General features: G+C 66.6%; 52 protein-coding genes and 1 pseudogene (2 of these 53 only partly in view). 19 read left to right on the forward strand and 34 right to left on the reverse strand.

Annotated features, from left to right (window positions below; translation table 11 throughout):
• From E3O06_RS09790 to E3O06_RS09800, 3 genes are all read right to left on the reverse strand, one after another.
• Nucleotides 1–2406, reverse strand: the 5' portion of a protein-coding gene (locus tag E3O06_RS09790) for an aminotransferase (protein WP_134503201.1). The gene continues 543 nt to the left of window position 1, outside the view; only the first 2406 of its 2949 coding nucleotides appear in the window; its start codon is at nt 2404–2406; its stop codon lies off the left edge, out of view.
• Between the two features lie 61 nt (nt 2407–2467).
• Nucleotides 2468–3583: an AI-2E family transporter gene (locus E3O06_RS09795; RefSeq protein WP_134503203.1), complete on the reverse strand. Its 1116-nt coding sequence runs from the start codon at nt 3581–3583 to the stop codon at nt 2468–2470.
• A 59-nt stretch (nt 3584–3642) separates the two neighbouring features.
• The gene (locus E3O06_RS09800) at nt 3643–4527 is read right to left on the reverse strand and encodes an LLM class flavin-dependent oxidoreductase (RefSeq protein ID WP_134503204.1); all 885 of its coding nucleotides are present in this window, start codon (nt 4525–4527) and stop codon (nt 3643–3645) included.
• Nucleotides 4528–4598: 71 nt separating this feature from the next.
• Between E3O06_RS09800 and E3O06_RS09805 the strand changes: the two genes are divergently transcribed.
• Both E3O06_RS09805 and E3O06_RS09810 read left to right on the forward strand, forming a co-directional pair.
• Nucleotides 4599–5693: a M4 family metallopeptidase gene (locus E3O06_RS09805; RefSeq protein ID WP_134503205.1), complete on the forward strand. Its 1095-nt coding sequence runs from the start codon at nt 4599–4601 to the stop codon at nt 5691–5693.
• Nucleotides 5694–5702: 9 nt separating this feature from the next.
• Nucleotides 5703–5969, forward strand: a complete 267-nt coding sequence (locus tag E3O06_RS09810) for a protealysin inhibitor emfourin (RefSeq protein WP_134503206.1) — start codon at nt 5703–5705, stop codon at nt 5967–5969.
• 36 nt (nt 5970–6005) lie between these two features.
• On the opposite strand, the gene E3O06_RS09815 is transcribed toward E3O06_RS09810, so the two are convergent.
• Nucleotides 6006–7757 (reverse strand): BCCT family transporter, encoded by a 1752-nt coding sequence (locus tag E3O06_RS09815; protein ID WP_134503207.1) that lies wholly within the window; start codon nt 7755–7757, stop codon nt 6006–6008.
• Nucleotides 7758–7965: 208 nt separating this feature from the next.
• Between E3O06_RS09815 and E3O06_RS09820 the strand changes: the two genes are divergently transcribed.
• Together E3O06_RS09820 and E3O06_RS09825 are read left to right on the forward strand one after the other, a co-directional pair.
• Entirely contained in the window at nt 7966–8409 is a 444-nt protein-coding gene (locus E3O06_RS09820) for a pyridoxamine 5'-phosphate oxidase family protein (RefSeq protein WP_134503208.1), read from the forward strand.
• A 59-nt stretch (nt 8410–8468) separates the two neighbouring features.
• Nucleotides 8469–8723, forward strand: a complete 255-nt coding sequence (locus tag E3O06_RS09825) for a DUF167 domain-containing protein (RefSeq protein WP_241980049.1) — start codon at nt 8469–8471, stop codon at nt 8721–8723.
• An 87-nt stretch (nt 8724–8810) separates the two neighbouring features.
• Here E3O06_RS09825 and E3O06_RS18000 read toward each other — a convergent pair whose 3' ends face one another.
• The 3 genes and pseudogenes from E3O06_RS18000 to E3O06_RS09835 form a co-directional block, all read right to left on the reverse strand.
• Nucleotides 8811–9182, reverse strand: a complete 372-nt coding sequence (locus E3O06_RS18000) for an FKBP-type peptidyl-prolyl cis-trans isomerase (RefSeq protein WP_104197031.1) — start codon at nt 9180–9182, stop codon at nt 8811–8813.
• Nucleotides 9183–9746: 564 nt separating this feature from the next.
• A pseudogene (locus E3O06_RS18005) lies at nt 9747–10610 on the reverse strand (PrsW family intramembrane metalloprotease); the annotation flags it as partial.
• Nucleotides 10611–10652: 42 nt separating this feature from the next.
• The gene (locus E3O06_RS09835; protein WP_134503210.1) at nt 10653–12044 is read right to left on the reverse strand and encodes an FAD-binding oxidoreductase; all 1392 of its coding nucleotides are present in this window, start codon (nt 12042–12044) and stop codon (nt 10653–10655) included.
• Between the two features lie 140 nt (nt 12045–12184).
• Here E3O06_RS09835 and E3O06_RS09840 point away from each other — a divergent pair, with 140 nt between their 5' ends.
• Both E3O06_RS09840 and E3O06_RS09845 read left to right on the forward strand, forming a co-directional pair.
• Nucleotides 12185–13696: a DNA-3-methyladenine glycosylase 2 gene (locus tag E3O06_RS09840; protein ID WP_134503354.1), complete on the forward strand. Its 1512-nt coding sequence runs from the start codon at nt 12185–12187 to the stop codon at nt 13694–13696.
• Entirely contained in the window at nt 13693–14568 is an 876-nt protein-coding gene (locus tag E3O06_RS09845) for a fumarylacetoacetate hydrolase family protein (protein ID WP_134503211.1), read from the forward strand. Before E3O06_RS09840 ends, E3O06_RS09845 begins: the two co-directional genes overlap by 4 nt.
• Before the next feature lie 10 nt (nt 14569–14578).
• Here E3O06_RS09845 and E3O06_RS09850 read toward each other — a convergent pair whose 3' ends face one another.
• Nucleotides 14579–16123: an amino acid permease gene (locus E3O06_RS09850; protein WP_134503212.1), complete on the reverse strand. Its 1545-nt coding sequence runs from the start codon at nt 16121–16123 to the stop codon at nt 14579–14581.
• 258 nt (nt 16124–16381) lie between these two features.
• On the opposite strand from E3O06_RS09850, the gene E3O06_RS09855 reads away from it, so the two are divergent.
• Genes E3O06_RS09855 through E3O06_RS09875 form a run of 5 tightly spaced genes read left to right on the forward strand, consistent with a single transcriptional unit; the run spans nt 16382 to nt 21536 of the window.
• On the forward strand, nt 16382–17770 hold the full coding sequence (locus E3O06_RS09855) for a glutamine synthetase family protein (RefSeq protein WP_134503213.1): 1389 nt from the start codon (nt 16382–16384) through the stop codon (nt 17768–17770).
• Nucleotides 17751–18620 carry a gamma-glutamyl-gamma-aminobutyrate hydrolase family protein gene (locus E3O06_RS09860; protein WP_241980051.1) on the forward strand — a complete coding sequence of 290 codons (870 nt, stop codon included), beginning with the start codon at nt 17751–17753 and terminating at the stop codon, nt 18618–18620. Before E3O06_RS09855 ends, E3O06_RS09860 begins: the two co-directional genes overlap by 20 nt.
• On the forward strand, nt 18617–19978 hold the full coding sequence (locus E3O06_RS09865; RefSeq protein WP_134503214.1) for an aldehyde dehydrogenase family protein: 1362 nt from the start codon (nt 18617–18619) through the stop codon (nt 19976–19978). Before E3O06_RS09860 ends, E3O06_RS09865 begins: the two co-directional genes overlap by 4 nt.
• A 21-nt stretch (nt 19979–19999) precedes the next feature.
• Nucleotides 20000–20788 (forward strand): 3-oxoacyl-ACP reductase, encoded by a 789-nt coding sequence (locus tag E3O06_RS09870; protein ID WP_241980053.1) that lies wholly within the window; start codon nt 20000–20002, stop codon nt 20786–20788.
• On the forward strand, nt 20772–21536 hold the full coding sequence (locus tag E3O06_RS09875; RefSeq protein ID WP_134503215.1) for a FadR/GntR family transcriptional regulator: 765 nt from the start codon (nt 20772–20774) through the stop codon (nt 21534–21536). Before E3O06_RS09870 ends, E3O06_RS09875 begins: the two co-directional genes overlap by 17 nt.
• A 75-nt stretch (nt 21537–21611) precedes the next feature.
• On the opposite strand, the gene E3O06_RS09880 is transcribed toward E3O06_RS09875, so the two are convergent.
• Nucleotides 21612–23039 carry an NCS2 family permease gene (locus tag E3O06_RS09880; protein ID WP_255453612.1) on the reverse strand — a complete coding sequence of 476 codons (1428 nt, stop codon included), beginning with the start codon at nt 23037–23039 and terminating at the stop codon, nt 21612–21614.
• Nucleotides 23040–23156: 117 nt separating this feature from the next.
• The gene (locus tag E3O06_RS09885; protein WP_134503217.1) at nt 23157–24722 is read right to left on the reverse strand and encodes a carboxylesterase/lipase family protein; all 1566 of its coding nucleotides are present in this window, start codon (nt 24720–24722) and stop codon (nt 23157–23159) included.
• Nucleotides 24723–24841: 119 nt separating this feature from the next.
• On the opposite strand from E3O06_RS09885, the gene E3O06_RS09890 reads away from it, so the two are divergent.
• Complete coding sequence (locus tag E3O06_RS09890; RefSeq protein WP_134503218.1) at nt 24842–26119, forward strand: uracil-xanthine permease family protein; 1278 nt, start codon at nt 24842–24844, stop codon at nt 26117–26119.
• Nucleotides 26120–26238: 119 nt separating this feature from the next.
• Here E3O06_RS09890 and E3O06_RS09895 read toward each other — a convergent pair whose 3' ends face one another.
• The 5 genes from E3O06_RS09895 to E3O06_RS09915 all read right to left on the reverse strand — a co-directional run bounded on the left by E3O06_RS09895 (nt 26239) and on the right by E3O06_RS09915 (nt 31018).
• Entirely contained in the window at nt 26239–28107 is a 1869-nt protein-coding gene (locus E3O06_RS09895; protein WP_134503219.1) for an HNH endonuclease signature motif containing protein, read from the reverse strand.
• Between the two features lie 216 nt (nt 28108–28323).
• Entirely contained in the window at nt 28324–28551 is a 228-nt protein-coding gene (locus E3O06_RS09900) for a hypothetical protein (RefSeq protein WP_134503220.1), read from the reverse strand.
• A gap of 475 nt (nt 28552–29026) precedes the next feature.
• Nucleotides 29027–29359 carry a peptidase gene (locus E3O06_RS09905; protein ID WP_134503221.1) on the reverse strand — a complete coding sequence of 111 codons (333 nt, stop codon included), beginning with the start codon at nt 29357–29359 and terminating at the stop codon, nt 29027–29029.
• Nucleotides 29356–30552, reverse strand: coding sequence for an inorganic phosphate transporter (locus E3O06_RS09910; protein WP_241980054.1), 1197 nt, complete (start codon nt 30550–30552; stop codon nt 29356–29358). Before E3O06_RS09910 ends, E3O06_RS09905 begins: the two co-directional genes overlap by 4 nt.
• On the reverse strand, nt 30545–31018 hold the full coding sequence (locus E3O06_RS09915; RefSeq protein WP_134503223.1) for an 8-oxo-dGTP diphosphatase: 474 nt from the start codon (nt 31016–31018) through the stop codon (nt 30545–30547). The genes E3O06_RS09910 and E3O06_RS09915 overlap by 8 nt, the downstream gene beginning before the upstream one ends.
• Nucleotides 31019–31091: 73 nt before the next feature.
• Between E3O06_RS09915 and E3O06_RS09920 the strand changes: the two genes are divergently transcribed.
• Entirely contained in the window at nt 31092–31346 is a 255-nt protein-coding gene (locus E3O06_RS09920) for a mycoredoxin (protein ID WP_134503224.1), read from the forward strand.
• 24 nt (nt 31347–31370) lie between these two features.
• Here E3O06_RS09920 and E3O06_RS09925 read toward each other — a convergent pair whose 3' ends face one another.
• The 10 genes from E3O06_RS09925 to E3O06_RS09970 all read right to left on the reverse strand — a co-directional run bounded on the left by E3O06_RS09925 (nt 31371) and on the right by E3O06_RS09970 (nt 44014).
• Complete coding sequence (locus tag E3O06_RS09925) at nt 31371–32399, reverse strand: 6-phosphofructokinase (RefSeq protein WP_134503225.1); 1029 nt, start codon at nt 32397–32399, stop codon at nt 31371–31373.
• A gap of 160 nt (nt 32400–32559) precedes the next feature.
• Nucleotides 32560–34746 carry a DEAD/DEAH box helicase gene (locus tag E3O06_RS09930; RefSeq protein WP_134503226.1) on the reverse strand — a complete coding sequence of 729 codons (2187 nt, stop codon included), beginning with the start codon at nt 34744–34746 and terminating at the stop codon, nt 32560–32562.
• Nucleotides 34747–35046: 300 nt separating this feature from the next.
• Nucleotides 35047–35394, reverse strand: a complete 348-nt coding sequence (locus E3O06_RS09935; protein WP_134503227.1) for a DUF6804 family protein — start codon at nt 35392–35394, stop codon at nt 35047–35049.
• Nucleotides 35394–37298 (reverse strand): DUF2207 family protein, encoded by a 1905-nt coding sequence (locus E3O06_RS17555; RefSeq protein WP_166788171.1) that lies wholly within the window; start codon nt 37296–37298, stop codon nt 35394–35396. Before E3O06_RS17555 ends, E3O06_RS09935 begins: the two co-directional genes overlap by 1 nt.
• Before the next feature lie 60 nt (nt 37299–37358).
• On the reverse strand, nt 37359–37919 hold the full coding sequence (locus tag E3O06_RS09945) for a GDSL-type esterase/lipase family protein (RefSeq protein ID WP_134503228.1): 561 nt from the start codon (nt 37917–37919) through the stop codon (nt 37359–37361).
• A 99-nt stretch (nt 37920–38018) separates the two neighbouring features.
• Nucleotides 38019–39539: an SDR family oxidoreductase gene (locus tag E3O06_RS09950; RefSeq protein WP_134503229.1), complete on the reverse strand. Its 1521-nt coding sequence runs from the start codon at nt 39537–39539 to the stop codon at nt 38019–38021.
• Between the two features lie 58 nt (nt 39540–39597).
• Entirely contained in the window at nt 39598–40461 is an 864-nt protein-coding gene (locus E3O06_RS09955) for an aldehyde dehydrogenase family protein (RefSeq protein WP_134503230.1), read from the reverse strand.
• On the reverse strand, nt 40458–42005 hold the full coding sequence (locus E3O06_RS09960) for an aldehyde dehydrogenase family protein (protein WP_134503231.1): 1548 nt from the start codon (nt 42003–42005) through the stop codon (nt 40458–40460). The genes E3O06_RS09955 and E3O06_RS09960 overlap by 4 nt, the downstream gene beginning before the upstream one ends.
• A gap of 9 nt (nt 42006–42014) precedes the next feature.
• Complete coding sequence (deoC, locus tag E3O06_RS09965; RefSeq protein ID WP_134503232.1) at nt 42015–43043, reverse strand: deoxyribose-phosphate aldolase; 1029 nt, start codon at nt 43041–43043, stop codon at nt 42015–42017.
• Entirely contained in the window at nt 43040–44014 is a 975-nt protein-coding gene (locus E3O06_RS09970; RefSeq protein WP_241980055.1) for a sugar-binding transcriptional regulator, read from the reverse strand. The genes deoC and E3O06_RS09970 overlap by 4 nt, the downstream gene beginning before the upstream one ends.
• A gap of 119 nt (nt 44015–44133) precedes the next feature.
• Between E3O06_RS09970 and E3O06_RS09975 the strand changes: the two genes are divergently transcribed.
• A complete protein-coding gene (locus E3O06_RS09975) occupies nt 44134–45078 on the forward strand; it encodes an ROK family protein (protein WP_134503233.1) in 945 nt (314 codons plus the stop codon).
• 32 nt (nt 45079–45110) lie between these two features.
• Here E3O06_RS09975 and E3O06_RS09980 read toward each other — a convergent pair whose 3' ends face one another.
• A complete protein-coding gene (locus E3O06_RS09980; RefSeq protein WP_134503234.1) occupies nt 45111–46334 on the reverse strand; it encodes an MFS transporter in 1224 nt (407 codons plus the stop codon).
• Nucleotides 46335–46338: 4 nt separating this feature from the next.
• Nucleotides 46339–46998, reverse strand: a complete 660-nt coding sequence (locus E3O06_RS09985; protein WP_134503235.1) for a ScbR family autoregulator-binding transcription factor — start codon at nt 46996–46998, stop codon at nt 46339–46341.
• A 123-nt stretch (nt 46999–47121) separates the two neighbouring features.
• Here E3O06_RS09985 and E3O06_RS09990 point away from each other — a divergent pair, with 123 nt between their 5' ends.
• Complete coding sequence (locus tag E3O06_RS09990) at nt 47122–47340, forward strand: hypothetical protein (protein ID WP_134503236.1); 219 nt, start codon at nt 47122–47124, stop codon at nt 47338–47340.
• Here E3O06_RS09990 and E3O06_RS09995 read toward each other — a convergent pair.
• From E3O06_RS09995 to truB, 4 genes are read right to left on the reverse strand one after another with little or no spacing between them, the layout of a single operon-like run.
• A complete protein-coding gene (locus tag E3O06_RS09995; RefSeq protein ID WP_134503237.1) occupies nt 47337–48296 on the reverse strand; it encodes a bifunctional riboflavin kinase/FAD synthetase in 960 nt (319 codons plus the stop codon). The two genes, E3O06_RS09990 and E3O06_RS09995, sit on opposite strands and share 4 nt — an antisense overlap.
• Entirely contained in the window at nt 48293–48730 is a 438-nt protein-coding gene (locus E3O06_RS10000) for a hypothetical protein (protein WP_134503238.1), read from the reverse strand. The genes E3O06_RS09995 and E3O06_RS10000 overlap by 4 nt, the downstream gene beginning before the upstream one ends.
• Nucleotides 48731–48790: 60 nt before the next feature.
• Complete coding sequence (locus E3O06_RS10005) at nt 48791–49159, reverse strand: hypothetical protein (RefSeq protein ID WP_134503239.1); 369 nt, start codon at nt 49157–49159, stop codon at nt 48791–48793.
• On the reverse strand, nt 49156–50085 hold the full coding sequence (gene truB, locus E3O06_RS10010) for a tRNA pseudouridine(55) synthase TruB (RefSeq protein WP_134503240.1): 930 nt from the start codon (nt 50083–50085) through the stop codon (nt 49156–49158). The genes E3O06_RS10005 and truB overlap by 4 nt, the downstream gene beginning before the upstream one ends.
• 51 nt (nt 50086–50136) lie before the next feature.
• Between truB and E3O06_RS10015 the strand changes: the two genes are divergently transcribed.
• Nucleotides 50137–51147, forward strand: coding sequence for a ketopantoate reductase family protein (locus tag E3O06_RS10015; RefSeq protein ID WP_134503241.1), 1011 nt, complete (start codon nt 50137–50139; stop codon nt 51145–51147).
• A gap of 12 nt (nt 51148–51159) precedes the next feature.
• Here E3O06_RS10015 and E3O06_RS10020 read toward each other — a convergent pair whose 3' ends face one another.
• Nucleotides 51160–51762 (reverse strand): nucleoside/nucleotide kinase family protein, encoded by a 603-nt coding sequence (locus tag E3O06_RS10020; RefSeq protein WP_134503242.1) that lies wholly within the window; start codon nt 51760–51762, stop codon nt 51160–51162.
• A gap of 23 nt (nt 51763–51785) precedes the next feature.
• Between E3O06_RS10020 and E3O06_RS10025 the strand changes: the two genes are divergently transcribed.
• The 3 genes from E3O06_RS10025 to E3O06_RS10035 all read left to right on the forward strand — a co-directional run bounded on the left by E3O06_RS10025 (nt 51786) and on the right by E3O06_RS10035 (nt 54082).
• Nucleotides 51786–52685, forward strand: a complete 900-nt coding sequence (locus E3O06_RS10025) for an HhH-GPD family protein (RefSeq protein WP_134503243.1) — start codon at nt 51786–51788, stop codon at nt 52683–52685.
• 102 nt (nt 52686–52787) lie between these two features.
• Nucleotides 52788–53564, forward strand: coding sequence for a thymidylate synthase (locus E3O06_RS10030; protein WP_134503358.1), 777 nt, complete (start codon nt 52788–52790; stop codon nt 53562–53564).
• A complete protein-coding gene (locus E3O06_RS10035; protein WP_134503244.1) occupies nt 53561–54082 on the forward strand; it encodes a dihydrofolate reductase in 522 nt (173 codons plus the stop codon). The genes E3O06_RS10030 and E3O06_RS10035 overlap by 4 nt, the downstream gene beginning before the upstream one ends.
• A gap of 103 nt (nt 54083–54185) precedes the next feature.
• Here E3O06_RS10035 and rbfA read toward each other — a convergent pair whose 3' ends face one another.
• Both rbfA and infB read right to left on the reverse strand, forming a co-directional pair.
• A complete protein-coding gene (rbfA, locus tag E3O06_RS10040) occupies nt 54186–54674 on the reverse strand; it encodes a 30S ribosome-binding factor RbfA (RefSeq protein WP_134503245.1) in 489 nt (162 codons plus the stop codon).
• 218 nt (nt 54675–54892) lie between these two features.
• Nucleotides 54893–56956, reverse strand: the 3' portion of a protein-coding gene (gene infB, locus E3O06_RS10045) for a translation initiation factor IF-2 (protein WP_134503246.1). Its footprint extends 792 nt past the window's final position; 2064 of the gene's 2856 nt are visible here — the last part of the coding sequence; its start codon lies off the right edge, out of view — the gene reads right to left on this strand; its stop codon occupies nt 54893–54895.

Consider the following 56956-nt stretch of genomic DNA (forward strand, 5'->3'; position numbering starts at 1 on the left):
GAGACGCGCGTAGCTCACCTGCACCTCGTCGGCGATGCAGAGAGCGCCGCGGGCGCGCATCCGCTCGTAAACGCCGCTCAGGTAACCGTCGGGCAGCAGCACACCGCCGGCATTGCCGAACACCGGCTCGGCGATGAACGCTGCGACCGTGCGCCCGTCGGCGGCGAGGGTCTGCAGGTCACGGTCGAGATCCGCCAGGTACTGCGGCGCCGACTGCATTCCCCGATACTTGCCGCGCACGGCGTTCGGCGCCTCCACGAGGTGCACCCAGTCGGGTCGGGTCTCGAGCGCCCGCGGGTTGTCGGCGACCGAGGAGGAGACGGCATCCGCTGCCATCGACCAGCCGTGGTAGGCCTCCCGCACGGACAGGACGGTGTCGTTGCCGGTGTAGCTGAGGGCGAGGCGCAGGGCCAGGTCAACCGCCTCGGTGCCGCTGTTGACCAGAAAGACCGTGTCGAGCGGGTCGGGCGCCAGTTCGACCAGGCGTTCGGTGAATCGCACGAGTTCTTCGTAGTGAAAGCGGGAGTTGGTGTTGAGCAGTGACCACTGGCTGCGTGCCGCCTCCGCGATGCGCGGGTGCCCGTGTCCGACGGTCGTGACGTTGTTGACCATGTCGACGTAGCTCTGCCCGTGGATATCGATGAGGTGGTGCTTCCAGCCGCGTTCGATCTGCGGCGGGGCCTGGTAATAATGTTCCTGCACGCGCGCGAACGACGCGTCGCGGCGCTGCAGCAGGGCGGTCGGGTCGGCGAGCGGGCGCAGGATCTCCAGCCCGAGCACGGCCGAGGGATCGGGGCAGACCCGCTGCCACAGCGCAGCTCCCGAGGGTGCCACGAAAAGCGGCGGACGGATGCCGCGCAGCCGGCTGGCCTGCACCGTCACGCGGGCGATGGCCGTGCCGTGTCGTGCGCGTTGGGAGCCGGCAGCGACGCTGCCGAGAGCGGTTCCGAGAGCGGTGCCGGCCCGAATGACCTGCCCGTCGAGGTCGGCCGCGACGATCCCGGTCAGCCACAGATCGTAGTCAGTGCCCTCGAGCCGAACCGTGCTGGTGTCGACCACGACGGCAGTCCCGTCGATCGGGGCCGTGACCTGGCTGTCGGCGGGCAGGTATGCCTCGATTCCGAGGGCCAGGGTGATCGACTCGTCTGCCGTGTCGATCCGGGTCTGGGAGAGGCGGAACTCGCCGTAGCGGGTGACGGCGTGGCCGAGGCGGGCTGCGGCATCCGTTGCCACCCGCTCGTCAATGTCGGACTCGAGCCAGCTGCCGGCGTCGAACGCAGCGCTCGTCACGGAGAGATCGATCCGGGCTGCGGGGTCAAGCGGCCCGAGCACCGGATGCTCGGTGGACGCGATCGCGTGGCGCTGGTCGGCCAGTGTCTGGTCGGCCACCGTGAAGCGGATGAGCGCTTCGAGTTCGGCGCCGTCCTGGGCTGCCGCCGTCTCGAAGGCGAGCCACTCGCGGGCGCGGTTGGCGTCGGCGTAGCCGTTGTCGCCGTCGAGGTGCACCTGCGCTTCGCCGCTCACGACGAGTACGGCGGTGCGCACCAGGATCAACGGCCAGAGAGCCGAGAGTTCGGCCTCGGTGAGCGGTACCCGCGCGGCGAAGGCCTCGATCGTGTCAAGGATGGCGAGCGGATGCTGTGGGCTGCGGTAGAGCACGCAGGCGCAGGTCGCCGCGAGCTCGGCGACCAGCCAGCCCTGGGCCACATCGCCGAAGTCGATGACCCCGGTGATGGTGCCGGCAGCGCCGTCCCGGCTCACGACGTTGTCGTCGGTGAGGTCGCCATGAACCGTCTGCACGCGCAGGTCGGCCGCGACCAGGGCGATCCGCTGCCGGGCGGCGTCGGAGACCGTGCGCAGCCGCTCGCGGCGTGCCTCATCGTCGATATACGGCACGAGCGCGTCGATGACCGCGCCGCCGCGCCGCAGGTCCCATTGCAGAAATCGGTCCGTTCCCGGGTGCTCGAAGTCGGCGAGGCCACGAACGATGCGAGCGGCCACGTCACCGAGCGAGCGGATCTGCCCGACCGACAGGCGCACCGAGTCGGTCAGCGGATGCCCCTCGACGTAGGTCAGCAGCCGCAGGTCGAGGGTCTGCCCGTCGACCGTGACGCGCACGATCCGGCTGCCCTCGATGCCGGGGACGGCAGCGGGCAGGTCGAGGTCCAGGCCGACGAGGTGCTGCAGCGCCGCATTTTGGGCCTCGAGCTCGATGGTGGCGACGGTGGGGTTGGCGACCTTGAGAACGACCGTGCCGGCATCCGTTTCAATGCGGAAGTTGCGGTCCTGATGGCTGCCGAGTTCGGTGACGGTGCCCGTGACGCCGAACCGGTCGCGGGCCAGCTCGGTCGCCTGCTCGATCGTCAGGCGGGGCCGCGGCAGGTGAAAGGGGCTTTGCTCGTTCATGGTTCTCCAGTCACGCGGGTGGCGGCGTTGCAGCGAGCAGGGTGGAACGGAAGCCGCGGGTTCAGCGTTTGCGCACGCGCCGCTTGGGCGGGATGGCGCGCGGACGCGGGGCATCCGGTGTGTTCCAGGCCTTGGCGATGGCCCAAGCGACGGCCGCGATCGGCACTGACAGCACGGCACCAACGATGCCGCCGAGTATGGTTCCGGCGGTCAACCCGACCAGGATGACGAGCGGGTGCAGCTTGAGCGACTGCGCCATGACGACCGGCTGCAGAAAATTGCCCTCGAGCTGGTTGACGGCGATCACGATGATAATGACGATGAGCGCGACGCCGGGTCCGCTCGCCACGAGGGCGACCAGGGCCGCGAGTACACCGGCCGCTGTTGCGCCGATCAGCGGGATGAACGCGCCGAGGAACACGATGACGGCGAGGGGCAGGGCGAGCGGAACCTGCAGGATGGCCAGGCCGATGCCGATCGCGGTGGCATCAACAGCGGCAACGATCGCCGTGCCGCGCACGTAACCGCCAAGCACCCGCAGCGAGGTGTGGCCGATGCGGCGTCCTCGGGCGAGGCGCTCGCCCTTGAACGGGCTCAGGAAGAAGTTCCAGATCTGGCCGCCGTCCTTGAGGAAGAAGAACAGGATGACCACGAGCAGCACGGCCCCGGTGATGAGTTCGAAGACAGCGGATGCCCCGGCAAGTGCGCCGGTACCGAACTGGCTGCTGGTGAGAAAGTCCACGACACTGTCGCGAGCATCGTTGATCTGCTGCTCGTCGATCTCAATCGGGCCGTCAATGAGAAACTGCTGAAGGTGGTCGATGCCCTCTGAGGCCGAGGAGAACAGCTCGTCCCACTGGTCACGCACCGCGAAGACGATGAGGGTGATGATACCGCCGAAGACGGTGATGCCGCCGAGCAGGGTGATCCAGGTGGCCAGGATGGCCGCGACTCCGCGCTTGCGCAGACCGTTGATGACCGGGCTGAGCGCTGAAGCGAGGATGATGGCGATCAGCACCGGGATGACGACGAGTTTCAGCTGGACCAGGCCGAAGATGACCGCGGAGGCCAGAATGATGACGAGCAGGATTTGTCCGCTGCGCAATCCGAGCCAGCCGAGCCCGTCGGTCAGCGGTGTGCGAGGGACCATGGGCGTGGGGTCATCGTGTGCGCGCATGAACCCAGCCTAGACATCCGCCGGGCAGAAATACCGATCGACCGGCCACTTCGTTCGATTCAATGCAGGGCGGCCGCGACCGTGTCGAGGATGGATTCGTCGCCGGCATAGATCCCGTGCTCGCGCGGCCAGTGGCTGATCACATCGGTGATGCCGAGCTCGGCGGCCCGCCCCACGGCATCCTCGAACGCGTCCATGCTCTGCAGGGAATATGTTCCGCCGCTGTCGAGGGAGAGATAGCGGTCGATCGTGCCTGGGTCGCGACCGGCCGCGCTGGCGGCGTCCTCGAGTCGCCCGGTGAGACCACGCACGCTCGCCCACCAGTGCTCCCCCACCGCGCCGTCCTGCCCGGTCGTCACCCAGCCCTGGCCGAAACGGCTCACGAGCCCCAGGCTCTTGGGTCCGTTGGCAGCGATCAGGAACGGCACTCGCCGGGGCGAAGGGGCGCCGGCTGTCACCATGCGCGCCCCCGCTGCGGTGTACCACTCGCCGGTGAAGCTGATGCCGTCGGTCGCGCCCGGGTCTTCACCGCGCAGCAGCAGGTCGAGGTCGGTGACGAATTCGGCGAAGCGCTCGTGCCGTTGCCGGGGCGTGTACTCCGGCTGGCCCAGAACGGTCGCGTCAAATCCGGTACCGCCCGACCCGACGCCGAGCAGAAACCGCCCATTCGACACGTCGTCGACCGTCGCGATTTCTTTGGCAAAAGGCACCGGATGCCGAAAGTTCGGTGATGAGACAAAGGTGCCGAGCTGGATGCGCTCGGTCACGGCCGCCGCCGCGGTGAGGGTGGGGACGGTCGCGTTCCAGGGTTCGTCGGCGAGTGAGCGCCACGACAGATGGTCGTAGGTGAAGGCGTGGTCGAAGCCGTACTGCTCGGCCCCTAGCCACTTTCTGCGGGCCACCGGCCACGGGTCCTGCGGAAGAATGACGATTCCAAAGCGCATGAATCGATTCTATTTTGCGCGCCGTGAAAACTCGCTGTTGCAATGTCGGCGGCCGGTGCCAGACTCTGCACATGGACACTCCGCAGCCCGGCCCCGGTCTCCACCCGCACTGCACGATCGTTCCGCCGTACCTGCTGGTACGGCTGGCGAAACTCGACGATCCCCGGTTCGCGCAGGCCGCAGCGGCCGCACGGCAGTCGCTGCTGCGGGACTCGCAGATTCGGCAATTGCGGGGCGGGGAGCATCCGTTTCCGTATTCCGGGGCTCGTACCCTGCCGGCTCGCACCCCCGGCCAGTCTGACCGCACCATTTCGGATGCCGGCGGCCAGGAACGCCTGCCCGGTCGCCGGGTGCGCGCTGAGGGTCAGCCTGCCGGCAGCGACCCGGCGGTGAACGAGGCGTATGACGGTCTGGGCACCACGCAGGAACTGTTCTGGACGCAGTTCGGGCGGGACAGCATCGACGGTGCCGGGATTCCGATGGACGCGACGGTTCACTACGGCAAGCAGTACGACAACGCTTTCTGGGACGGCGAGCGCATGGTGTTCGGCGATGGCGACGGCCAGGTCTTCAATCGATTCACCATTTCGCCCAGCGTGATCGGGCATGAACTCACCCACGGTGTCACCCAGTTCACCGCCAACCTGCAGTACCAGGGCCAGTCGGGGGCGCTCAACGAGTCCATCTCCGACGTCTTCGGTGCGCTGGTCGAGCAGCACGCCCAGGCCCAGTCGACGACAGAGGCCAGCTGGCTGATCGGCGAGGGACTGTTCACCGACCAGGTCGAGGGCGTTGCCCTGCGTTCGATGAAGGCGCCAGGCACCGCCTACAACGACGATGTGCTCGGCAAAGACCCGCAGCCGGGCAGCATGGCCGATTATGTCGAAACCGAGGACGACAACGGCGGTGTGCACCTCAATTCGGGTATCCCCAACCGCGCGTTCTATCTGGTCGCCGATGCCCTCGGCAGCAACGCCTGGGAGACACCCGGCCGCATTTGGTATGACACGCTCACTGGCACGGGGCTGAGCCGCGACAGTGATTTCGCTGCTTTCGCCGCGGCCACAGCCGAGTCGGCAGCGCGCCTCTACGGCAACGGCGGGGCCGCCCACGACGCGGTTCTGCTGGCCTGGGCGACGGTCGGGGTGATGGCGGCACCGGAGTAACATCGCCGTATGAAAGTCATCGTCTCGCGCAGCGGCGGGATGGCGGGAATCCGCCTGACCTGGGAAGTCCGGGTCGAAGAGCAACCCGACCCTGCAACGTGGGCCGATTTTCTCAATTCGCTGCCCTGGGACGACGTCACCGACAGTGAGGCCACACCCGATCGGTTCGCCTACCGCATCCGGTGCGCCCCGCACGAGGTCGTACTCGCCGAACCACAGGTGAACGGGCCCTGGCGGGATCTGGTCGACCGGGTCAAGGCCGCCAACGGAATGTAGCGGCCCGACCCGGTTGAAGGCAATCCGGTTGAAGGATCAGGCCTTCGGCCGACGTCCCCACCGCGGCCGGCGCGCCGGATCGTCGGTCAGGGCCGCTTCGATGTGTCCGTCGACCTGGTCACCGAAGTGGTCGTCGAAGTTCTCCTCGAGGTGTGCGGTGACGGTCTTGCCGATGCGGCGGGCCATCTCCTCCCGGCGCTGGCGGCGTTCAGCAGCGACGAGAACTTCGTGTTCGATGCGGAACGCCTTGTAGATGGCGATACACATGCCGATCATGACGATGCTCACCGGAATCGCGGTCAGGATCGCGCCGGTCTGCAGGGCAGCGAGGCCGCCGGCCAGCAGCAGGGCGATGGCCACGAGCCCGCCGAGACCGGCCCACATGATGCGGCTCCACTTGGGCGGATTGGTGTCGCCGCCGGAGGCGAGCATGTCGATCACGAGTGAACCCGAGTCGGCCGAGGTGATGAAGAAAATCGCGATGACGATGACCGCGATCACCGACAGGATCACTCCGAAGGGCAGGGTACCGAGGAAGTTGAACAGAACATTCTCGGGGATGATGCCCACTTCGGGGTCGAAGAGTCCCCCGCCGTCACCCTCCCAGGCCTGGCGGATCGCGCTGCCCCCCATGACCGCGAACCACACGAACGTGACCAGGGTCGGAACCAGCAGCACGCCGGCAATGAACTGGCGAACCGTTCGTCCGCGGGAGATGCGCGCGATGAACACACCCACGAACGGTGCCCACGAGATCCACCAGCCCCAGTAGAAGACCGTCCAGGCACCCTGGAAGTCAAGGCCGGCCTGGCTGGTGAACGCTCCGGTATCAAAGGTGAGGCCGACCACGCTTTGGAAATAGCCACCGATCGACTGCACGAGCAAGCGCAGGAGATACATTGTGGGGCCGAGGAGAAGCACGGCCACGAGCAGCAGGCCTGCCATACCGAGGTTGATGTTGGAGAGCCACTTGATGCCCTTGCCAACGCCGCTGACGACCGAAGCCGTGGCGATGATGGTGATGACGACGATCAGGATCACCAGCAGGGTATTGGTGACTTCGCCGACCACGCCGAGGTAACTCAGTCCGGCCGCGATCTGCTTGACGCCGAGCCCGAGGGAGGTCGCGACGCCGAACAAGGTCCCGACGATCGCGATGACGTCGATGACGTCACCGAGTCGCCCCTTGACGCGGCGTGTACCGAGAAGCGGCTCGAGGGCCCAGCGGATGGACACCGGCCGACCCTTGCGGTGGATCGAGTACGCCAGGGCCAGGCCGACAACGGCGTAGATGGCCCAGGCATGGAACCCCCAGTGCAGGAAGGTCTGCGACATCGCGGCCGAGGCGAGGTCCGCGGAATCCCCGGTCACTCCCGGCTTCGGAGTCGTGAAGAAGGTGAGGGGTTCTGAGGCGCCCCAGAAGACCAGGCCGATGCCCATGCCGGCAGCGAAGAGCATCGAGAACCAGCTCATCAGGCCGAATTCGGGTTCATCGTCGTCTTTACCGAGTTTGATGTCGCCGAAACGGCTGAGGCCCATCCAAATGGCGAACACGACGAAAGCAGCGACGATGACGACATAATAGGGGCCGAGGCCGGCTACCACCCAGCCCTGCAGCAGGGCCAGAACGCTGCCGGTGCGCACCGGAAAAGCGATGGCGATGACAACGACGGCCAGGATGATGCCGAGTGCCGGGTAGAACACTCGGGGTGCCGGAACGACGAAACGCTTGGACTTGAGAGAACTGGTCTTCGACGTTTTCGCCGGTACATCGGGTCGTGCACTCACTGTGGAACTTTCTCAAAGAATAGATTGCGGCGGCGATCAAATCGCTTCTGTCTGATCGGTGTCTGCCCCCCCCTGGGCAAATTTCCAGTTTACAGGTGGAGTGCCCCACATTGTGGGAACAACATATTTGCGCCCCCTGTTTGCCTTGACCGTACAAAAATCGTGCCGCCAGGCTCGCCCTGGCGGGCCCGGCGTGTGACGATGGACCATGACTTTCGACGATGTGAACGCGGCTTCAGTCCCCGTGCAGATTCTCAGCGAGGATGAATGCTGGAATGCGCTGCTCTCGGCCAGTTTGGGCCGTCTCGCCGTGGCCGTCGGAGGCATCCCCGACATTTTTCCGGTCAATTTCGTGGCCGCCGACCGGCGCCTGCTGTTTCGCACGGCGTCGGGCACCAAATTGATCGAGCTCACGGTGAACAGCAGGGTCGCTTTTGAAACGGATGGCGTCGGTCGCGACGACGCGTGGAGTGTCATCGTGCACGGAACGGCTCGGGCGCTCGATACCCAGCGTGAGATCGATGACGCTGCAGCGCTGCCGTTGCACCCGCTCATTCCCACGGTCAAGCCGGTTTTCGTTGAGATCGTGCCGGAGTCGATCACCGGGCGGCGGTTCACGCTCGGACCGGAACCGACGGCGACCCTGACCTGAACCCCAGGCGCTACCGTTGTAGTGCGGCCCTCCCTTCGACCGGGGCCAACTGGAGTGCCGTGCCCGCCTTGCTCAACCTCACGGTCCATGTGAAGCCCGGCAGCCGTAAGGGCCCCCTCGTGGTGGACGACCCGGAGAGCACTCCGGAGCACGCCTCTGTGACGGTGTTCCTGCAGCAGCGCGCGGTCGAGGGTGCCGCCAACGACGCGCTCGTAGCACTGCTGGCCAATCACTTCAAGGTGGCCAAACGTGATGTGAGCATCATCCGCGGTCATACGTCGAAGATCAAGCACCTGCGCATCGATCGGTCTTAGCCGGGGCGCAGGGGCGGCGCCGGGCAAACCGAACGGGACACGACTGCAGCAGCCGCGTCCCGTTCAGGGTGATTCTCGGTACCGCGGTTAGCTGACGCCGAGCAGGTCGATGACGAAGATCAGGGTCTGGCCGGAGAGGCGATGGCCGGAACCGGCCGGGCCGTAGGCGAGGTGCGGCGGCACCACGAGCTTGCGACGTCCGCCGACCTTCATGCCGGGGATACCTTCCTGCCAGCCCGCGATGAGCGAGCGCAGCGGAAAGTTGATCGACTGGCCGCGGTTCCAGGACGAGTCGAACTCGTCGCCGGACGCGAACTCGACGCCGAGGTAGTGCACGTCGACGGTGGCGCCGGCGGTCGCCTCAGCGCCATCACCGACGACGACATCGGTGATCTCGAGTTGTTCGGGCGCAGCGCCCTCCGGGAAGTCAATTTCGGGCTTGGAATTCAAATCAGTCATCCCCCCATCCAACCCGATTCTGCGCCGGATTGCACGCTGGGCGGGACCCGAAAAAATAATGCTTGCGCCCGGCCGCCAGGGGGTGCACTCTAGGTACACACCAACTCGTCGCATCGGGAGAGTCGTCGGCACTGCCACACCACCGAGGCGGCGAGTTTCTGTTGTCGCTGTCGGATCGTGCAGGCTCGGCGCCTCTAGCGTGCCGCTGGCGCCGAGCCGGGCGGTGCCTGCCCGAGCACAGCGGCCCGATGGTGCATCAGCAGTGTGAGCAGGTGCGCTTCGTGGGCCTGCAGTGCCGGAGCGCTCTGGCCGCGAACGAGGCGGTCGCGCACGAAGGCCAGACGCTTTCGCATCCGCTATGAAGTGGCGCATGGCGAGCTTCTTCGGTCGGTCCTGGCGTTTGCCCCAGGCGAGTGCCTGGCGTCGACCGGAACCGGTACCGAGCATCGAGACCTCGGCCGCGGTGAACCAGCCGGCCTGCGAGTATTCGTGCAGCCGGCGCAGGGTGATGCGGGCCTCCTGCCGACGCAGGAACACCACGACGAGAATGGCAGCGATGAACAGGGGCACCTGCACCACCAGGTAGTAATTGAGCACGGACGCGTCGCCGGCGAGCACGAATGTGGCGCCGTTCCAGAGTGCGTGCAGAAACACTGCGGGAACCAGACCGAGCAGAAAATAACCGACGGCCCCGCCCTTGGTGGCGCCGCGCCGCGCCGCCAGGCCGAGGGCGAGCCCGACGCAGATGGTGAACGTGACGTGCGCGAGCGGCGAGAACACCCCGCGTAACAGAAAGGTGATGCCGACGGTCTGCGCGGTGCCCTCGGTGAGGGCCAGCCCGAAATACTGGATATTCTCCGAGAAGGCAAAGCCGGCGGCGATCGCCCCGGCATAGACGACGCCGTCGATGGGGCCTTCGAAGTGGCGGCGCACCGCCCAGAACAGCACCAGCACTCCGCAACCCTTGGCCACTTCTTCCACGATGGGCGCCTGAATGACAGCGGATGCGAAATCACTCCCGGCCAGCGCCCCCGCGCTGGCCGCAATCGTGATCTGAACCCCGAGGTCGAAGACCAGCGCGCTGACGATGGAGATGCCGGCACCCCAAAGCAGCGCGAAGAGCAGGGCGGGCCGCGGTTCCGGGTCCCAGCGGTCGATCCAGCGCACCGCGACCAGCACGAGCGTGAGCGGCACCAGCGCCAGGAGCATCGCGAACAGCAGCGCGCCGCTGCCGAGGAACGTGGTGAGGTAGGCGAACACTGCGAGCAGGGCCAGCCCGGCGAGCACGAGGCCGACCACGGCCACGGCTGTACGGCCACGGCCGCGCGGGGGAAGCGGCTGGTTCCAGACCGATTGCACCGAGTTGGGACTCACCTGAACGGGCTGGTGCTCGGCTGGCTGGTGGCCTGGTGGCTGGTCGAGGCGCATTACTTGAGGTTAGCGGGGCGGGCGGCTCGGTCGTCCAACGAATCAGGCGTCGAACATAGTGCCGGGGTTCAGCAGGCCCAGCGGGTCGAAGACCGCTTTGAGCTGGCGTTGCAAGACGAGGCTCGTGTCACCGATCTCGTCCCGCAGCCAGCGACGCTTCAGCACGCCGACGCCGTGTTCGCCGGTGAGCGTGCCGCCGAGAGAGAGGGCTGCCTGGAACATCTCGTCGGCGGCGGCCCAGATCTCGTCTGGCACCGCGGCATCCGCTGCCTCACCCGGCCTGCGGGTGATCACGAAGTTCGGGTGCAGGTTGCCGTCGCCGGCGTGAGCGACCGTGGGGATGGAAATGCCGGTGCGGGCGCTGATCGAGGCGATCGCATCGAACATCTCGGCCATGCGCGAGCGGGGCACCGACACGTCTTCGATGAGCACCTGGCCCAGCTGCTCGAGGGCCGGGTGCATGGCCCGGCGGATGGCCAGCAGCCGGTCACCGGAGGCAGCATCCGTTGAGAGGGTGGCTTCGCCGCCGGCTTGGCGCAGCACGATGAGAGCAGCCTCGGCTTCGGCGAGCGCCGCCGGCCCGTCGGTCTGCACGAGCAGGAACGCGCCGCGGCTGAGCGGCAACCCGGCCGACCCCTCAGGGCCGAGGTAGGTCGCCACGTGCCCCAGGGCGACCGGGTCGATCAGTTCCATGACGGCGGGGCGGATGCGTGCGGCCGTGATGGCCGCGCTGGCCGCGGCCGCCGCCGTGACCGTGTCGAAAACGGCGCCGATCGTGGCGATCGTCCCCTCGGTGAGCGCCCGCACTCGCACGGTCGCCTCGACGATGACGCCGAGAGTTCCCTCGGAGCCGGTGAGCAGCGCGGTCAGATCGTAACCGGTGACGCCCTTGACGGTGCGATGCCCGGTGCGCAGCAGGCTGCCGTCGGCGAGCACGACGGTCAGGCCGAGAACCGCCTCCCGGGTGACCCCGTACTTCGCGCAGAGCAGCCCGCCGGCGTTGGTGGCGATGTTGCCGCCGACGGTGGAGATGGCCTTGCTGGCCGGGTCAGGGGCGAACCACAGGTTCTGCCGCGCGAGGGCGTCGTTGAGGTCCTGGTTGATGACGCCGGCTTCGACGACGGCGAGTTCGTCGTCGGGGTTGATCTCGAGGATGCGGGTCAGTCCGGCCACGCTCAGCACGATGGATCCGTCGGTGCCGCAGGCTCCGCCGGACAGGCCGGTTCCGGCGCCGCGGGTGACCACGGGGACCCGGAATTCGGTCGCGATGCGCAGCACGGCCTGAACATTATCGACCGTCGTGGCGCGCACGATGGCGAGCGGCGTGCCGTCGGCGACCCAGCCGGACTTGTCGGTGCGGTGGGCCACGAGGTCGAGGGGGTCGACGCTGACGATCGCGCCGAGCTCGGACTGGAGGCGCCTCAGTGCGTTCATCGTCCCAGCCTATCGAGCCGCTCCATGTCTGATTTCCGCTACCGCCCCGTGGCCGGGCGTGGCAGGCTCGGAGGGTGACCACTTCATCCGTCCCCGCAGCCAGGCATGGCGACCCGGATTTCGCCGAACGCTATCGCATCATGTGCTCGCGGGACACCCGGTTCGATGGCCAGTTCATCACCGGCGTGCACACGACCGGCATCTACTGCCGGCCGAGCTGCCCGGCGACGACGCCCCAACCCGGCAACGTGACGTTCTACCTGACCGCGGCGGCCGCCCACGAGGCCGGGCTGCGGGCCTGCAAACGCTGCCTTCCCGATGCCGTGCCCGGCTCACCGGCCTGGAACATACGAGACGACCTCGCCGCCCGCTCGATGCGACTCATCTCGGACGGCGTCGTCGAACGTGACGGTGTGACGGGGCTCGCCGCCCGCCTCGGCTACACGCCCCGGCACCTGACCCGGGTGCTCGTGGCCGAGCTGGGTGCCGGTCCGCTCGCCCTCGCCCGGGCGCACCGAGCCCAGACCGCGCGCCTGTTGCTGCTCGGCACCGACCTGCCGATCACCGACGTGGCCTTCGCCGCCGGCTTCGGCAGTGTTCGCCAATTCAACGACACCGTCGCGGCCGTCTACGAACGCACCCCGTCCCAAGTCCGCTCCAGTCGCCGCTCCGCGCCCGAGAAGGCCTCCCCCGGAATCGCCGAAACGAGGATCATGCTGCAGCTGCCGGCTCGAACGCCGTTCGACGGCGCCGGCGTGCTGCGTTTTCTCGGAACGCGGGCGCTGCCCGGTGTCGAAATGGCCACGGAGACGAGCTACGCCCGCACGGTGCGGCTGCCGCACGGCACGGGCACAGTAAAGGTGACCCTGTCGGGAACGGATGCTGCCCCCGCGCTGGCCTGCAGCATCCGCTTGGCGCACCTCACCGACCTGGCACCGCTGGTGAGCCGGATCCGCCGGTTGTTCGACCTCGATGCCGACGCCCAGGCGATCGACCGCCACCTGGCCGCAGACCCGGCGCTGGGCGCCTCGATCGCGCAGATCCCCGGCATTCGCGTTCCGGGCAGCATGGACGCCGAAGAGACCCTGTTCCGGGCGCTGATCGGGCAGCAGGTGTCGGTCGCTGCGGCCCGAACCGCGCTGACCAGGCTGATCGACGCACTCGGCGACCGACTGCCCGGTCCCGAGCTGCGGCTGCTGTTCCCCACCGCGGCGCAGATCGCCGTTGGCGGGCGCGCGGTGTTACGGGGGCCGGGCGCTCGCATCGAGACCATTTTGAGGGTGGCGCAGGCGCTGGCTTCGGGCGATCTGACGCTGTCCCCCGGGCAGACCCGCGAAGAATTGGAAGGGAGTCTCATCGCGCTGCCCGGAATCGGACCGTGGACGGCCGGGTATGTGGCTATGCGGGTGCTCGGCAGCCCCGACATCCTGCTGACCAGCGATCTTGCACTGCGGCAGGGTGCCGGCCGGCTCGGCCTTGCGGCGGAACCGCGCTCCCTTGCTGCGCGCGGGACGGACTGGGCGCCGTGGCGCAGTTACGCCGGAATGCACCTGTGGCGCGCTGCTTCCCCGGTATCCTCCAACCAGACCCACCGAGGGTTGGAGCACCCCACAGCGCAACCCGCAGGCGAGGCCTTTAAGCTAGAAGAGTGAAATTTGCGCATTTGAGAGTTGACGGCTCCTCCGTTCCCCGATTGGCCGTGATCTTCGACGATGCGGCACTGTTCCTCGACGAGGTCATCGACGACGCCCCCCGCGACCTGCAGGACCTGCTGGAACAGGGCGACTCCGGGTACGAACGTATCCGCGCGGTCAGCCTCGACGCCGTCTCCAACGGGGCCGTACTAACCCCGGTCGACGAGCTGCGGCATTCCTCGGCGGTGCTGCGCCCGCCGCAGATCATCGCGATCGGCGCGAACTATGCTGCGCATTCCTCCGAGCTGAGCTTGCGACTCGAGTCCGCGGCGACCATTTTCTCGCTCTGGCCCAATTCCCTCACCGGGCACGGCTCGACGATCACTTGGCCGCGGGACCTCACCACCCAGGTCGACTACGAAGCCGAACTCGGCGTGATCATCGGTCGCCCAGCGCACAATGTGTCGGTCGCCAATGCCCTCGACTACGTCTTCGGATACACCGTCGTGAACGACATCACCGCACGCGACCTGCAGTTCTCCGAGGCGCAGTGGTCCCGTTGCAAGTCCTTCGACGGCTTCACCCCCACCGGTCCGCTCGTCGTCACCGCCGATGAGATCGGCGACCCGCAGAACCTGTGGCTGACCACCCACGTCGACGGTCGCATTCTGCAGGATGCCTCAAGCGGCGACATGGTGCGCACCGTCGCGGAGATCATCTCCTACCTGTCGAAAACCTCCACGCTGATGCCGGGAACCCTGATCTCCACGGGCAGCCCGGGCGGCGCCGGTTACAGCCGCAAGCCACCGATCTTTCTGCGCGAGGGCTCCACAGTGACCATCTCGATCGACAAGATCGGCATGCTCACGACGCACTGCCGCGAGATCTAGCCGCGCCCGATCAGAGTCGCGGGTCGTCCTTCCCGTCGCGAGCCAGCAGTTCATCCTCGACCGTGCCGCCGTAGCCATCCGCTTGCGGGTCTCGGTGCAACCCGCCCGAGACGGCGTATTCCTCCTCGGGCGAGAGGACCAGCCGTTTGCGCCCCCAAAAAGCAAAGGCCAGGAGCATCACCACGTAGACCACGGCGATGGCCGCAATCGCCGGCCGTGCCGGTTCGTTGATGAAGAATCCGAAGAAGATCGCCAGTGAGAGGATGCCGGCGATGACGGCACCGGGAACACCCCAGGGGCTGCGGTACGGGCGGGTCGCGTTCGGGAACTTCTTACGCAGCAGCACGAACGACACCATCTGCAGCACGTAGGCGATCACGGCGCCCCAGACAGCGATATTGAGCACGATGGCTCCGGCGACACCCCCGGCACCGCCGAGGGAATCGACCAGCACGAGTGCGACGAAACCGATGATCGCGCCCACGAGCAGGGCGATGGCCGGGGTCTGGCGTTTGCCGGTGAGCGACAGGAACTTCGGGTAGTAGCCGGCACGCGACAGCGAGTACATGTTGCGTCCGTAGGCGAACATGATCCCCTGCAGCGATGCCAGGAGCCCGATCAGCGCGAACAGGGCCAGCACCGCTGCGGCGCCGTCGCCGACGATTGCCCGGAACCCGTCAAGCAGCGGCTCGCCGGCCCCGGCGATCTCGGATGCTCCGACCACTCCGGTGTTGAGGAACAACACGAGCAAGCCGGTCACGATCAGCGTGGTCCGGGCGATAAGCCCGGCGCGTGGGATATCGCGAACCGGGTTGTGCGATTCCTCGGCGGCCAGCGGAAGTTCCTCGATGCCCAGGAAGAACCACATGGCGTACGGCAGCGCGAACAGGATCGGGATGATGCCGTGCGGCAGAAAGGCGCTTTGGCCGGCATCCGGTGTGATGTTGAAGAGATTGTCCCAGCTGAACAACCCGGAGAAAGCGGCCATTACCGAGAACACCAGCAGGATGGCGATGGAGATGATCGCAACGACGATGGCGAATTTGAAGGAGATGGCCGCCCCCGCAGCGTTGAGTGCGATGAAGGCGACGTACAGGATGAGCCACCACAGCCACGGCGGCAGGGAGACGCCGAGCAGTTCCTGCGTGATCCCGTCGGCGTAGGAAGCCGAGAAATACACGATGACGGCGGTGGTCGCGACGTACTCGATGGTCTCGGCGAGTCCCGTGACGAACCCACCCCAGGGCCCCATGGCCGCGCGGGCGAACGAGTAGGCGCCGCCGGTGTGCGGCATCGCGGCCGCCATCTCGCCGATGCTGAAGATCATTCCGTAGTACATGACGATGAGCAGCAGGAAGGCGACCAGCATTCCGCCGAAACCGGCGAAACCGATTCCAAAGTTCCAGCCCGAAAAGTCCCCGGAGATCACCGCTGCCACGGCCAGTCCCCACAGGCCCCAGATGCCCGCGCTGCGGGTGAGTCTGCGCTTCTCGAAGTAGCCGGCCTGCGCCGTGGTGTACTTCACGCCCGAAACTTTCAAGGTGTCTTTGGACATCTCAATTCCTTTGCGCTCGTCGCGCACCCGATGGCGATAGCCAGGCCGGGGCGCAATCGTTCAGTGCGGTTGCCACGATGCTAGGGCGTGAATGGTGCGGTGTATATACCTTTGAAGAAAATCACGGGCCCTATTCCGGGCGCTAGTCCCGCTCCCCAGCTGGCGAAGTGTGGTCTAATGGTTGAAAATTGCACGATTGACCCGCTCGACGCCCGAACCGCACCGACTTGACCGCACCGACTCAATGGCACCGACTCAATGGCACCGAGGAGAAGCTCAGTGAATACTCGATCCGGAAACCTCACCCTCGACGAATTGACCGCTCTGGTTTCCCACCGCGAGATCGACACGGTGATCGTCGCGTTCACCGACATGCAGGGCCGTCTCGTGGGTAAACGACTCTCTGCGCGGCTGTTCCTGGAGGATGCCGCCGCTCATGGGGCGGAATGCTGCAACTACCTTCTCGCCGTCGACGTTGAGATGAACACGGTCGACGGATATGCCACGTCGAGCTGGTCGCACGGGTATGGCGATATGGCGATGATCCCCGACCTCGACACGCTGCGTCTGGCCCCGTGGCTGCCCGGAACAGCGCTCGTCACCGCCGACCTGCACTGGCTTGATGAGAAGCCCGTGCTCGCCTCACCGCGCCAGATTTTACGCCGCCAACTGGACAGGCTGGCCGAACACGGTCTCACTCCGTTCTGTGCGACCGAGCTCGAGTTCATCGTCTTCGACGACGGGTACCGCGAGGCCTGGAAGAAGGGGTACCACGGCCTCACCCCGGCCAGCGACTACAACATCGATTACTCGCTGCTGGCATCCACTCGAATGGAACCTCTGCTGCGCGATATTCGCCTCGCCATGGACGGCGCGGGCATGTACTGCGAGGGGGTGAAGGGCGAGTGTAATCTCGGGCAGCAGGAGATCGGGTTTCGATATGCGACCGCCCTGGCCACCTGTGACAATCATTCCGTTTACAAGAGTGGGGCCAAGGAGATCGCCGACGCCCACGGCAAGAGCCTCACCTTCATGGCCAAATTCAATGAGCGCGAGGGCAACAGCTGCCACATCCACATCAGCTTGCAGGGGCCGGGCGGTGAACCGGTCTTTCACGACGCCCAGGCGGAGCACGGCATGTCGAAGCTGTTCCGACACTTCCTGGCCGGACAGCTTGCGATCATGCGAGAGCTGACCCTGTTCTCCGCCCCCAACATCAACTCGTATAAGCGTTACGTTCCGGGTAGTTTCGCGCCGACCGCGCTGGCCTGGGGGCTCGACAATCGCACCTGTGCACTGCGCGTCGTCGGGCACGGCCCGGCTCTGCGGGTCGAGAACCGGGTTCCCGGCGGTGATGTCAATCAATACCTGGCCGTCGCCGCCCTGATCGCGGCGGGCCTGTACGGCATCGAGCACGAACTCGAACTGGAGCCTGCCTTCCAGGGAAATGCCTACACCAGCGACGTGCCTCGAGTTCCGTCGTCCCTGCGCGAATCGGCCGAATTGTTCGCCGGTTCCGCCGTCGCGCGCGAGGCGTTCGGCAACGAGGTCGTGGAGCACTACCTGAACAACGCCCGCATCGAGGTCGACGCTTACGACGCCGCCGTGACCGACTGGGAGCGGGTGCGTGGCTTTGAACGACTCTGAGACTTTGAACGACCCTGAGACTTTCAACGACCCTGAGACTTTAAGCGACTCCGAGACCGGACCGGTGATCGGCCTGACCACCTATCTCGAACAAGCGCAGACCGGAGTGTGGGATGTGCCGGCCGCTATTCTGCCGCGGGTCTATTTCGACGCAATCACCAACGCCGGCGGCATCGCCGTGCTGCTGCCGCCCCAACCCGTGAACGCCGCTATCGCCAACCGGGTGCTCGACGGGCTCGACGCCCTGGTCATCACCGGCGGTAAAGACGTCGATCCGGCTCGCTACGGGCAGGCACCGCACCCCCAGACCGACCTGCCCCGACCCGATCGGGACGCCTGGGAAGAGGTACTGCTGCACCAGGCCATCGCCCGCGAACTGCCGTTCCTCGGCATCTGTCGGGGTGCGCAGATGCTCAACGTCGCCCTCGGCGGAAGTCTCCACCAGCATCTGCCCGACCTGGTCGGCGACACCACCTATCAAGCCGGTAACGGTGTGTTCAATGTCGTCGACGTTGGCATTGAACCAGACTCGACGCTCAGCGCGCTGCTGGGCGGCCAAACGCTTGTGCCCGCGGTGCCCGTGTACCACCACCAGTCCATCGACCGCGTAGCCGACGGACTGCGGGTGAGCGCCACAACGGATGCCGGCATCGTGCAGGCTGTGGAGCTGACGACCGTGCCGTTCGGGATGGCCGTGCAGTGGCATCCGGAGCAGTCGCCCGACGACCTTCGCCTCTTCACCGGACTGGTCACCGCCGCCCGCGACTATCGAGCGGCAGGCCCGCACCGGGCCAGGCCAGCAACGCATCCGGCACGACCTCACGCAGGGGCAAAAGAGGCAACAGTATGAGCAGCTACACCGTCATCAATCCGGCCGATGAATCGATCGGTGAGACCGTCGAGCACCTGGGCCGGGACGAAACCGACGAAGCGATCGCCCGCGCCGTCCTGGCCCAGAAGGTGTGGGCCGATGTAGCGCCCGCCGAAAAGGCCCGTGTCTTACGGCGATTCGCCGAGGCCGTTGACGCGGATCGGGAAAACCTGGCCGGAATCGAGGTGCGAAACTCGGGGCATCCGATCACGCAGGCGCGCTGGGAAGCCGGGCACGTACGTGACGTGCTCGACTATTACTCGGCAGCTCCCGAGCGCATGTTCGGGCAGCAGATCCCGGTCGCGGGCGGTATCGATCTCACCTTTCACGAGCCCCTCGGCGTTGTCGGCGTGATCACCCCGTGGAACTTTCCGATGACGATCGGCGCCTGGGGGTTCGCGCCGGCTCTCGCTGCCGGTAACGCCGTGGTTCTGAAGCCGGCGGAATGGACGCCGCTGTCGAGCATCCGTTTGGGAGAACTCGCCCTTGAGGCTGGGCTGCCGGAGGGACTGTTCCAGGTGCTGCCGGGGCGTGGTTCGGTCGTAGGTACCCGGTTTGTGACGCACCCCGACGTCCGCAAGGTCGTGTTCACGGGCTCGACCGCTGTCGGCAAGCAGATCATGGCCGGCTGCGCCGACCAGGTCAAGCGGGTGACACTCGAACTGGGCGGTAAGAGCGCCAACATTGTCTTCGCCGACGCCGACCTGGAACGCGCTGCCGCTGCAGCGCCGTCTGGCGTGTTCGAGAACGCGGGCCAGGATTGCTGCGCTCGAAGTCGCATTCTGGTGCAGGCCAGCGTGTTCGATCGGTTCATGGAGCTGCTCGAACCGGCCGTCGCCGCGGTGCGGGTCGGCGATCCGACCGACCCAGCCACCGAGATGGGGCCCCTGGTCTCCCGGCAGCATCACGCTGCCGTGTCGGCGTATCTGCCCGCAGATGCACCGGTCGCGTTTCGCGGGAGCGCTCCGACCGGTGCGGGGTTTTGGATCGCCCCGACCGTGCTCACGCCCGCCAGCCGTATCGACCGCTGCGTGACCGAGGAGATCTTCGGCCCGATCGTGACCGTGCTGCCCTTCGACGATGAGGCCGATGCCGTGCAGCTCGCCAACGACACCGACTACGGGTTGTCCGGCTCGATCTGGACCAGGGACGTCGGCCGGGCTATTCGCGTGGCCCGCGGCGTCGAGTCGGGCAATCTGTCGGTCAATTCGCACTCGTCGGTGCGCTACTCGACCCCTTTCGGCGGGTTCAAGCAGTCCGGACTCGGACGGGAATTGGGACCGGATGCCCCGCTGCATTTCACCGAGACCAAGAACGTTTTCATCGCGGTTGACTAGTCCCACATTGAAGGAGAACCTGTGAGCATCACTCCCATCGACCTGACCCAGCGCCTGGCCGGCAAGGTCGCCGTCATCACCGGCGGGGCCAGCGGTATCGGCCTGGCTACCGCCAAACGGTTCAAAGCCGAAGGAGCCACGGTCGTCATCGGTGACCTCGACGACAAGGCCGGCCAGGCGGCCGCAGTGCTGGTGGGCGGTCTCTTCGTCAAGGTCGACGTCACCGATCAGGACCAGGTGGATCACCTCTTCGACACCGCATTCGAGACCTATGGATCGGTGGACGTAGCCTTCAACAACGCGGGGATTTCTCCGCCGGATGACGACTCCATCGAGACGACCGAACTCCCCGCCTGGCAGAAGGTGCAGGACGTCAACCTCAAATCGGTGTACCTGTGCTGCCGCGCGGCCCTGCGCCATATGGTTCGACAGGGCAGCGGATCGATCATCAACACGGCCAGTTTCGTCGCCGTACTGGGCTCAGCGACCAGCCAGATCTCCTACACCGCGTCGAAGGGCGGAGTACTCGCGATGAGCCGGGAACTGGGCGTGCAGTTCGCCCGCCAGGGCATTCGGGTGAACGCACTCTGCCCGGGGCCGGTCCAAACGCCCCTGCTGCAGGAACTGTTTGCGAAGGATCCCGAGCGCGCGGCTCGGCGACTGGTGCACATTCCCGTCGGTCGCTTCGCCGAACCCGAGGAACTCGCTGCGGCCGTTGCTTTTCTGGCCAGTGACGACTCCTCTTTCATGACCGGCTCCACCTTTCTGGTGGACGGTGGCATCAGCTCGGCCTATGTCACGCCAGAATAGTGTTCCCCCACCGACGGCAGGGCTGAGCAGCGATCTGCTGCTGGGCCCGGTCTCGGGGACCAACACGTTCGAAGAGACGGTTCAACGGCTGCTGCAGACGGTGCGGCTGGGTCTGATCGCGCCGGGCGAGCGGCTGCCGGCTGAACGGGACCTTGCTGCGCAGTTGGGCGTCAGTCGCGACACGCTGCGAGAGGCGATCGGGTCGCTCGCCGGGGCCGGCTACCTGATTTCCAGGCGTGGGCGATATGGCGGAACCTTCGTCAGCGACGTGCTGCCCTCGCCGCCGGTGGTGGCGGCGGAAACCCCGGCCGGTGCCCCGCACCCGTCGATCACCGCCGAGGAGATCGATGATGTGCTCACCCTTCGGGACATTCTCGAGGTCGGAGCCGCGCGCACCGCCGCCGGCCGGGTGCTGTCCCCGCCGGAGCGTGAGTTGCTGTGGTCGAGCCTCGTGGCGGCCGCAGACGCCGGCGCCGACGAGTACCGCCGCGTCGATTCCCGCCTGCACCTCTATATCGGAGAGTTGGCCGGCTCCCCCTCGCTCGTGCCGCTCCTCGCCGACGTGCGCATGCGGCTCAACGAATTGCTCGATGCCATTCCCCTGCTGATGCCCAACATCGCCCATTCCAATAAGCAGCATGAACAGATCGTCATCGCGATTCTCACCGGTCGACCGGCTGCCGCAGCCGAGGCCATGCGGGAGCACCTGGGCGGTACCGCCCTGCTCCTGCGCGGCTTTCTCGAATAGGCCGGGGCTGAGCGGGCGAATCTCGAGGGCGCGAGCCGCGACATCCGCTCGCCGCGCCACTCACCGATCAGTGCCTCAGCCGATCAGTGCCTCGACCGGGCCTCGCACGAAGAACAGCACGAAACCGACCGCGACGACCCAGAGCAGCGGACTGATCTCGCGGCCCCTGCCTGACAGGCTGCGCACGAGCACCCAGCTGATGAACCCGGCGCCGATGCCATTGGCGATCGAGTAGGTCAGCGGCATGACGATGATGGTCAGGAAGATCGGCAGCGTGCTGGAGAATTCGGTGAAATCGAGGTGGCGAATCTGCGACACCATGAGCGCTCCGACGATCACGAGCGCGGCGGCAGCCACTTCGAGCGGCACGATCTGGGTCAGCGGGGTGAAGAACATGGCGGCCAGAAAGAGGATGCCGGTGATCACGTTGGCGGCGCCGGTGCGGGCGCCCTCACCGATTCCGGCCCCCGATTCGATGAATACGGTGTTCGAGGATGCACTCGTCGCACCGCCGGCGACGGCGCCGATGCCCTCCACGATCAGGGCCGATTTCAGTCGCGGAAACTTGCCGTCCTTGTCCGCGAGGCCGGCCTCACTGGCCAGGCCGGTCATCGTGCCCATGGCGTCGAAGAAGTTCGTGAAGACCAGGGTGAAGACGAGCATGACGGCGGCGAGCATACCGATGCGCTCGAACGCACCGAAGGAGACCTGGCCGATCAGGCCGAGGTCGGGCAGAGCCACCACGCTCGTGGGCAGCACCGGGGCGTTCAGATTCCAGCCGGCCGGGTTGGTGCCGAGCGAGGGGCCGACCTTGAAAATGGCTTCGAGGATGACGGCGATGACGGTGGTCGCGACGATGCCGATCAGCAGCGCGGCCTTGACCTTGCGAGCCAGGAGCACGCCGATGACGATGAGCCCGATGACGAAGACCGCGGTCGGCAGGGTGGCGATCGAGCCGGCATCGCCGAGCTGCACCGGCGGCGAGTTCGCGCCGCTAGCCCGCACGAAGCCGGAGTCGACGAGGCCGATGAACGCGATGAACAGGCCGATACCGACGGTGATGGCTATTTTCAGCTGGCGCGGGATGGCGTTGAAGATGAGTTCGCGCAGACCGGTCGAAGCGAGCAGCACGATGATGAGGCCGTTGATGACGACGAGGCCCATCGCTTCAGCCCAGGTGACCTGGCCGACGACGCTCACGGCGAGGAACGAGTTGATGCCCAGCCCGGCGGCGAAGCCATAGGGCAGGCGGGCGATGACGCCGAACAGAATCGTCATGACGCCGGCGGTCAGCGCGGTGACGGCGGCAACCTGTTCGTTGGGCAGCCAGCCGCCCTCCACGTCGACGGCGGCCTGGTCGGCGCTGAACCCGCCGAGGATCAGCGGGTTGAGAATGACGATGTAGGCCATCGTGACAAAGGTGACCACTCCGCCGCGAAATTCTCGGGACCAGGTGGAGCCGCGGCTGGTGATCTCGAAGTACGAGTCGACGCGGGCTTTCAAGCCACGTGCTGCCGGCTGCGGCGAGGCCGCTTGAGTAGGTGTTACGGTGCTGCTGATGGTGTGCTCCCGGTGCCGTGGCGTTCAACGCAAGCTTCCAGTCTACGACCGCACCGCTTCTCACACGTGCGGCACGAAACGTCCCCAGGCCAGGCGTCGTTCCCGATGAGGGTCGGCTTCCACGTGGTCGCTTTGGTCGATGATGAGCGTCTCGCGGGTGGTCTCGTCGTACCGCGGCCACGTGGCCGATGGCATGCCGCCGGCGACGAAGCCGAGCCACCAACCCTGCATCCGGGTGCCGATGTTTTGAAAGGCGCGCCGTCCGCCGAGCGCTGTCATGCCGCGGCCGAACCAGCCGTCGAGCCGGTCGAACAGAGGAAACAATTCGAGGCCGTGGGTGGCGTCCAGGCCCATCAGCCGCAGCAGCCGCGGCGCGGCATCGAAGCGGTAGAAGTACACCGGGGCGTAGCGGGAATGACGTTCACCGACCTTCACGCTTGGGTACCAGAAGGAGTAATCACCGCCGAAATCGAGCGCGGCCCGCAGCGCCGGAATTCCCGGATACTGCGCTTTGAGGGCTTTTTTCGCCTTCTTCTTGGTGTTCTTGAAAATGGCGCGGATCCGCGGGGGCGTCGTGGCGAGGATGTCGATGCGCCCGCTGAACAGTGAGCCCTCCCGCGCGTTGGTACCGATGATCAGCGGGATGCGCGCGGCCCGGCCGTCCCGAAAGGCATCGAGCGGCCGCTCGGGCAGAAAAACACCGTCGATGACCGGGCAGAGCGGAATCGTGCCCGGGTCCTGGTCGGGCGTGCGCATGGTCAGCGCCGTCGTCGCTGCGGCGAGCCTGACCGGGTCGGTCGTGAGCAGCAGACGGGCCGCGTCGGCGTCACTGTACGGGCCGGGGCCGTCGTTGAGGCTGTCGACGAACTCGCCCGCCCAACGCGCGGTGAGGTCACTCGGATAGACCGCGTTGGGCGGTGCGCTCTGCGCGATCGCCCGCTGGAACAGGCCGGCCGCGCTCGGCACGGTCATCAGGGTGGTGACCGCGTTGCCGCCGGCTGACTCACCGAACAGGGTGACGGCATCCGGGTCACCGCCGAAGGCGCGAATGTTGTCGCGCACCCATTGCAAGGCGGCGACCTGGTCGCGCAGCCCCAGATTGCTCTCGAACGGATGCTCCGGCGTGGCATATCGGGAAAAGTCCAGGTAGCCGAGGGCCCCCAGTCGGTAGTTGAGGCTGACGTAGACGATGCCGCCCCGCCGCACGAGCCCCTCGCCCTGGCGTGGAACCTCGCGGCTGGAGCCGACGCTGTAGGCACCGCCGTGGATGAATACCATCACCGGGCGGAGGGCATCCTGTAGCTGCGCGCCAGCGCGCATCCGCTCGTCAGGGGTGATCACGTTGAGGTTGAGGCAGTCTTCCCCCTGCGGAATGCGCGGGTGAGCTCCACGAAACTGGCCCTTATGACTCTGCGGAGCGATCGGGCCCCACTCACTCGCATCACGCACCCCGCTCCACGCGGTCGCCGGCTGCGGCGCACGAAAACGCCGATCGCCAACCGGAGCGGCCGCATAGGGGATGCCCCGCCAGACGAGTACGCCGCGCTCGCGCACCCCGCGCAGCAGTCCGGTGGACACGCGCACCTCGAGACCCGCCTCGGTGGTGGGATCAGCGAGTTGACTCATGAGCCCGAGTCTATTCCGCCAGACTGTACAAGCGGTGCTGCACGAGCCTGCCTGCTCGGCACGCTGTCAGCGGCGACTACGCTCGAATCAGATAACGCAACAGAGGAAACGAGAACGACATGGCACTGCCCTGGACCCTGCACGGCGATGGAAAAACGGTCGGGGCGCAGGAGGTCGTCGGTCCTGGCGAACGATTGAGCTGGCCGCTGACCATCGGAATCGGCTCCCAGCACGTCGTCGCCATGTTCGGCGCGACGTTTCTGGTACCGCTGCTCACCGACTTTCCGCCGAGCACGACCCTGCTGTTCTCCGGCGTCGGAACCCTGCTGTTTCTGCTGATCACCGGCAATAAGCTGCCGAGCTATCTTGGCTCGTCGTTCGCGTTCATCGCGCCGATCACCGCGGCAACGACCTCGGCCGGTATGGGCAGCGCCCTGTTCGGCATCCTGGCCGTCGGCGTGCTGCTCGCCCTGGTCGGCGTCATCGTGCAGCTCACCGGTACCGGCTGGATCGACCGGCTCATGCCGCCGATCGTATCGGGTGCCATCGTCGCCCTGATCGGCTTCAACCTTGCCCCGGTAGCCAAGGCCAACTTCGAGAAGGCACCACTCACGGCGCTCATCACACTCGTCGCCGTGATTTTGTGCACCATGCTGTTTCGCGGCATCCTCGGCCGGCTGTCGATTTTTCTCGGTGTGGTCGCGGGCTATATCGCGGCGGTCTTCTTCGGCGAGGTCGACTTCAGCCGGGTTGCCGAAGCCGCCTGGATCGGCCTGCCACCGTTCACCGCACCGGCCAACCCGTTTGAGAATCCGGCCGCAGTCTTCGGCGTGCTGCCTGCTTTTCTGCCGGTCGTGCTCGTGCTCATCGCCGAGAACGTCGGCCACATCAAGGGTGTAGCCCAGATGACGGATGCGAAGGTGAACCGACTCACCGGACGGGCCCTGCTCGCCGATGGCCTGGCCACCATGCTCGCCGGCTTCGGCGGCGGCAGCGGAACAACGACCTACGGCGAGAACATCGGTGTCATGGCGGCGACGCGCATCTATTCCACGGCGGCCTACTGGGTCGCCGGGATCGTCGCTATCCTGCTCGGTCTGTCCCCCAAGGTCGGTGCGATCATCTTCACGATCCCCGATGGTGTGCTCGGCGGCGTCACCACAGCGCTCTATGGGCTGATCGGTGTCATCGGCGTCAAGATCTGGCTCGACAACAAGGTCGACTTCTCGAAGCCGGTGAACCAGTTCACGGCCGCGACCGCGCTGGTCATCGGCATCGCCGACTTCACGCTCAATGCCGGAACGTTGAGCTTTAACGGCATCGCCCTCGGAACGGTCGCGGCCATCGCGATCTACCACCTGATGACCTGGCTAGGCCGCATCCGCAGGACCGCCTGACCCGCTCACTAAGCGGATGACCGCACCCCATTTGGCTCCATGCTACGCCGCTTACCGTAACGCGCACCCGCATCGGGGCGCTCAAACAGGAACCTGCGCGAACAGCGGAACGGTTCCGTCTAGATGCGGTCGTTGTCGAGTTGACGACACGGTTCCGGCTCATCCCCCTGTCGCTGGTCGCGCCCGGCGACGCCGTGCTGAGCTTGTCGACGCTGACTGCCTTCCGGAGATCCAATGCTTTCCACGTTGCCGGCCACGCGCGGGGTGACGGTCGGCGGTTCCGGCTCTGCCGGCAGCATGAGCGGGTTGTTGCTGGGCAGGGCGATCATGGTCTGGTCGGGGTCGATCTCAACCGGCGGTTGCAGCCAGTACTGGCCGCCTCGGAGAAGGATTTTCCAGTGCCGGTTGTGGAGCAACAGATGGTGCAGGGCGCAGAACAGAATCGCGTGGTCGATATTGGAAAGTCCCAGATTAGACCAGTTGTCGAGGTGGTGCGCTTCACTCCATGATGGTGGTTGGTCGCAGCCGGGCCAGCGGCATCCGCCGTCGCGCACGGCCAGGGCCTGGCGTTGTTCCCGGTTGAACAGGCGTTGGTCTCGTCCTACGTTCAGGGGTTGCCCGGCCTGGTTGAACAGAATGCCGAGGTAGCCGGTGTCGCACAGGTGTCGGGCAATCGTCTCCGCCGAGACGGGTGCCGGGTTGCCTTCGAGATAGCCGAACCCCCCGTTCGCCTTGGTGACCGGGACATTCACAATGGTTTGCGCACCCGTGGGCTGACCCGATTCGCTGTCCGGCAGTTTGTCGATCTTCCCGCCACTGGTGATCCCGGCGGTTTCATCAGCCCGAGAATTCTCCGGGGACCCGGCCGGCGTGGTGTCGGTGGCCTCGGCGTTCGCAATGGTCTCGGTGGTCTCGGTGGTCTCGGTGGTCTCGATGGTCTCGATGGTCTCGATGGTCTCGATGGTCTCGGTGGTCTCGGTGGTCTCGGTGGTCTCGGTGGTCTCGATGGTCTCGATGGTCTCGATGGTCTCGATGGTCTCGATGGTCTCGATGGTCTCGATGGTCTCGATGGTCTCGATGGTCTCAGTGGTCACGGTAGTCTCGGTAGTCGTCGTCGTGGCCGGGCCAGCGTCGGTGCCGATTCGCCCGTCGGGGGTCGCCGCGCTCGGGCCGGGGATCGTGGTGGGGCAGTCGTGTTCGGTGACGATGACGCGCACGACCGGGCGGCGGCCACCGAACAGGGTGTTCGGGTCGGCGTCGGCGCCGAGTTTGAGCAGCTGGGTGAAGGAGTCCGCGGCGATCTGATCCAGCGTGCGCGGATCGTCTTTCACGCTCTGCGCCCACGCCGCCCGCTCCGGGTCCACGAACCGTACCCCACCGCGGCGCGGGCTCGTCAGCGCATCGTACGTCGCGACCCACAGTTCACCCTGCTCCGGCGGCAGCAAAGCGTGCAGCGTCACCATGCCGTCGGCCCGCCGCCAGAGCGACCAGGTCGTGTCATCCCGGGCCTGCTTCTCCCGCGCCAGGATCCCCGCCGCATCCAGCTCGTCACGCGACCGGCGGGCTCGTTTGAACGCCTGCTCGGTGTTCATTCCCGGAGCCTCCGCCAGCAGCACCCTCAGCGCGGCGGCGAGCTTCTCGACGGTGATCGCCTGGTCCAGGGTGCCCAGGCCCCGCAGCAGGGCATCGCCCACACCAGGCGAGAACGTACCGGCAGAGACCGCGTGCACGATCGGCGCCTGCCACGGCACCACCACCTCGACCAGCGACGTCGGCACGATCAGCGGGATCGGCGGTGGCGGTGCCGCGACCGGTGGGACGACCGGGACGGCCGGCCTGACCGGGCGGGGCGCGGCCTCCGGCAGTGGCAGGTCGGGGTGTAGTTCGGCCCACGCTTCGGCCCGATCGGCCTCGCGTGCCTCCCACTGGGCGGCTTCCCAGTCGGCTTGCCGCTGCGCCTGCGCCGCGGCGAGAGCCGCAGCCTCCACGGCCGCAGCAGCGGCGGCCGCAGCCGCCGCCTGNGGCGAGAGCCGCAGCCTCCACGGCCGCAGCAGCGGCGGCCGCAGCCGCCGCCTGCGCGAGTCGCTCCGCCTCCCGGGCCTCGGCCGCGCGGCGTTCGGCCGTCTCGGTCTCGCTCATCAACACCCCGACCGCCACCAGCCGGCCCGCCTCGACCCGGCACAGGCCGGTGGCCTGCTGCACCATCAACGTCGGGTTGCCAAACCCGTGCCGGGCCGCCAACCCGGACTGACCCAGCTGCGGCCGGGACCCTCGGCGATCGTGCCCGCCAGCAACGCCGCCGCCGTGTTGCTCAGCCGCAGCAGCGCCGCGAGCACCTCCACATCCGACAGGCCGCCGAACTCGGCACTGGAACCACCGAGCGCCGCCACGGTGGCCGCCGCCCGGGTGAGCTCCATCGCCAGATTGTTCATGATTCAACCCAACACCCGACCACCGACATTCCCGAGGAAAAATCATGCTTACAAGCACTAAACCGACCACATCCACCAAAGAATACCCAAAGAAATGTTTCCGCAGCCATCACAGGCCCCCACCGGCACTGTTCCACAGCGCAGCACGGAACCGCTGCCATGACGTTGGTCCCGCCCCGCCACGCCTGGTATCGCTGGCCTCGGCGCCACGGTCGACGCCCGAGGACTCGAGCGAGTCGCCCCGCACCTAGCGCGATTCCGCTCCAAAAACCAGCCTGTGGAAACAGCGAAGGATTATAGCTGGCCGCGAATTTCTGGGCGGGAGGATCCGCTCAACTCGGCGAAGGCCTGCTGCTCGGCCAACCAGCGGCGCCTCCCGGGAAGCCCTCGGGCTCACCGAATTCGCCACCACCCCCACCCGTCCCAGCTGCTGAAACGGTCACGACAAGCGTTGGACCGCCACGAAGCAAGCCGGTCAGCGATGCAGTGCGGGCACGATGAGGTAGATGCCGTACAGCACGGCGATTCCGCAGAGCACGAAGCAGGCGTAGCCGGCGCACAACGCCAGGCGCTTCACCCCGGGCGTCAACGGGTTCGCAGCAGCCGCCTTCCGCGCTCGTTTGAGCTGCTTCGCAGCCTTCTTCGGCGTCAGAACGGTGATGGCACCGGTGAACTCGAGCGGGTCCACCAGCGGGATGCGTCCGGCCGTGGTGAGCAGGCGCAGGCCGAGGGAGTAGAGGCTCACGAGGAGGGCCGACGAAAACAGGGAGGCAACCGAAACGATGACGAACGCCCTCCAGTCGATCACAGGGACACCCGCTTGCGGCTTGGGCGGGAGGGCCGGCGCGGCGTCTTCTGAATGTTGACCACCCGTCCGGCGTCGTCGATGTCGTTGAGCAGGGTGTGGTGCGTCACCCGGTTGCGCCGGGACCAGCGGAACAGGGCCATGATGACGATCGTTCCGATCACCATGTCAAGCACGATGCCGACCGGGCCGAGCAGGGCGAGACCGGCCGCGAACGCGCCCATGATGGCCGAGGCCGGCAGCGTCATAACCCAGCCGAGCGCGATACGGCCGGCCATTCCCCAGCGAATCGTCGAGCCGCGGCGGCCGAGGCCCGAACCGATCACCGAACCGGACGCGACCTGCGTGGTGGACAGAGCGAATCCGAGATGGCTCGAGGCGAGGATCGTGGCCGCAGTGCTGGTTTCGGCAGCGAACCCCTGCGCCGGCTTGATCTCCGTCAGGCCGGTACCCATGGTGCGAATGATGCGCCAGCCGCCAGTGTAGGTGCCGATCGCGATCGCGAGGGCGCACGCGGCGATGACCCAGAAGGTCGGGCCGCTGCCGACGGCCTGGAAACCACCGGCGATGAGGGTCAGGGTGATCACTCCCATGGTCTTCTGGGCGTCGTTGGTGCCGTGGGCCAAAGCAACGAGTGAGGAGGAGAAGATCTGCGCGTAGCGAAACCCGCCACGGCCGTCTGGCTTGCCAACGTCCCGTCGGGTGATCAGGTAGGCCAGACGGGTCGCCACGAGAGCGACGATCCCGGCGATCAGCGGCGCGATCAACGCGGGCAGAATCACCTTGGCGGCGACGACGTTGTAGTCGACGGCCTGGGTGCCAACCCCGATGACCGTCGCACCGATCAGCCCGCCGAACAGCGCGTGGCTTGAGCTTGACGGCAGACCCACCAGCCAGGTGACGAGGTTCCACACGATCGCACCGATCAGGCCGGCGAAGATGAGCTCGGGGGTGATCAATATCCCGCCGTCACCCTCCTTGATGATGCCGCCCGACACGGTGCGTGCAACCTCGGTGGAGAGAAAGGCCCCGACCAGGTTGAGAATGGCGGCGACACCGACGGCGACCCTGGGCTTCATGGCCCCGGTCGCGATCGGGGTGGCCATGGCGTTCGCGGTGTCGTGAAAGCCGTTGGTGAAGTCGAAGATGAGCGCCAGCGCGATGACCAGCACGATGATGAGGCCGAATTCAGGCACGAGACACCACGCTTTCCAGGTCGGCGCCGAAGGTGAACGTGGCGCGCACCGGAACACCGGCAAGTACTCCCGGCAGCCAGTGACGGGCATCGTCCCACATCTCATCGACCGGCAGGCTCTCGACGTCGAACCAGACGGGATTCAGCTCGTTCGATTCCCGCGGTGTGCCCGACCACTCGTCGCAGACGAACACGGTCGACTCCTGGCTCCACTCCTCGCGATGCGGAAACAGGTAGGTGAGATATCCCAGTTCGGTCAGAGCGGATGCTGCCACCACGAGACCGGATTCCTCCTCGATTTCGCGCACCGCGGCATCCACTGCGCTCTCGCCGATCTCGAGCTTGCCACCGAGGCCGACGATGTTGCCCAAGCCGAGGCCTTTCTTCTTGCGCCCCAGCAGGACCTGCCGGTTGCCTTCGGGAGATAGTCGAGTGAGGTAGCACACGCATACCTGCGGCAAAGTCATTGCTTTATCTTAATGCTCGTTCAACAGAATGCTCGCGGAGTGGATTCAGAGGAAGCTCAGATAAGCTCCGGACATGGACTTTGTACCCGCTACCGGAACCATCACCATGTTCACGACCGACTGGTGCGGCTACTGCAAACGATTGAAGAAGCAGCTCGACACTGCCGGGATCGGCTATACCGAGGTGAACATCGAGCAGGTCGACGGCACACCGGAGCTCGTGATGAGCCTGAACAACGGCAACCAGACCGTGCCGACGATTCTGTACCCCGACGGTTCGGCGGCGACCAATCCCTCGCTGTCCCAGGTGCAGGCCAAACTCGCCTGACCCGCCAGACCCTCCTGGCGGGGCTCAGCCGAACAGTACTGCGGCCTCGTCGTAACGGGCCGGCGAGACCCGCTTGAGGCCGATGGTGGCCGAGGCGATGCTCACGACGTCGATCTCGGTGCCGCGCAGCGATACCATCGACCCCCAGTGAGAATTGTGGATCGCGTCCACCGCGGCCATGCCGAGGCGGGTGGCGAGCACGCGGTCGTAGGCCGAGGGGGCGCCGCCGCGCTGGGTGTGACCGAGCACGGTCGCTCGGCTCTCCACACCGGTGCGTTCCTCGATGAGCGGGGCGATGACCTCGCTGATTCCGCCGAGGCGAGGGCGATGAAAAGCGTCGAGGCCTTTCGTGGAGTGTGCTTCCTCCATGCCGGAGAGCAGAAAGCCCTCGGATACGACGATGACCGGAGCCCGGCCGCGATCTCGCACGTGCTCGACCCAGTCACAGATCTGCTCGATGGACTTGGGCTGCTCAGGGATGAGGATGGCATGGGCGCCGCCGGCCATGCCGGAGTGCAGCGCGATCCAGCCGACGTGGCGCCCCATGACCTCGACGACCATGCAGCGGCCGTGGGATTCGGCGGTGGTGCGCAGGCGGTCGATGGCCTCGGTGGCGATTTCGACGGCGGTGTTGAAGCCGAAGGAGTAGTCGGTGGCTTCGAGGTCGTTGTCGATGGTTTTGGGTACACCGACAATGTTCAGGCCGGCCTCAGTGAGGCGGTGCGCGGCGGTGAGGGTCCCCTCGCCGCCGATCGCTATCACGGCGTCGATACCGTTGGCGTCGAGCGTGCGCTGGATATTCTCGGGGCCGCCGTTCTCACCCTCGAACGGATTGGTGCGGGAACTGCCGAGGATGGTGCCACCCTGGCGCGACAGGCCGCGCACGCTGTGACGATCGAGGGGCATGAACTCGTTCTGCACGAGCCCACGCCAGCCGTTGCGGATTCCGATGAACTCGAAGTCGTACGTGCGCACGCCCTTGAGCACGGCTCCGCGAATGACCGCGTTGAGTCCGGGGCAGTCGCCGCCGCTGGTGAGAATACCGATCTTCATAGCTGGCCGATCTTGATAGCGGGACGAGTCGTGTCGTGATGATCATGTCGCAACCTGCGCTCGGTGACAATCATGTTCTTACAAGGGCACTCCGACAATCATGGTGCCTCAACCGGGGTCGACTCAAATCCACCGAACCCAGCCAAGGTGCCCGGTCAACCTACAGCTTTCCGTCGAGGGCCTGGGAGAGCACGTAGATGAGAGCACTCGCCTGCACCGAATCGGCCGCCGAGTACTCTTCCTGGGAACCATCGAGGGCGCGCGCTGCGAGGCCCTGCTTGCTGCCGATCAGATCGGCGATGCGCGCGTCGATGGTGTGCGCGGCGATGATTCGCCAGGCGGTGACCGGCTCGTCCTGGCCGATACGGTGCACCCGGTCGATGGCCTGGGTCTGCTCGGCCGCGGTCCAGCTCAGTTCGGCGAGCACGACGTTCGATGCGGCCTGCAGGTTGACGCCGACACCGGCCGCGGTGAGCGAGCACACCGCGATCGCGACGTCGGGATCGTTGTTGAACGAGTCGATGGCAGCCTGGCGGGCCAGGGCGCTCTGGTCGCCGCGCAGCGAAACCGTGCGCAGGTCGCGTTTGGCGAAGATCTCCTCTGCGGTGTCCATGACATCGATGTGTTTGGCGAAGAACACGACCTTGCCCACCGAACGGGCCAGCTGCGCGGCGTAGTCCGCCGCGAGGCCGGCCTTGGCCTGGCCGATCTTGCGCACCATCGTGAAGACGTTTTCGCCGGTGGTTTGGCCCTTGGAATCTTCGAGCTCGGCGTGGGCGACGGCGCGAATGTAGGCATCTCGCTGGTCTTCGTCGGGTACGGCCGGACCGCCGGAGCCGGCGTGCCGGGCTGCGACCAGCGCCTGATAGCGAGTGACCAGGCGGGCGCCGAGTTCACGTTCGGCCTGGCGGATGGATCGGCCGAGGTCGTCGTCGAGTTCCACCGGCAGGTCGGCGATGCGCTTGGCCGGCAGATCGGCGGCGACGTCGAGCTTGCGGCGACGAACGATGCCCATGTCGATGACGGCGGCGCGAGCTTCCTTGTAGAAGCCCATGTCGGCCGGGGTCAGCCCGGTTTCCTCGAGTCGTTTCAGCAGGGCGGGGGCTGGCTTGTCGCCGTCGATCCAGCCGAGGAACTGCCAGATGGCGCGAAAATCGTCGACGTCGTTGATGAGCGGTGTTCCGGTGAGGGCCATCAGCAGCGGGTTGCCGCCCGGGGTTCGGCGACGAATCTGCTCGGCGAGCGAGAGCACGTGCTTGGACCGCTGGGAGGACAGGTTTTTTATGAAGTGTGCCTCGTCGACGACCATGCCCTTGAACCCGAGCGTGCCCAGCCAGGCCAGATGCCGGTCGAGTACGTCGTAGTTCACCACGACGACATCGGCGAAAGCGTCGAGCGTGTCGCCATCCCCGTGGATGACGGTGGCACGCCGGTTCGGCGTCCACAGTTCCACTTCGCGAGCCCAGTTCATCTTCACCACGTTGGGCACGATGGCCAACAGCGGGTAGGCGTTGGCAACGGATGCCGCCAGCAGGCTCTGCGCGGTCTTGCCGAGGCCCGGCTCGTCGGCGAGCAGGTAGCTGCGGTGGCCGAGCCTGGCGCTCTCGATGAAGCGGGCCTGGTGCCGCATGAGCTCCATGCCGTTCGGCGACAGCCGGTCGAGGCGAGGTGCCTCCGGCATGTCCATGCTGGCCGCCTGGCCGCCTGAGCCGTACTCGAACGATTTGAAGAGCGGGCCGAGCAGTTCCCAGTTGGCGAGCCTGCGCGGGTGCACGATGGGCTGGGCGGCGGCGCTGAAGTCGGGGGCGAGGAACGGGTTGGCCAGCTGCCTGGCCTTGACCGACTGCGGGATGACCTGGTTCTGCAGCACGACGGGTGCAGCTTCGGGCTCGCGGGTGATGATGAGTTCGTCGGGGCTCAGCTCCGCGCCCGATTCGATCAGCCAGTCCCGGCGAAATCGCTGGGCTACGGTGGAGACACCGGCGTCGGGCTCGAGCAGGGTGATCAGGCTGGTGTCCCTGGCAGCGGTCTTGGCCAGAATCTGGGCGATGCCGTCGAGGCGTTTGAGCAGCTCTGCTCGGTTTGCGTCGGACAGCTCTTTGTCGCCCTTGACGCGGGCGCGTTCTTCACGCATGAGCAGCGCGATGACCTGGTATTTCGTGCGGTTGGTGGGTCCGAGCTTGGTGCCGGACTGTGCTTTCGCCTCGACCTCGCGCACCTTGCGGGCCAGAATCGGAATGATCGGCGCGTCGTCGTCACGGGAACGCGGGTGGGCGCGATTGCGGGTGGCTCCAGTGCGACCGAGGTTGTTCCGGCTGCCCGAGGCATCGGTGCGGGTATAAGCCATTGTTCTCCACTTCGAAGCAGCACGGTACGGGTACCGGCTTTACCTGTCCACGCGTGCCGGTCACGGCATTCCGGTGTTACCGGAACGCTGCACTCCGCCCATCGTTTCCGTAGTGCAGAAACAACGGCTCCAGGAAACACAGCACGGGTCCTGATATGACGCCAACCCACAGTCAAGCGGATGCTGTCACAGCGGTGGTGCCGTTGAATCAACCGATCCAACGGCTAAGGCCACCGGTTACGAGCGCACAGTCGAGACCTGACCCGGTTCTCTCAACGCGATAGTAGTCTACGCCTTCGTTCAATCCTTGCGCACCGGTACCTTGGTGCGCAGTCCGACGACGATGAACACGATGGCGGCGATGAACTGCGCCGAAACCCAGCCCTGCCCGCTGAGGTCGAGGATCACCACCGGATTCCACAGCACGGCCATCGGCACGAGGCCGATCAGCCAGTACCAGGACCGCGCCTGGATCACGAAGACGCAGATGATGAGCGCGAGGATACTGACCGCGTAGCGGATAATGATGAACGATTCGCTGTCGAGGAGCGCGAGCCCGGCGAGCAGAACGATTGCGCCGAGCAGCCCCGGTGCGAGGGCCGAGCGCGTGAAGGTCGGTTCGGCTGGCGTGCCCATTACACGTCCCATCAGACGCCCCCTCCGCCGCCGCCGCCGCCCCCGCCACCCGAGAAGCCACCGCCGCCCCCGCCGGAACTTGACGAACTCGTGGAGCTTCCCGACCATGACGCGCTCGTGGCGGTCGAGAATGTGCTGATCGCACCCGCGAAATAGGCCGCCTGGAACATTCCGGACCCGGAATACCAGTCGGGCTGGGTGTTGCTTTCAAAATAGTACTGGCTGAGCACGCCGGACCAGTCCTTCTCCTGCCCGAACAACACGGCCAGGGGAAGCACTCGTTCGTAGAGTTTCACGATCTGAACGGAGGGAGCATCCGCTGTAGCAGTGCGCTGCGTCAGATCGGGGCGTGAATTCTCCGGCCGATACACGGAGCGCACTGCTCCCTCCGGACTCTGTAATACTCGCAGCCGATCGGATTCGGCGAGACCTATATACAACTTGACGCCCTTCAGATAGTCACGAAGCTCAGCACCGCTGTCGGTCAGCGGTCGCAAGTTTCCAGCAAACACGAATGTGCCCACCGCGCTGATGATCGCCACGGCGATGATCAGCAACGGCCACAGACCGCCCACAACGGTGATGATGCCGCCGAGGCTTCCCGCCAGTGCAACGCCGGCGCTGACGACCGCGAGGACGAACAGCCAGACCCGCAACCCGTCGTTCTGCTTCTCCCGCAGTCCCAGCCGCAACGAGTCGGCTCGGGCAGCCAGGCGCTCCTTCTGCAGGGCTTTGCTCAGGGAGATGCTCTTCTTTTTGAGGTCTCGCTGGTCGCCAGCCTGCAGGCCGGGGAACAGCTTGCCGAGAATGCGGCTCTCGGTCTCGTCGACACCGTCGGCGTGCAGGAATTCAAGCAGAAAATGACTCTTCTTGTTGCCCGCCTCGAGGATGCGCACGTTGCCCCGCACGGCGAAGCTGATGAACTGGGCCGCCATAGCCCTGCTGGCGGTGCCGGTTACATCGCCCGAGGTGAGCAGGTTCACTCCCCGGGGCGGCAGGTATTCGGCGATGATCGTGAAGCGGCCGGGGGCGCCCCGCCAGCGCGTAGCCCGCAACAGCCCAGCGACGAGCGCCGTCAGCAGGCTCACGAGGGCGCCGACCAGCCCCACGCTCGGGAGCGCGTTGGCGAAGAAAGAATCATCCCGCGGCACGAAGGTGCCGGGCTCGAACGGGACGACGATCGTGAGGTTCTCCCGCGGGCCAAGTTCGAGGGCGAGGGCGGAGACGGACGGTTCGGACTGCGAGCCGACGAGGCGGATGCTGTGGCAGGGCAGATCTGAATCTTGCGGTCCCTGAAAACACCGCGCCTCTGCGCCGAACCGGTCGACGAGCTCCGGATCGAACCGCACCGTTGCGGTGACCAGGCCGAAGGTTTGGTCCCACCCGGTGCCGTTCACGTCCCAGTAGAACTCCTCGACGTTCGCATCGGAGGGGTAGAGGGTCACGTTGGACTGCTCGTAGGTGATCACGTAGGTCTGCGCGCCGTGCACGAATTCGTCGGCGGCAATGGTCACGTCGAGAAACTCCTGGTCTCGGTCTTCGCTCGTGGTCTGCGCGTCGAAACCGCGCGGAGTGCCGTTCTCGTCGGTGACACTGTCGATCGCGATATCGGTGGGGTGGCCCTGGTATCGCGTGGGGAGGGCCCGGCGAATGCCGTGGTTCTGGTCGCTATCGGGAAACCGGGCCACGATCGTTTCGATGGTTGTTAGCGTCGAGCGGCCGTCAGCGTCAAGCCCGAGCTCGTACTGCGCGTCGAAAGAGTCAAAACTGAAGTCGTTGGCGTCGGAGCCCACGATGCTGACGGTGCTGGCGCTGGCCGGTGCGGCGACGGCGGCCTGCGCGGGCGTTGCCAGAGCGAGCACGGCTCCCCCGATGACCAGCGCACCGAGTGTCAGGACAAGGGCAGGTCGGAGCATGAGTCCACTCTACCGAGCGTGCAGGGCCCGGACCTCTGCTCGCCAGCTCAGTCGTGTAGCTCAGGCGTGCTGGATGGGAATGGACGTCGTCGATGGAGGGCGTTCGAACAGAATCTCCAGCCCGGGCTTCAGTTCGCCCAGCCAGGCCGCGTAGCCGGCCGGGTTCAGGTGCAGCCGGTCGATGCCGAGCGCCGGGTCGAGCTCGCCGTCTGGCAGTGCGAGTGCCGGCCACAGGTCGAGGTATTGCACGTGCTGGGTGGGCGCGTACTGCCAGATATGCCGGTTGATCGAGCGGATGGTCGGGGCGAAGTCCCGGTCGCGCGGCAGAACCGACTGAACCATGATGCGGGTCTCCGGCAGCGCACGGCGCAGGGTGTGCAGGATGGTTTCGAGATTGCGCACGACGTATTCGTCGGATTTGCGCCAGCCAAGGTCGTTGGTTCCGACCCCGATCACGATGGCATCCGGCCGCAGCTCAATGACCTGATCAAGCTGGGATATCACCTCGTCGGTGGTGTTTCCGCTGACCGCCAGATTATGCACGTCATGTTCGGGGAACCATTCGTCCCATTGACCGCCCGCAACGAGGCCGTCGCCCAGAAAGGCGAGAGAAACTGACATAGTGGCCTCCTACTCGTAACCCATCATGCCCCGAACCGGTGCCAGCCGCCAGAATTCTCAGACTATACGCACGCTCTATCCACCCATTTACCCGCGGCCTCAGTCCGCGTGGGAGCCAGACACGGTCGTGAGCGGATGCCCGGCCTCGGCTTCGCGTTCCACCGCCGCCGCCGCCGTGATGCGCGTGGCCATGCCCTCGAAGATGATGCCGTGGAACGGAAAAATCACGGCCCAGTACAGCCGACCGCCGAGGCCGCGGGGAAAGAAGATCGCGCGCTGCCGGTAGACCGAGCCGCCGGCATCCGTTGGTAAGACGCTCATTTCCAGCCAGGCTCGGCCGGGAACGCGCATTTCGGCGCGGAGTCGCAGAAAACTGCCGTGGTCGATCTGCTCGACCCGCCAGAAGTCGAGCACCTCGCCGTTGTGCAGGTGGTCGGGGTTGCGGCGGCCGCGGCGCAGGCCAACGCCGCCGACGGCCTTGTCCATCAGGCCGCGCACCGCCCAGGCGAGCGGAAAGGAGTACCAGCCGTTTTCGCCGCCGATGCTCTCGATGACCCGCCAAAGCGCGGCCGGGTCGGCCGGGGTGGTTTTCTCGCGCAGGTCGGTGTAGACCACGTGGCCGGCCCAGTCCGGGTCGCTCGGCAGCGGGTTGCTCGACGCGCCCTCGATCGAGGAGTTGCGCCAGCTGGTCTCGACATCGCCGTCGCGCATGCGGCCGAGCGCCAGGCGCACCGCCCGTCGGTAACCGGTGAGGCCGCCCTCCGGCTGCGGAATGAAATCGTCGATGTCACTCTCGTGCACGACGCAGTCGTATTGCAGGGAGGCGATGATGGGGATGGCGAGGTTGCGCGGAATCGGCGTGACCAGGTTCACCCACTGGGAGGCCAGCCACGGGGTCAGCACGGGCAGGGCGGCGATGGCCCGTTGCTTGAGGCCGGCTTCGAGGGCGTAACCGTTCATCATCTGGCCGTAGCGGAGCACGTCGGGGCCGCCGATATCGAAGGTGCGGTTCACCTCGGGCGCCAGGTCGGCCGCAGCCTGCAGGTAGTAGAGCACGTCGCGCACGGCGATCGGCTGGATCTTGTTGCGTACCCATTTGGGCGCTGGCATGTAGGGCAGCACGTCAGTCAGGTGGCGGATCATCTCGAACGAGGTCGAGCCGGAGCCGATGACCACGCCGGCCTGGAACGCGATGGTCGGCACGCCGCTCGCAAGCAGGATGCGACCAACCTCTCGCCGGGAATTCAGGTGAGCCGACAGCGTCCCGGTCGAAGGATGCAGTCCACCGAGGTAGACGATGCGGGAGACGTGGGCGGCGGCAGCGGCCTGCGCGACGTTTTCGGCGGCCAGATGCTCGGTTTTCTCGAAGTCACCGGCCGCACCCATCGAGTGCACGAGGTAGTACAGCACGTCGATGTCGGCGCAGGCGCGCTGCAGGCTGGCGAGGTCGCCGAGGTCCCCCTGCACGACCTCGACCTGGTCGGCCCAGGGCACATCGCGCAGCTTCGAGGGGGTGCGCACGAGCACCCGCACCGTGAAACCGGCCTCGAGGAGTTTGGGTACCAGGCGTCCGCCGATGTAGCCCGTGGCTCCCGTGACAAGTGCTCTGCGTAAGGTCATGCGGGGAGCCTATCCCGTTCCCTTGACCCCCTGCTGAGTGCCATCCTGCCCTGTCGACTCAGAGGATGGCCTTGGTGTGCCAGACCGTCTTCAGCTCGGTGAAGGCGAGGATGCGCTGCAGGGCCGGGGCTGCGGCATCCGCTCCCGATTCGGGCGGGAGCACCCGCTTGAGCGTGTCGGCGGCGCTGATCTGCAGCTCCACCCAGTCGAGGTCGCCGGCACCGACCAGGTCGAGGGCGTTGACGTCGGCGTGACTGGCCAGCCAGGGAGCGATCTCGGCCGGGGAACCGGTCACAACGTTGACCACCCCACCGGGAACGTCGCTCGTGGCGAGTACCTCACCGAGGCTGATCGCCGACAGCGGAGCGTTCTCGTTGGCGACGACGACGACCGTGTTACCGGCCACGAGGGCCGGTGCAATAGCGCTGACCAGGCCGAGCAACGACTCACTGCCCTGCGGAGCGATGATCGCGACGACGCCGGTCGGTTCCGGTACCGACAGGTTGAAGAACGGGCCAGAGACCGGATTGGCGTTTCCGGCCACCTGCACGTATTTGTCGGCCCAGCCGGCGTACCAGACCCAGCGGTCGATGGCCTCGTCGACCTGGGCGTTGGCGACGGCGGTGGTCACGCCCTCGCTGCTGACGATTTCGTCGACGAACTGCGCGCGGCGCCCCTCGAGCAGCTCGGCGATGCGATAGAGCACCTGGCCGCGGTTGTAGGCCGTGGCCCCGGCCCAGCCGGAGAGGGCACTGCGGGCAGCCACGACGGCGTCGCGGGCATCCTTGCGGCTGCCCTTCGCGGCGTTGGCCAGAAAATCGCCCTTATGTGAGAGCACCTCGTAGACGCGGCCGGATTCGCTGCGCGGAAACTTGCCGCCGATGTACAGCTTGTAGGTCTTGGGAATGGCGAGGCGGTTCACTTGGCGGCCTTCTCTGCGGATGCGGACTTCTTGCTGGCGGATGCGGACTTCTTGGTGACCGGTGACGCACCGTGATCGGCGGCGGCAATCGACCGTGAGCCGGTACGCACCGCGGGCTTGAGGTAGGCGGCGAGGCCGTGACGGCCACCCTCGCGGCCGTAGCCGCTCTCCTTATAGCCGCCGAACGGGCTGGACGGGTCGAACTGGTTGAACGTGTTCGCCCAGATCACGCCGGCACGCAGCTTGTCGGCAACGGCGAGGATACGGCTGCCCTTGTCGCTCCAGATTCCGGCGGAGAGACCATAGGGGGTGTTGTTCGCCTTTGCGACGGCCTCGGCCGGGGTCCGGAAGGTCAGTACAGACAGCACCGGGCCGAAGATCTCGTCGCGGGAGATGCGGTGGCTGGTCGTCACGTTGGTGAAGATGGTCGGCGCGAACCAGAAACCGTTCTCGGGGATGACGCAGTCGGCGCTCCAGCGTTCGGCGCCCTCCTGCTGGCCCAGTTCGGACAGCTCACGAATGCGGGCGAGCTGTTCGGAACTGTTGATGGCGCCGATGTCGGTGTTCTTGTCGAGCGGGTCTCCCAGACGCAGGGTCTGCATGCGGCGCTTGAGCCGGTCGATGACGTCGTCGTGGATGCTTTCCTGCACCAGCAGGCGGCTGCCGGCGCAGCAGACGTGGCCCTGATTGAAGAAGATGCCGCGCACGATGCCCTCGACGGCCTGGTCGATCGGGGCGTCGTCGAAGACGATGTTGGCGCCCTTGCCGCCGAGTTCGAGGCTGAGCCTTTTGTCGGTACCGGCGACCGAGCGGGCGATGGCCCGACCGACCGAGGTCGAACCGGTAAAGGCGACCTTGTTGACGCCCGCGTGGTTGACCAGCGCCTGCCCGGAGCTGCCGTCGCCGGTGATGATGTTGACCACGCCGGCGGGCAGGTCAGCCTGCTGCAGAATCTCAGCGAACAGCAGCGCGGTGAGCGAGGTCGTTTCGGCGGGCTTGAGCACGACGGTGTTGCCGGCGGCGAGCGCCGGGGCGATCTTCCAGGCCAGCATCATGAGCGGAAAATTCCACGGGATGACCTGGGCGGCGACGCCGAGTGAGGCTGGGTTCGGGCCGACTCCGGCGTGGTCGAGCTTGTCCGCCCAGCCGGCGTAGTAGAAGAACCAGGCGGCGACGAGGGGAATGTCGACGTCGCGGGTTTCCTTGATCGGCTTGCCGTTGTCGAGGGTTTCGGCGACGGCCAGTTCGCGGGCGCGTTCCTGCACCAGACGGGCGATGCGAAACAGGTATTTGCCGCGGTCGCTGCCGGACAGCCGGGACCAGACCCCGTCGTAGGCGTGACGGGCGGCGACGACGGCGTCGTCGACATCCGTTTCGTTGGCGGTGGCGATCATGGCGATCTGTTGTTCGGTGGCCGGATTGATGGTCTGGAACGGGGTGCCGCGGCCGGCGGTGAACTCGCCGTTGATGAACAGGCCGTAGTCGCTCTTGAGGTTCAGCAGGGCCTGCGACTCGGGGGCGGGTGCGTAGTCGAGAAATTTCATGGTCGTTCCCTAGTCAATCGTCACGTAGTCGGGGCCGGAGTAGTGCCCGGTGGTCATCTTCTGGCGCTGCAACAGCACGTCGTTCAGCAGGCTGGAGGCGCCGAAACGGAACAGGTGCGGGGTCAGCCACTCCTCCCCCACGGTTTCGGCGACCGTCACGAGATACTTGATCGCGTCCTTGGAGGTGCGGATGCCGCCGGCCGGTTTCACGCCGATGCGCACACCGGTGAGGCGGTGCCAGTCGCGCACGACTTCGAGCATCGACAGCGTCACCGGCAGCGTCGCTGCAGGGGCGACCTTGCCGGTGGAGGTCTTGATGAAGTCACCGCCGGCCAGGATGGCCAGCCAGGAAGCGCGGCGCACGTTGTCGTAGGTGTTCAGTTCGCCGGTCTCAAGGATCACCTTGAGGTGGGCGAGGGTTCCGTCGGTGCGACGGCACGCCTCTTTCACGGCGACGATCTCGTCGTAGACCTGGCCGAACCGGCCCGCCAGGAACGCTCCGCGGTCAATGACCATGTCGATCTCGTCGGCACCGGCCGCGACCGCGTCGCGCACGTCGGCGAGCTTGATGGCGAGGGATGCGCGCCCGCTCGGGAAAGCGGTCGCGACGGCGGCGACATGTACTCGCTGAACACCGGCTCCCTGGGTTCCACCGGCAGCGTGGGCCGAACCGAGCGCGGTGACGGCGGCGCCGACCATGTCGCCATACACGCAGACCGCGGCGACGCGGGGGCAGCCGGGGTCGCCCGGGTCGGGCACGAGCGCCTTGGCGACGAGGGATCGCACCTTGCCGGGGGTGTCAGCGCCCTCGAGGGTGGTGAGGTCGATCAGGCCGATGATGGTATCGATCGCCCAGCGTTTGGAGCTCGTCTTGATCGAGCGGGTGCCGAGGTCGGCGGCGCGGGCTTCGAGGCCGACAGCGTCGATTCCGGGGATGCCGTGCAGGTATCGGCGCAGGTTGGCGTCGGTTGCCTCCCCGCCGATCAGCGCGAGGGCGCGCCGTTCCGGCTGGTAGGTGGCCATTGGGCTGCTGGTCATGGGGTGTCCTTTTCCTGAAGCAGGGCGTTCGCGGTGTCTTCGTCGGTCACCAGCACGGTGCACAGCCCATTGCGCACGACGGCACGGGCGATGGCGTGCTTGGTGTTTCCGGAGATGACCGCGATGGTCAGTGGGGCGCGGCGCAGCTGGTCGATCTGAATCCCGACCGTGCGCTCGTTGAGTTCCGGGTCGACGATGCGACCGTGCTTGTCGATGTAGCGGCCGACGACGTCGCCGACGGCGCCGCGTGCGACGAGTTCGTTGATCTGTTCCACCGTCAGGTAGCCGCTGTCGACGAGGGCGGAATTCGCATCCGCCTGGCCGGCGCTGAAGACGTAGGCCTGGGCGTTGCGGGCCAGGGCGAGCACCCCGGCGACGGTGCGGTCCGCTTCCATCGCCTGCTTGGTTTCCAGGCGTTCGAAGATGGCGGGGCTCGGCAGCAGGGTGGCGGAACCGTCGGCTTTGTGGGCGATGGTCACCGCAGTGGATGCCGCGGTGCCGGTGCGTTGGTTCAGGCTGACACCGCCGTTGATCTGCACCACGTTCACCCCCGGCGCCCACCCCTGTTTCAGGTGCAGCGAGACGTCGTGCAGAGTACGACCCCAGCTGATGCCGAGGGTGCGCGGGATCGGGCGCAGGCTCGTGAGATAGTCGGCGGCAGCCTGCGCCGTGCGTGACTGTAGCTCGGCGTCGCTCGACACCCCGGCGGAGGAGACCACGATCGCGTCGGTGAGGCCGGTTGATTCGCGCAGGCGACGTTCGATCGGCAGCCGGCGGGCACGCGGATGCACGATCTCGATGCGGATGAAACCGTTGGCCTTGGCACTCGCGAGCAGCCGGCCGACCTTCCAGCGGGTCAGGCGCAAGATCACACCGATCTCGTCCTGGGTCTGGTTTTCTTCATAGTACAGTTCGGCGGCGCGGATGGACAGGAGTTCGTCGGTGTCGCTCATGGTGGTGTTGCGGTCCAATCGTTTGGGCCCAGCCTACGTCGACCGGTCGCCCGAATCAACAGCCGTAGGGATCATTGCTCATCTGAGCAGCGCCGGATGCGCACAGGGACCGCGGCGGGCACCAGTACGATCGATGCATGAGCAGCACCGCCCGGCCCCGTTACGTTCTCGCCGTTGATGTCGGCGGCACCAAGGTCGAGGCCGCCCTCGTGGATGATCACGGTGTTGTCCTCGGCGCCAGCCGTCGTCGGGCGGCTACCGGCGCGAGCGCGTCGAGCGAACAGCTCGCCGCCTGGGTCACGAGTGTGGTGACCCAGGCTCGCGCGGCCCTGCCCGTCGACGCGGCCCTGATCGGGGTCGGAATCGGTTGTGCCGGGCCGATTCATCTGAGTGACGGCGCGGTGTCGCCGCTGAACCTGCCGGTCTGGCGCGAGTACCCGCTGAAAGAGCTGGTCGCCGCGCTCGTACCAGACCTGCCGGTGCGCCTGCGCATGGACGGGCTGTGCATCACGCTCGCCGAGCACTGGGTGGGCGCCGGGAAGGGCGTTGACAATCTGATGGGCATGATCGTGTCGACCGGCATCGGCGGCGGCCTCATTCTCGGCGGAGTGACCGCGTCGGGGCCGACTGGCAATGCCGGCCATATCGGTCACATCGAGGTGGGCGGCTTTGACGACCCGTGCGCCTGCGGCGGAGTCGGCTGCATCGAGGCGATCGCTTCCGGCCCGAAAACCGTCGCCTGGGCGCGCAGGCAGGGATTCACCGGCGAGTCGGGCGAAGACCTGGCTCAGGCTTACGCGACCGCCGACCCGGTTGCGGTGGCAGCCGTCGCGCGCAGCGGCCGGGCGCTCGGCCAGGCGATCGCCTCCGCCGCGACGCTGCTCGACCTCGACCTCGTCGCCATCGGCGGCGGCTTCTCCAACGTCACAGGCGACCTGCTCGTGTTCGCGCGGGAGGCCATCGCCCAGCGCGTGCAGTTCGCCTACGCCACCCGGGTGCGCGTGGTAGCCTCGGCGCTTTCGGGCGACGGCCCGCTGATCGGCGCCGCGGCGTTGATCCACCGCGCCGAGCTGGTGCCCTAAGCGCGCTTGGGGCCTGTCCCGAACGCCGCCCGTCAGCGCGAGCGTTCGAGATCGTCCTCCAGCACGTGCGGACGACCGATCACGGCGCCGGCGATGACGATGACCAGCGCGCTGGTCAGCAGAAAGCCGAGTGGCCAGATCCACCCGCCGCTGAGCTCGTGCAGCAGGCCGAAGACCAGCGGCCCCAGTGCCCCCAGGGTGTAGCCGACGCTCTGCACGAAGCTGCTCAGCGCGACGGCACCGGCGTGAGTGCGAGTGCGCAGGTTGATGAGCACGAGTGCGAGTGGAAAGAACAGGGGCCCGAGGCCGGCCAGGCAGACCCAGAGCCAGGTCAGGGTCTCTGGCACCAACAACAGCCCGAGGTCACCGGCCACGAAAACGAGCACACCGACGTAGACGAGCGGTCCCACGTTGGTCAGCCGAGCCGTGAGCACCGGAATGACGAGCGCGCACGGAATACCCATGCTGGCGTAGAGGGCGAGGAGCGTTCCCGCCTGGGCCGGACTGACCCCGGCGGTGTCGACGAGCAGTTGCGGCAGCCAGGCGAACATGGCGTAGGCGTTGAGCGATGACGCAGCGAACACGCCGGCGATCGCCCAGGCGATGGACGACTTCCAGAGGCGACCCAGAATCGCGGCGTCGGCCTCGTCAACGACCGGGCCGGATACTCTTGCGGTGCGTTGCCGCATGAGCAGGGTGACCCAGGGGACCAGCGCGAACAAAGCGAGCAGCATCCACATGCCGAGCGAGACGCGCCAGCCGGCGGCATCCGCTACCGGAACGGCGACCAGCGCCGGGATCAGGGTGCTCAGCGAGAGGACGGTGACGTAAAGGCTCGTCACGAGCCCGACGCGGTCGGGGAAGTATTTCTTGACCAGCGGCGGCAGGAGCACATTGCCGACGCCGAGCCCGGCGAAGGCGATGACACTGCCGAGGACGAGCATGGTGATCGAGCCCGACAGGCCACGAGTGACGTGTCCGATCAGGATCGCCACGAGGGCGAGCACGAGCGGCAGCTCCAGGCCGTGGCGGCGCGTGATCATGGGGCTGAAGATGCCGAAGACGGCGAAACACACCGGGGGAAGCATGCCGAGCACACCGAGCGACAACGCGCCGAGCGGAATATCGACGTTGACCTCGGTCACGATCGGCGAAAGTGCAGCCACCGCCGTGCGCAGGTTCGCCGCGACCACGATGAGACCCAGAAGGGCGAGGCCGCGTCCCGGCAGCAGTCGGCGCGAGACGGCTGTATTCACTCGGTCAGTCTAGGGCCAGGGCCGCGGCGCGTTCCCGCTGCACGTCAGCCGCGAGGTTCTTCAGGTCGTCCCAGCGTTCGGGTGCGACGAGGCCGGGCAGGAGCATCGCCCACATCTCCGTCAGGCGCTGGTCGATATCACCGCGCCCGGTCAGAACGTCGGAGACAACCTGCACCCCCGTGAAAGCGGCCGTGAAAAAGTGGGCAGCTGCACGCACGTCCACCGTCGGAACGACATCGCCCTCGAGAATTCCCCGGCGTAGGAATTGCTCACACGTGACCATCCAGTCCAGATAGGGCGCGGACACCGGCGTCGAGAAATTGACCGCTTCAATCGTCAGGCGAACCCCGGCACTGACGATGACGTCATCGCGCAGCTGTCGAGCCAGTTCGTAGGACATCGACACGAGGGCACGCAGGCCGGGCACGTCGTTTTCGAGCAGCAGTCGACCAGCACCGACCGATTGCTCGTGCTGGGCATCGATGATGGCGACCGCGAGGGCTTCCTTGGAATCGAAGTGAAAGTACAGTGCGCCCTTGGTGACTCCCGCAGCGGCGCTCACCTGGGCGAGAGACGTGCTTCCGTAGCCGCGCTGTTCGAACGCTGCCGCCGCGCCGCGAATTATCGCGGCGCGCGTTTCAACAGCTCGTGCTTGTTGTGGCATGGAACCCCCAGGAAAATGCTCGTGTGCCCAGCGTACCGGGGCGGACTGCCCCCATGAGTGCCCCCGCGGCCTGGCGGCCTTTGTGGCTATACAAAAAACATACTCTTTGGTATGGTATCTGCCATGGGGAACGTAAGCGATGACGAGTGGGTGGGCATCGGCCTTGCCCTGCTGGCCGGAATGATCGTACTCGTACTCTCGCTGGTTGCCCTGATTCAGATCGGGCGCGCTGCACACCTGTGCCCGAGCGTGCGCACCAACTGGGTGTTGGCTGTTTTGCTCGCCCCGCTATTCGGGGCGACAGCCTGGTTCGCCGTCGGCGACCGGCTGCCGCTGGACTAGCTCAAGGTCGAGGTCGACGTCAAAAGATGCAGAATCGTGCGCACCTGCGCGACATCATCGCGCATCTGCACGATCAGCGGGTCGATGCCGGAGTAGGCAACCATGCCGCGAATCCGTTCCACGAATGAGACGTCGACAACGTGGTCGTACAGGTCGAGATCGACCTCGTCGAGCACGTAGGCTTCGACCTGCTTCTGCGCGACGCCGCCGAAGGTGGGGTTGTTCCCCACCGAGATGGCGGCCGGGTAGCGGGCACCGGCATCCGTCAGCCAGCCGGCATACACGCCGTCGGCGGGAATCAGACCCTCGGAATCGGAGGACAGGTTGGCTGTGGGAAAGCCCAGTTCGCGACCGCGAGCAGCGCCGTGCACGACGACGCCGCGCACGGTCGGCACGTGCCCGAGCATCTGGCCGGCCGCGGTCACATCGCCGGCAGCGAGCAGCTCGCGAATCCAGGTCGACGACACCCGGCGTTCGCCGTCGGGCATCACGTCGTCGATCATGCGCACCTCATAGCCGAACTCGGCGCCGAGATCACGCAGCAGTGCGACATCGCCAGCTCCCTTCGCCCCGAACCGAAAATCGCGGCCGACCAGCACGAAGCGAGCGTGCAGGGCGGTGACCAGGATGCGTTCGATGAATTCCCGCGGCGGCAGGCTCGACAAGGAGTGGTTGAACTCCAGCAGCAGCGTCGCGTCGACGCCGGTCTCGGCGATCAGGTCGAGCTTCTGCTCGGCACTGACCAGGGCGTTAGGGCAGGATTCCGGAGCGAGCAAGGCAAGGGGATGCCGGTCGAACGTGACCACGACGGCGGCGAGCTGTTCCCGCGCGGCAATGGCCTTGAGTTCGGTGATAACGGCCCGGTGCCCGGCGTGCACCCCGTCGAACTTGCCGATGCTCACGGCCGAGGACGGCCAGTCGCTCGGTACCGAGTCGACGCCATAGAGGGTTTTCATGCGCGGCTCCCGATGGGCGATACCGGGTGGCGCGCGAGCCACCACATGCCGAGCACTGGCAGCACGAGGGGAATGAACAGGTATCCACTGCCATAGACCGACCACACGGTGGCGTGCTGGAACAGTGCGGGGTCGACGAGGCTGAGCGTTCCGACCAGGAGCACGCCGAACAGTTCGAAGCCGATGGTGACCCAGGCGATGCGATACCAGAGCGCGGTGCGCTTGACCAGGGCGATCGTCGCGACGATGTAGACCACGGCGGCGAGGGCCGACAGCGCGTAGGCGAGCGGGGCCTCACTGAAGGCGCGCACGATTTGAACGAAGGAACGCCCGGTTGCGGCGAGGGCCAACACGCCGTAGACGGCGATGAGGAGTCGACCGATGCCGCTCACCCGATTGGAGGGGACGGTCGTGTCGGTCTGGGAGTCTGTCATTGCTCGGCATTCATCTGGTTCGCTAATTATTGCAGCATCCGCAGCCGACCCGGAACCGCGTCAGCTTCCCTGCACGTTCCAGATCTGGTTCATGCGGTACAGCATGACCGCGACCGACAGGCAGGTAACGCCGAGAATCACCGTGCTCCAGCGGCTGCGTTCGACGAGAGCCCAGAATCCGGCCGCGACCGGGAGCGCAAGGGCGCTGACGAGGTAGGTGTAGAACTCGAGCAGGCTGCCGGTGGCCGTATTGCCGGCCAGCGGCGCCGCGATCGCGGCAGCGAGCTGCACGATCAGCAGGAGTTCGACCAGCGCGGTCGCTCCCATGGTGAGGTCGGTGGGCTTGCGCCCGACCAGGCCGAGCACGACACAGAGCAGGCCGCCCGCCACGGCGATGGCCAGTTGCAGCCAGGTGAACCATTCGATCATGACGTGGGTGTCGATTCGCTCTCGTGTGGTTCAGCGGGCAGGTCAGGCGGAAAATTCAGCAGCGACTTGGCCTGGTCGCCGCGGTACTCGACCAGTCCGACCAGTCGGCCGCCGGGAGCGATGGCGGCGACCGGTCCGGTGCGGGTCGCGTCGGGTTCGACGCGGATGCGTTTGCCGTGGCCGAGATCGATGGCCTGTTCGTCCGACAGGTCGAGGCGCGGGAGCAGCCGGGTGGCGGCATCCGCTGGAGAAATAAGGTCGGCGGCGACGTCGACCTGTTCCAGCATCGCGGCGTTTTCGATGCGGAATGGGCCGATGCGGGTGCGGCGGAGGGCCGTGAGGTGGCCGCCGACGCCGAGCGCGGCGCCGAGGTCGCGGGCCAGCGCACGAATGTAGGTGCCGGAGGCGCATTCGACGCGCACGTCGAGGTCGAGAAAACCGTCCCGAAGGGTGCTGGAGAGCAGCGCGAACTCGCTCACGGTCACCGGGCGGGACGGCAACTGCACGTCTTCGCCGGCCCGCACCCTGGCGTAGGCACGCTTGCCGTCCACCTTGATGGCGCTGACCGCGCTCGGCTGCTGGCGAATGGAGCCGCTGAGGTCGCTGATGCCGGCCGCGATGGCTGCGGGGGTGATGGCGGCGACCGTCTCTGCGGTGGCGCGGGTGAGGCAGTCCCCCTCCGCGTCATCCGTTGTGGTGGCCTGGCCGAGGCGGATGGTCGCGAGGTATTCCTTGTCGAGGCCGACGACGTAGGTGAGCAGCCGGGTCGAACTGTTGATGCCGAGAACGAGGAGGCCGGTCGCCATGGGGTCGAGCGTGCCGGCATGGCCGACCTTGCGCGTTCCGGCCAGGCGCCGGGTTCGGGCGACAGCGTCATGGCTGGTCCAGCCCTGCGCCTTGTCGATGAGTAGAAGGCCGCTGGTCACTTCCTGAGGGTATCAGCGTGCGACTTGGACAACGCAATCTAGGCTGGGGGAATGCGAATTGCTGTAATCGGAGCCGGCGCCCTGGGCGGCCTGTTCGCGACCCTGCTCGCCCGTGCCGGGCACGAGATCACCGTCACGGCACACCAGGCGGCCCGATCGGTCATTGAAGACAACGGAATTCGCATCACTGGCGGTTTCGGGGATGCCCAGTGCCGCGTGCTGGTGCGGGAGGTCCTCACCGAAACCCCCGACCTGACACTGATCTGCACCAAGGCCCAGGATGCCACAGCCGCCATCTCCGAGAATGCCGACCTGCTCGACGGGTCACCGGTCATCGTGGTGCAGAACGGGCTCGATGGCGTGTCGACCGCCGGGCAGCTGCTGCCGCACTCGGACTGTTTCGGGTTGCTCACCCTCACCGCCGCGCACTACATGGGTCCGGGCCGGGTGCGGGTGACGACCGCAGCATCGAGCTACCTCGGTCGGGGCAGCGGTCAAACGGATGCCGCCACCCAGCGCTGGCAGGCGGTGCTGGCTACCGCATTCCCCACCCTCGCGGCTGACAATTTCGTCGGTGCACAGTGGACCAAGCTCGTCGTCAATATGCTCAACGCCCTGCCGGCCATCACCGGGCTGAGCGTGCAGGCGGTGATCGGCTCGGCCCCGCTCCGCCGGATCCTGACCGCGAGCATGCAGGAGACCGTGCAGGTGGGTGTGGCCCGCGGCGTGACGTTCGGATCGTTGCAGTCACTCACTGATCGCAACCTGCGGGTATTCGGGCGACTTCCGGTGGCCCTCGCGCAGTCCCTGCCGCTGCGGATGGGGGCGAAGATGGGGCCGGTGACCAATCTCGGCTCAACGCTGCAGAGCATCAAGCGTGCTCACCTGACCGAAATCGACCACCTCAACGGCGCGGTCGTGCGGGAAGCTGGGCTGGCCGGGCGGGCGGTGCCGGTCAACACCCTGCTGACCACGCTCGTGCACGAGGTCGAGGTCACCCGGAACTTTCTGAAACCGGCCGACGTGCTTGCCCGGTTCGAGGAACTCACCGACGACCGCTGAGAGAGCGGATGCTCAGCACCGGTCGGTCAGCACGCGGAGCGGGGCCTCTCGGTTCGTCGTGTCGACGACGGCCGACACGACGTCGCGCGGGTGAACCTCGGCGAGGTAATGCGCCTGGGCCTCGCTCGCCGGTGCGCCCTCTAACAGCACGCTGTACAGCCAGAGGCCGTGCAGTTCAGGCCGGTTGATGTAGTCGCCGTCGATGATCAGGATGGCGTCGGCGGGCGCGGTCTGCCAGGTCGGTTGGATCCAGGTGTCCCGATCGGGGTCGAATTCCTCCGTGACGAAACCCGTGCTGCCTCCCATTCGGAAGGGTTCGACCAGCACCCGGCGGAGCGCCGAGTAGTCGTAGCCGACCAGGTACATCCGCTCGGGGGTGTCGGGTGCGAGTCGCTGCTGCTCGGCGCGCGAGTGCTGGAAGTAGCGCAGACTCGCCCGAAAGACGTGCCGTTCGTCTTCGCGGAACACCGCGGCGAGGTCGTCGGCGAAGGCGGCGCGGGCGGCGGCATCCGTTCCGTCGATGGCGATGATCGTGCGGCCACGGCCGTAATTGTGCAGGATCTCGGCGGCGAGGACGCGCAGAAAGTCGATGCGCGGGGTGGAAACCAGCTTCATGAATCGAGCCTAGGTTAGAACGGATGAACGTCACACCCTCTGCGCCCGTGAAAGCGGCTTCCGTCAGCGCCGCCCTCAACTCCTGGTTCGTGGCGAACGCGCGCGATCTGCCGTGGCGCCGTGATGGCTTCGGGGCGTGGGGCATCCTGGTTAGCGAGTTCATGCTGCAGCAGACCCCGGTGAGCCGGGTCATTCCCCGGCTCGAGGAGTGGCTGGCGCGCTGGCCGACACCGGCGTCGCTCGCCGCGGTGCCGCCGAGCGAGGCGGTGCGGGCCTGGTCCAGTCTCGGCTACCCGAGGCGCGCGCTGTGGCTGCACGCCGCGGCCGTGCAGATCACGCAGCTGCACGACGGCGTGGTGCCATCCGACCTGGACGATCTGCTGGCCCTGACCGGCATCGGGGATTACACCGCGCGGGCCGTGGCCGCGTTCGCGTATGGCCATCGGCATCCGGTCGTCGACACGAATACCCGGCGGGTGATCGCGCGGGCGATCATGGGCGCCGGGGAACCCTCGCCGCCCAGCCGGGGCCGGGACCTGGACGCGATGGGAGCGCTGCTGCCGCAGAGCGCGCAGGAAGCTGCGCTGTTCAACGCCGCGATCATGGAGCTCGGCGCGGTCGTCTGCACCAGCCGAAGCCCGCACTGCTCGCTCTGCCCGATCCGGAATGACTGCGCCTGGCGGGCCGCCGCCTACCCCGAATACACCGGCACCCGCAAGACGGCGCAGAAGAAATTCGAGGGCAGTGACCGGCAGGTGCGCGGCCTCATCATGGCCGAACTGCGGTCAACCCACCGCTCGGTGACGGATGCCGAGATCGCCACCCTCTGGCCGGATGCGGCCCAGTTGGAGCGCGCGCTGGCCAGCCTCGTGGCCGACGGGCTCGCCGTGCCCGCGCCGGAGGGGTACACACTGCCGGCTTGAGCGGGGAAGTACGATTGACCGGTGACATCAACGACTTCCCCCGCAGTTCGACCTGCCGCTTCTCCGTCCCGCTATCCCGCCGCCGACGCGCAGTACGCGGCCCTGCTGCGTGAGACCCTCGAGCACGGCACGAAAAAGGCCGATCGCACCGGAACCGGCACCCGCAGCGTGTTCGGCCGCCAGCTTCGATTCGATCTGGCCGCGGGATTTCCGCTAGTGACGACCAAGCGGGTGCACTTCGCGTCGATCGCCTACGAACTTCTCTGGTTTCTGCGCGGCGACTCCAACGTCACCTGGCTGCAGGAGAAGGGCGTGCGCATTTGGAACGAGTGGGCCGACGAGAGCGGCGAACTCGGCCCGGTCTACGGCGTGCAGTGGCGCTCCTGGCCCACCCCGGATGGCGAGACCATCGACCAGATCAGCCAGGTCCTCGACACCCTCCGCACCGACCCTGACTCCCGGCGAATGATCGTCTCGGCCTGGAACGTGGCTGACCTGCCGAAGATGGCGCTCGCCCCGTGCCACGCGCTGTTCCAGTTCTACGTCGCCGACGGCAAACTCTCCTGCCAGCTGTACCAGCGCAGCGCCGATTTGTTCTTGGGCGTGCCGTTCAACATTGCCAGCTACGCCCTGCTCACCCAGCTCGTCGCCGAGCAGGCCGGGCTCGAGCTCGGCGAGTTCGTCTGGACCGGCGGCGACTGCCACATCTACGACAACCACGTCGAGCAGGTCACCGAGCAGCTCTCCCGCACCCCGTTTCCCTCCCCCACGCTGCGGATCAAGCCGGGGCGCGGGAGCCTGTTCGACTACGAATACGACGACCTCGTGCTCGAGAACTACCAGCACCACCCCGCTATCAAGGGCGCGGTCGCGGTATGACACTCGGCCTGATCTGGGCCCAGACGGTGAACGGTGTGATCGGAGCCGACGGGGTCATGCCCTGGCATCTGCCGGAGGATCTCGCCCATTTTCGCGCGGTCACCCAGGGCGGCGCCGTCATCATGGGGCGGCGCACCTGGGATTCGCTGCCGGAGCGTTTTCGCCCGCTGCCGGGCCGGCAGAACATCGTCATCACGCGCCAGCGCGACTGGGCTGCGCCGGGGGCATCCGCTGCCCACAGCCTCGATGATGCCCTCGCGCTGGCCGAGGGGCCGGTCTGGGTGATCGGCGGCGCCGAAATCTATCGCCTCGCGCTTTCCCGCGCCGACACGCTCGAGGTGACCGAAATCGACGCCTCGATCGCCGGTGACACCCTCGCGCCCGAACTCGACGCCGCCTGGACCAGGGTCAGCACCAACCCCGCAAACGGATGGCTCCGCTCGAGCGCCGCGCTCCCCTACCGTTTCACCCGTTACGAGCGCACCCCCGGCCTCCGCGACCCATCTCTCGCTCCGTAAACCGCCGCCTTAAACCTGTCCGGGCCCGGGCCCGGAAAGCGGGACCACGTTCTATCATGGGCCCAGTTTCCGGGCCCAGGCCCGGTCGGCAGTGCTGGTGGTGCTAATGCTTCGCGGTACTCTCGGCGTCGGACTCTTCGTCGTCGTCTGACTCGTCTTCTTCGAGGTCGTAGTCACGCGGCTTCTTGTACGGGTCGGCGTCGCCGGCGTAGGTGGCAGTACCCTTGCTGTCCTCGGTCGCGATGTCACGATCGTGGGCCTCGCGCAGCAGGTCGTCGATCAGAGCCGCGTTTTCGGGGATTCCGTCGGCGATGAACTCGATCGACGGCGTGAGCCGAGCCGTGATGTTCTTGCCGACCTCGCTGCGCATGAGGCCGGTGGCGGCCTTCAGAGCCGCTGCGCTGTCGGTGCGCTCCTCGATCGAGCCGTACACGGTGTAGAACACCGAGGCGTGCTGCAGATCGCCGGTGACCTTCACGTCGGTGATGGTCACGAACCCGAGGCGCGGATCGCGCAGGCCGCGTTCCAGTCGCTTGGCGATGATGACCTTAATGCGGTCCGCCATCTTTCTGGCGCGTTCCGGATCTGCCATGATTCACTCTCTCTTTACCGGCGCATTAGCGCCAGGTTTTCCTATACTTATCACCGTTTTAAACGGATGCTGCCTACCCGCTGAGGGTCGGAGCAAATTTCCTTCGAAAAGGGAATCGGGGTAGGGGTCCCCGCTCTTTCCTTTTCGAAGGAAATTTGCGGAGACCCGACCCCAACGGCGTCGGACCCGTAACCGAGTCCGACGCCCCAAAACCAACGCTAGACGCGCGGCTTTTCCTTCATTTCGATGGTCTCGATCTCATCGCCAATTCGGATGTCGTTGAACTTGCCCAGTCCGATACCACACTCGAAGTCCGTGCGGACCTCGGTGACATCGTCCTTGAAGCGACGCAGCGACTCGATGCCCAGGTTGTCCCCCACCACGATGCCCTCGCGAATAACGCGAGCCTTGGCATTTCGGGTGATTGTACCGGAGCGCACGATGACACCGGCGACGTTTCCGAACTTCGACGAGCTGAAGACCTCGCGAATTTCGGCGATACCGCTCTGGATCTCTTCGTACTCGGGCTTGAGCATTCCCTTGAGGGAATTCTCGATGTCCTCGAGGGCGGAGTAGATGACGGAGTAGAACCGCACGTCGACGCCTTCGCGAGCTGCACGCTCGCGGGCCTTCGTGTCGGGGCGAACGTTGAATCCGATGATGATGGCGTTGTCGACGGTGGCGAGGTTGACGTCGCTCTCCGTGACCGCACCGACACCACGGTGGATGATGCGCAGCTGAACCGAATCGTCGACCTCGATCTTGAGCAGCGACTCTTCCAGGGCCTCAACGGCACCGGAGACGTCACCCTTGATGATGAGGTTGAGCGATTCGACCTTGCCCTCTTCGAGGGCGCGGGTGAAGTCTTCGAGGCTGATGCGCTTGCGGGCCTTGGCCAGCAGGGCGTTGCGCTCGGCGGCTTCACGCTTCTCGGCGATCTGACGGGCGGTGCGGTCTTCCTCGATGACGAGGAAGGTGTCGCCGGCGCGGGGAACGCTCGACAGGCCCTGCACCTGAACCGCACGGGACGGCGTGGCGGCGAGAACGGCGACACCGTTTTCGTCGGCCATCGCACGTACACGGCCGTAGGCCGTTCCGGCGACGATGGAGTCTCCGACGTGCAGCGTTCCGGACTGGATGAGCACGGTTGCCACCGCGCCGCGGCCCTTGTCGAGGCGGGCCTCGATGGCGACACCACGGGCATCCTTGTTCGGGTTGGAGCGCATGTCGAGTCCGGCGTCGGCGACCAGGAGCACGGCGTCAAGAATCTCCTTGATGCCGGTCTTGTTCTTGGCCGACACGTCGACGAACATGACGTCTCCGCCGTACTCTTCGGCGACGAGGCCGAATTCGGTGAGCTGCTGACGCACCTTCTGCGGGTTCGCGCCGGGCTTGTCGATCTTGTTCACCGCGACCACGATCGGCACGTTGGCGGCCTGGGCGTGGTTGAGCGCCTCAATCGTCTGCGGCATGATGCCGTCATCGGCGGCGACCACGAGGATGGCGATGTCGGTGACCTGCGCACCACGAGCACGCATGGCGGTGAACGCCTCGTGGCCCGGTGTGTCGATGAAGGTCAGCGCGCGGTCGATACCTTCGTGCTCGGTGATGATCTGGTACGCACCGATATGCTGCGTGATTCCACCGGCTTCACCCTCGGCGACCTTGGCGTTACGGATCGCGTCAAGGAGTGCGGTCTTACCGTGGTCGACGTGGCCCATGACGGTCACGACGGGAGGACGAATCTCGAGGTCTTCATCGGTTTCGTCTTCGAGTTCCTGGTCGATGTCGATGTCGAACGCGAGCAGCAGCTCACGGTCTTCGTCATCGGGCGAAACCATCTGGATCTTGTAGCCGAGCTCGCTGCCGAGCACGTCGAACGTGGCCTCATCGAGGGACTCCGTTGCCGTAGCCATCTCACCGAGGTGGAACAGCACGGTGACGAGGTTTCCGGGGCTCGCGTCAATCTTGTCGGCGAAGTCTGTGATGGATGCTCCGCGACGCAGGCGAACAACGGTTCCACCGTCGCCGCGGGGTACGGATACTCCACCCAGCGACGGGGCCTCGCGCAGCTCGAACTCTGCTCTCTTCGTACGCTTCGACTTGCGCGCCTTGTTCTTGCCGCCGCCGCGACCGAAGGCACCAGCGGTGCCACCGCCCGGGCCGCGGCCGCGACCGGCTCCACCGCCACCGCCGGCAGGGCGGGGCGGGCCGAAGCCGGGAGCTCCGGCAGGAGCGCCGGGACGGGTGAATCCGGGGCGTGCTCCACCGGCTCCACCCGG

The sequence above is a fragment of the Cryobacterium glaciale genome (genome assembly GCF_004402535.1).
GTDB classification, from domain to species: Bacteria; Actinomycetota; Actinomycetes; order Actinomycetales; family Microbacteriaceae; genus Cryobacterium; species Cryobacterium glaciale.

What these genes read in the sequence shown, in the direction of transcription:
- E3O06_RS09795 (WP_134503203.1), bottom strand. Translation starts at nt 3,583, where the DNA reads ATGCGCGCACACGATGACCCCACGCCCATGGTCCCTCGCACACCGCTG.
- E3O06_RS09800 (WP_134503204.1), bottom strand. Translation starts at nt 4,527, where the DNA reads ATGCGCTTTGGAATCGTCATTCTTCCGCAGGACCCGTGGCCGGTGGCC.
- E3O06_RS09805 (WP_134503205.1), top strand. Translation starts at nt 4,599, where the DNA reads ATGGACACTCCGCAGCCCGGCCCCGGTCTCCACCCGCACTGCACGATC.
- E3O06_RS09810 (WP_134503206.1), top strand. Translation starts at nt 5,703, where the DNA reads ATGAAAGTCATCGTCTCGCGCAGCGGCGGGATGGCGGGAATCCGCCTG.
- E3O06_RS09820 (WP_134503208.1), top strand. Translation starts at nt 7,966, where the DNA reads ATGACTTTCGACGATGTGAACGCGGCTTCAGTCCCCGTGCAGATTCTC.
- E3O06_RS18000 (WP_104197031.1), bottom strand. Translation starts at nt 9,182, where the DNA reads ATGACTGATTTGAATTCCAAGCCCGAAATTGACTTCCCGGAGGGCGCT.
- E3O06_RS09835 (WP_134503210.1), bottom strand. Translation starts at nt 12,044, where the DNA reads ATGAACGCACTGAGGCGCCTCCAGTCCGAGCTCGGCGCGATCGTCAGC.
- E3O06_RS09840 (WP_134503354.1), top strand. Translation starts at nt 12,185, where the DNA reads ATGTGCTCGCGGGACACCCGGTTCGATGGCCAGTTCATCACCGGCGTG.
- E3O06_RS09850 (WP_134503212.1), bottom strand. Translation starts at nt 16,123, where the DNA reads ATGTCCAAAGACACCTTGAAAGTTTCGGGCGTGAAGTACACCACGGCG.
- E3O06_RS09855 (WP_134503213.1), top strand. Translation starts at nt 16,382, where the DNA reads ATGGCACCGAGGAGAAGCTCAGTGAATACTCGATCCGGAAACCTCACC.
- E3O06_RS09865 (WP_134503214.1), top strand. Translation starts at nt 18,617, where the DNA reads ATGAGCAGCTACACCGTCATCAATCCGGCCGATGAATCGATCGGTGAG.
- E3O06_RS09875 (WP_134503215.1), top strand. Translation starts at nt 20,772, where the DNA reads ATGTCACGCCAGAATAGTGTTCCCCCACCGACGGCAGGGCTGAGCAGC.
- E3O06_RS09885 (WP_134503217.1), bottom strand. Translation starts at nt 24,722, where the DNA reads ATGAGTCAACTCGCTGATCCCACCACCGAGGCGGGTCTCGAGGTGCGC.
- E3O06_RS09890 (WP_134503218.1), top strand. Translation starts at nt 24,842, where the DNA reads ATGGCACTGCCCTGGACCCTGCACGGCGATGGAAAAACGGTCGGGGCG.
- E3O06_RS09900 (WP_134503220.1), bottom strand. Translation starts at nt 28,551, where the DNA reads ATGAACAATCTGGCGATGGAGCTCACCCGGGCGGCGGCCACCGTGGCG.
- E3O06_RS09915 (WP_134503223.1), bottom strand. Translation starts at nt 31,018, where the DNA reads ATGACTTTGCCGCAGGTATGCGTGTGCTACCTCACTCGACTATCTCCC.
- E3O06_RS09920 (WP_134503224.1), top strand. Translation starts at nt 31,092, where the DNA reads ATGGACTTTGTACCCGCTACCGGAACCATCACCATGTTCACGACCGAC.
- E3O06_RS09925 (WP_134503225.1), bottom strand. Translation starts at nt 32,399, where the DNA reads ATGAAGATCGGTATTCTCACCAGCGGCGGCGACTGCCCCGGACTCAAC.
- E3O06_RS09930 (WP_134503226.1), bottom strand. Translation starts at nt 34,746, where the DNA reads ATGGCTTATACCCGCACCGATGCCTCGGGCAGCCGGAACAACCTCGGT.
- E3O06_RS09935 (WP_134503227.1), bottom strand. Translation starts at nt 35,394, where the DNA reads ATGGGACGTGTAATGGGCACGCCAGCCGAACCGACCTTCACGCGCTCG.
- E3O06_RS17555 (WP_166788171.1), bottom strand. Translation starts at nt 37,298, where the DNA reads ATGCTCCGACCTGCCCTTGTCCTGACACTCGGTGCGCTGGTCATCGGG.
- E3O06_RS09945 (WP_134503228.1), bottom strand. Translation starts at nt 37,919, where the DNA reads ATGTCAGTTTCTCTCGCCTTTCTGGGCGACGGCCTCGTTGCGGGCGGT.
- E3O06_RS09950 (WP_134503229.1), bottom strand. Translation starts at nt 39,539, where the DNA reads ATGACCTTACGCAGAGCACTTGTCACGGGAGCCACGGGCTACATCGGC.
- E3O06_RS09960 (WP_134503231.1), bottom strand. Translation starts at nt 42,005, where the DNA reads ATGAAATTTCTCGACTACGCACCCGCCCCCGAGTCGCAGGCCCTGCTG.
- deoC (WP_134503232.1), bottom strand. Translation starts at nt 43,043, where the DNA reads ATGACCAGCAGCCCAATGGCCACCTACCAGCCGGAACGGCGCGCCCTC.
- E3O06_RS09975 (WP_134503233.1), top strand. Translation starts at nt 44,134, where the DNA reads ATGAGCAGCACCGCCCGGCCCCGTTACGTTCTCGCCGTTGATGTCGGC.
- E3O06_RS09985 (WP_134503235.1), bottom strand. Translation starts at nt 46,998, where the DNA reads ATGCCACAACAAGCACGAGCTGTTGAAACGCGCGCCGCGATAATTCGC.
- E3O06_RS09990 (WP_134503236.1), top strand. Translation starts at nt 47,122, where the DNA reads ATGGGGAACGTAAGCGATGACGAGTGGGTGGGCATCGGCCTTGCCCTG.
- E3O06_RS09995 (WP_134503237.1), bottom strand. Translation starts at nt 48,296, where the DNA reads ATGAAAACCCTCTATGGCGTCGACTCGGTACCGAGCGACTGGCCGTCC.
- E3O06_RS10000 (WP_134503238.1), bottom strand. Translation starts at nt 48,730, where the DNA reads ATGACAGACTCCCAGACCGACACGACCGTCCCCTCCAATCGGGTGAGC.
- E3O06_RS10005 (WP_134503239.1), bottom strand. Translation starts at nt 49,159, where the DNA reads ATGATCGAATGGTTCACCTGGCTGCAACTGGCCATCGCCGTGGCGGGC.
- E3O06_RS10015 (WP_134503241.1), top strand. Translation starts at nt 50,137, where the DNA reads ATGCGAATTGCTGTAATCGGAGCCGGCGCCCTGGGCGGCCTGTTCGCG.
- E3O06_RS10020 (WP_134503242.1), bottom strand. Translation starts at nt 51,762, where the DNA reads ATGAAGCTGGTTTCCACCCCGCGCATCGACTTTCTGCGCGTCCTCGCC.
- E3O06_RS10025 (WP_134503243.1), top strand. Translation starts at nt 51,786, where the DNA reads ATGAACGTCACACCCTCTGCGCCCGTGAAAGCGGCTTCCGTCAGCGCC.
- E3O06_RS10035 (WP_134503244.1), top strand. Translation starts at nt 53,561, where the DNA reads ATGACACTCGGCCTGATCTGGGCCCAGACGGTGAACGGTGTGATCGGA.
- rbfA (WP_134503245.1), bottom strand. Translation starts at nt 54,674, where the DNA reads ATGGCAGATCCGGAACGCGCCAGAAAGATGGCGGACCGCATTAAGGTC.